The 46,562-nt window shown below is 50.7% G+C and carries 49 protein-coding genes; 21 read left to right on the top strand and 28 right to left on the bottom strand.

Annotation, left to right across the window (positions count from 1 at the left end; translation table 11 throughout):
• From P8O70_07580 to P8O70_07545, 8 genes are all read right to left on the bottom strand, one after another.
• The coding region (locus P8O70_07580) for a glutamate--tRNA ligase family protein (GenBank protein MDG2196739.1) at nt 1-583 on the bottom strand (583 nt) is incomplete at its 3' end.
• Nucleotides 584-629: 46 nt separating this feature from the next.
• Nucleotides 630-929 carry a hypothetical protein gene (locus tag P8O70_07575; protein ID MDG2196738.1) on the bottom strand — a complete coding sequence of 100 codons (300 nt, stop codon included), beginning with the start codon at nt 927-929 and terminating at the stop codon, nt 630-632.
• Between the two features lie 93 nt (nt 930-1,022).
• Nucleotides 1,023-1,325 (bottom strand): ATP synthase F0 subunit C, encoded by a 303-nt coding sequence (gene atpE, locus P8O70_07570; GenBank protein ID MDG2196737.1) that lies wholly within the window; start codon nt 1,323-1,325, stop codon nt 1,023-1,025.
• Nucleotides 1,326-1,383: 58 nt separating this feature from the next.
• Nucleotides 1,384-2,166, bottom strand: a complete 783-nt coding sequence (gene atpB / locus P8O70_07565; protein ID MDG2196736.1) for a F0F1 ATP synthase subunit A — start codon at nt 2,164-2,166, stop codon at nt 1,384-1,386.
• A gap of 8 nt (nt 2,167-2,174) precedes the next feature.
• On the bottom strand, nt 2,175-2,597 hold the full coding sequence (locus tag P8O70_07560) for an ATP synthase subunit I (GenBank protein ID MDG2196735.1): 423 nt from the start codon (nt 2,595-2,597) through the stop codon (nt 2,175-2,177).
• Complete coding sequence (locus P8O70_07555; GenBank protein MDG2196734.1) at nt 2,598-2,846, bottom strand: AtpZ/AtpI family protein; 249 nt, start codon at nt 2,844-2,846, stop codon at nt 2,598-2,600. It lies immediately after the preceding gene.
• 5 nt (nt 2,847-2,851) lie between these two features.
• Nucleotides 2,852-3,145: a hypothetical protein gene (locus tag P8O70_07550; protein MDG2196733.1), complete on the bottom strand. Its 294-nt coding sequence runs from the start codon at nt 3,143-3,145 to the stop codon at nt 2,852-2,854.
• A gap of 10 nt (nt 3,146-3,155) precedes the next feature.
• Nucleotides 3,156-3,980 carry a glycerophosphodiester phosphodiesterase gene (locus P8O70_07545; protein ID MDG2196732.1) on the bottom strand — a complete coding sequence of 275 codons (825 nt, stop codon included), beginning with the start codon at nt 3,978-3,980 and terminating at the stop codon, nt 3,156-3,158.
• A gap of 77 nt (nt 3,981-4,057) precedes the next feature.
• Between P8O70_07545 and P8O70_07540 the strand changes: the two genes are divergently transcribed.
• Nucleotides 4,058-4,444 (top strand): hypothetical protein, encoded by a 387-nt coding sequence (locus P8O70_07540; protein MDG2196731.1) that lies wholly within the window; start codon nt 4,058-4,060, stop codon nt 4,442-4,444.
• Between the two features lie 10 nt (nt 4,445-4,454).
• Here the strand turns inward: P8O70_07540 and P8O70_07535 are convergent, their stop codons facing one another.
• From P8O70_07535 to P8O70_07505, 7 genes are all read right to left on the bottom strand, one after another.
• The gene (locus tag P8O70_07535; GenBank protein MDG2196730.1) at nt 4,455-5,783 is read right to left on the bottom strand and encodes a hypothetical protein; all 1,329 of its coding nucleotides are present in this window, start codon (nt 5,781-5,783) and stop codon (nt 4,455-4,457) included.
• Nucleotides 5,784-5,829: 46 nt separating this feature from the next.
• On the bottom strand, nt 5,830-6,768 hold the full coding sequence (era, locus tag P8O70_07530) for a GTPase Era (GenBank protein ID MDG2196729.1): 939 nt from the start codon (nt 6,766-6,768) through the stop codon (nt 5,830-5,832).
• A gap of 80 nt (nt 6,769-6,848) precedes the next feature.
• Complete coding sequence (locus P8O70_07525) at nt 6,849-7,709, bottom strand: hypothetical protein (GenBank protein ID MDG2196728.1); 861 nt, start codon at nt 7,707-7,709, stop codon at nt 6,849-6,851.
• A 6-nt stretch (nt 7,710-7,715) separates the two neighbouring features.
• Complete coding sequence (locus P8O70_07520; GenBank protein MDG2196727.1) at nt 7,716-7,973, bottom strand: hypothetical protein; 258 nt, start codon at nt 7,971-7,973, stop codon at nt 7,716-7,718.
• A gap of 7 nt (nt 7,974-7,980) precedes the next feature.
• Nucleotides 7,981-8,163, bottom strand: coding sequence for a CPXCG motif-containing cysteine-rich protein (locus tag P8O70_07515; protein MDG2196726.1), 183 nt, complete (start codon nt 8,161-8,163; stop codon nt 7,981-7,983).
• Complete coding sequence (locus tag P8O70_07510; protein ID MDG2196725.1) at nt 8,160-10,520, bottom strand: DnaJ domain-containing protein; 2,361 nt, start codon at nt 10,518-10,520, stop codon at nt 8,160-8,162. The genes P8O70_07515 and P8O70_07510 overlap by 4 nt, the downstream gene beginning before the upstream one ends.
• Nucleotides 10,521-10,530: 10 nt before the next feature.
• Nucleotides 10,531-11,472, bottom strand: coding sequence for an SDR family oxidoreductase (locus P8O70_07505; protein MDG2196724.1), 942 nt, complete (start codon nt 11,470-11,472; stop codon nt 10,531-10,533).
• Between the two features lie 253 nt (nt 11,473-11,725).
• On the opposite strand from P8O70_07505, the gene recA reads away from it, so the two are divergent.
• From recA to P8O70_07470, 7 genes are read left to right on the top strand one after another with little or no spacing between them, the layout of a single operon-like run.
• Nucleotides 11,726-12,769, top strand: a complete 1,044-nt coding sequence (gene recA / locus P8O70_07500; protein MDG2196723.1) for a recombinase RecA — start codon at nt 11,726-11,728, stop codon at nt 12,767-12,769.
• The gene (gene mnmH, locus P8O70_07495; protein MDG2196722.1) at nt 12,762-13,820 is read left to right on the top strand and encodes a tRNA 2-selenouridine(34) synthase MnmH; all 1,059 of its coding nucleotides are present in this window, start codon (nt 12,762-12,764) and stop codon (nt 13,818-13,820) included. The genes recA and mnmH overlap by 8 nt, the downstream gene beginning before the upstream one ends.
• Nucleotides 13,821-13,822: 2 nt before the next feature.
• Entirely contained in the window at nt 13,823-16,471 is a 2,649-nt protein-coding gene (locus P8O70_07490) for a hypothetical protein (protein ID MDG2196721.1), read from the top strand.
• A gap of 11 nt (nt 16,472-16,482) precedes the next feature.
• Nucleotides 16,483-17,175, top strand: coding sequence for a (d)CMP kinase (cmk, locus tag P8O70_07485; GenBank protein MDG2196720.1), 693 nt, complete (start codon nt 16,483-16,485; stop codon nt 17,173-17,175).
• A complete protein-coding gene (locus P8O70_07480) occupies nt 17,172-18,398 on the top strand; it encodes a sugar phosphate nucleotidyltransferase (GenBank protein MDG2196719.1) in 1,227 nt (408 codons plus the stop codon). Before cmk ends, P8O70_07480 begins: the two co-directional genes overlap by 4 nt.
• A 1-nt stretch (nt 18,399) precedes the next feature.
• A complete protein-coding gene (gene glmS / locus P8O70_07475; protein MDG2196718.1) occupies nt 18,400-20,220 on the top strand; it encodes a glutamine--fructose-6-phosphate transaminase (isomerizing) in 1,821 nt (606 codons plus the stop codon).
• On the top strand, nt 20,217-21,074 hold the full coding sequence (locus P8O70_07470; GenBank protein ID MDG2196717.1) for a homocysteine S-methyltransferase family protein: 858 nt from the start codon (nt 20,217-20,219) through the stop codon (nt 21,072-21,074). The genes glmS and P8O70_07470 overlap by 4 nt, the downstream gene beginning before the upstream one ends.
• Here P8O70_07470 and P8O70_07465 read toward each other — a convergent pair.
• Nucleotides 21,071-21,487, bottom strand: a complete 417-nt coding sequence (locus tag P8O70_07465) for a TerB family tellurite resistance protein (protein ID MDG2196716.1) — start codon at nt 21,485-21,487, stop codon at nt 21,071-21,073. The two genes, P8O70_07470 and P8O70_07465, sit on opposite strands and share 4 nt — an antisense overlap.
• Nucleotides 21,488-21,586: 99 nt before the next feature.
• Here P8O70_07465 and P8O70_07460 point away from each other — a divergent pair, with 99 nt between their 5' ends.
• Nucleotides 21,587-21,976, top strand: a complete 390-nt coding sequence (locus tag P8O70_07460) for an HNH endonuclease signature motif containing protein (GenBank protein MDG2196715.1) — start codon at nt 21,587-21,589, stop codon at nt 21,974-21,976.
• Nucleotides 21,973-22,401, top strand: a complete 429-nt coding sequence (locus tag P8O70_07455) for a thioredoxin family protein (GenBank protein ID MDG2196714.1) — start codon at nt 21,973-21,975, stop codon at nt 22,399-22,401. The genes P8O70_07460 and P8O70_07455 overlap by 4 nt, the downstream gene beginning before the upstream one ends.
• A 146-nt stretch (nt 22,402-22,547) precedes the next feature.
• On the opposite strand, the gene P8O70_07450 is transcribed toward P8O70_07455, so the two are convergent.
• Genes P8O70_07450 through P8O70_07440 form a run of 3 tightly spaced genes read right to left on the bottom strand, consistent with a single transcriptional unit; the run spans nt 22,548 to nt 26,743 of the window.
• Complete coding sequence (locus P8O70_07450) at nt 22,548-22,934, bottom strand: response regulator (protein MDG2196713.1); 387 nt, start codon at nt 22,932-22,934, stop codon at nt 22,548-22,550.
• 48 nt (nt 22,935-22,982) lie between these two features.
• A complete protein-coding gene (locus P8O70_07445; GenBank protein ID MDG2196712.1) occupies nt 22,983-24,827 on the bottom strand; it encodes a cation:proton antiporter in 1,845 nt (614 codons plus the stop codon).
• Between the two features lie 26 nt (nt 24,828-24,853).
• Complete coding sequence (locus tag P8O70_07440; GenBank protein MDG2196711.1) at nt 24,854-26,743, bottom strand: cation:proton antiporter; 1,890 nt, start codon at nt 26,741-26,743, stop codon at nt 24,854-24,856.
• Nucleotides 26,744-26,871: 128 nt separating this feature from the next.
• Here P8O70_07440 and P8O70_07435 point away from each other — a divergent pair, with 128 nt between their 5' ends.
• Nucleotides 26,872-27,870, top strand: a complete 999-nt coding sequence (locus tag P8O70_07435; GenBank protein ID MDG2196710.1) for a KpsF/GutQ family sugar-phosphate isomerase — start codon at nt 26,872-26,874, stop codon at nt 27,868-27,870.
• A gap of 99 nt (nt 27,871-27,969) precedes the next feature.
• Entirely contained in the window at nt 27,970-29,424 is a 1,455-nt protein-coding gene (locus P8O70_07430) for an NAD(P)H-binding protein (GenBank protein ID MDG2196709.1), read from the top strand.
• A gap of 15 nt (nt 29,425-29,439) precedes the next feature.
• On the opposite strand, the gene hscA is transcribed toward P8O70_07430, so the two are convergent.
• The 8 genes from hscA to P8O70_07390 form a co-directional block, all read right to left on the bottom strand.
• Nucleotides 29,440-31,272 (bottom strand): Fe-S protein assembly chaperone HscA, encoded by a 1,833-nt coding sequence (gene hscA / locus P8O70_07425; protein MDG2196708.1) that lies wholly within the window; start codon nt 31,270-31,272, stop codon nt 29,440-29,442.
• Nucleotides 31,269-31,859, bottom strand: coding sequence for a Fe-S protein assembly co-chaperone HscB (gene hscB, locus P8O70_07420; GenBank protein MDG2196707.1), 591 nt, complete (start codon nt 31,857-31,859; stop codon nt 31,269-31,271). Before hscB ends, hscA begins: the two co-directional genes overlap by 4 nt.
• A gap of 97 nt (nt 31,860-31,956) precedes the next feature.
• Entirely contained in the window at nt 31,957-32,361 is a 405-nt protein-coding gene (gene iscU / locus P8O70_07415) for a Fe-S cluster assembly scaffold IscU (protein MDG2196706.1), read from the bottom strand.
• A 65-nt stretch (nt 32,362-32,426) separates the two neighbouring features.
• A complete protein-coding gene (locus tag P8O70_07410; GenBank protein ID MDG2196705.1) occupies nt 32,427-33,641 on the bottom strand; it encodes an IscS subfamily cysteine desulfurase in 1,215 nt (404 codons plus the stop codon).
• A 15-nt stretch (nt 33,642-33,656) separates the two neighbouring features.
• Nucleotides 33,657-34,073 carry an Rrf2 family transcriptional regulator gene (locus P8O70_07405; protein MDG2196704.1) on the bottom strand — a complete coding sequence of 139 codons (417 nt, stop codon included), beginning with the start codon at nt 34,071-34,073 and terminating at the stop codon, nt 33,657-33,659.
• A 220-nt stretch (nt 34,074-34,293) separates the two neighbouring features.
• The gene (locus tag P8O70_07400; protein MDG2196703.1) at nt 34,294-36,090 is read right to left on the bottom strand and encodes an ABC transporter ATP-binding protein; all 1,797 of its coding nucleotides are present in this window, start codon (nt 36,088-36,090) and stop codon (nt 34,294-34,296) included.
• Nucleotides 36,091-36,108: 18 nt separating this feature from the next.
• Nucleotides 36,109-37,542, bottom strand: coding sequence for a cysteine--tRNA ligase (gene cysS / locus P8O70_07395; GenBank protein ID MDG2196702.1), 1,434 nt, complete (start codon nt 37,540-37,542; stop codon nt 36,109-36,111).
• A 305-nt stretch (nt 37,543-37,847) separates the two neighbouring features.
• On the bottom strand, nt 37,848-38,435 hold the full coding sequence (locus P8O70_07390; protein MDG2196701.1) for a hypothetical protein: 588 nt from the start codon (nt 38,433-38,435) through the stop codon (nt 37,848-37,850).
• A 474-nt stretch (nt 38,436-38,909) separates the two neighbouring features.
• On the opposite strand from P8O70_07390, the gene hemJ reads away from it, so the two are divergent.
• The 7 genes from hemJ (at nt 38,910) to P8O70_07355 (ending at nt 44,034) form a co-directional block, all read left to right on the top strand.
• Nucleotides 38,910-39,590, top strand: coding sequence for a protoporphyrinogen oxidase HemJ (hemJ, locus tag P8O70_07385; GenBank protein ID MDG2196700.1), 681 nt, complete (start codon nt 38,910-38,912; stop codon nt 39,588-39,590).
• A 1-nt stretch (nt 39,591) separates the two neighbouring features.
• A complete protein-coding gene (locus P8O70_07380) occupies nt 39,592-40,353 on the top strand; it encodes a hypothetical protein (protein ID MDG2196699.1) in 762 nt (253 codons plus the stop codon).
• On the top strand, nt 40,350-42,005 hold the full coding sequence (locus P8O70_07375; protein MDG2196698.1) for a hypothetical protein: 1,656 nt from the start codon (nt 40,350-40,352) through the stop codon (nt 42,003-42,005). Before P8O70_07380 ends, P8O70_07375 begins: the two co-directional genes overlap by 4 nt.
• 13 nt (nt 42,006-42,018) lie before the next feature.
• Entirely contained in the window at nt 42,019-42,603 is a 585-nt protein-coding gene (hisB, locus tag P8O70_07370; protein ID MDG2196697.1) for an imidazoleglycerol-phosphate dehydratase HisB, read from the top strand.
• Nucleotides 42,600-43,208: an imidazole glycerol phosphate synthase subunit HisH gene (hisH, locus tag P8O70_07365; protein MDG2196696.1), complete on the top strand. Its 609-nt coding sequence runs from the start codon at nt 42,600-42,602 to the stop codon at nt 43,206-43,208. The genes hisB and hisH overlap by 4 nt, the downstream gene beginning before the upstream one ends.
• Before the next feature lie 120 nt (nt 43,209-43,328).
• On the top strand, nt 43,329-43,760 hold the full coding sequence (gene ndk, locus P8O70_07360) for a nucleoside-diphosphate kinase (protein ID MDG2196695.1): 432 nt from the start codon (nt 43,329-43,331) through the stop codon (nt 43,758-43,760).
• Nucleotides 43,761-43,881: 121 nt separating this feature from the next.
• Complete coding sequence (locus tag P8O70_07355; protein ID MDG2196694.1) at nt 43,882-44,034, top strand: hypothetical protein; 153 nt, start codon at nt 43,882-43,884, stop codon at nt 44,032-44,034.
• Between the two features lie 300 nt (nt 44,035-44,334).
• Here P8O70_07355 and P8O70_07350 read toward each other — a convergent pair whose 3' ends face one another.
• The gene (locus tag P8O70_07350; protein MDG2196693.1) at nt 44,335-44,478 is read right to left on the bottom strand and encodes a hypothetical protein; all 144 of its coding nucleotides are present in this window, start codon (nt 44,476-44,478) and stop codon (nt 44,335-44,337) included.
• Nucleotides 44,479-44,705: 227 nt separating this feature from the next.
• Between P8O70_07350 and P8O70_07345 the strand changes: the two genes are divergently transcribed.
• Together P8O70_07345 and P8O70_07340 are read left to right on the top strand one after the other, a co-directional pair.
• Nucleotides 44,706-45,857, top strand: coding sequence for a hypothetical protein (locus P8O70_07345; GenBank protein MDG2196692.1), 1,152 nt, complete (start codon nt 44,706-44,708; stop codon nt 45,855-45,857).
• A gap of 218 nt (nt 45,858-46,075) precedes the next feature.
• The gene (locus P8O70_07340) at nt 46,076-46,543 is read left to right on the top strand and encodes a flavin reductase family protein (protein ID MDG2196691.1); all 468 of its coding nucleotides are present in this window, start codon (nt 46,076-46,078) and stop codon (nt 46,541-46,543) included.
• Nucleotides 46,544-46,562 lie beyond the last annotated feature (19 nt).

The following is a 46,562-nucleotide window of genomic DNA, read 5'->3' as shown; positions in this document are numbered from 1 at the left end:
TGGAGGGCCGCAGGTCTACACCTCGAATCAGCAGGTTCATCTGCCAGTCGAGGTCATCCAAGCATGACACCAGCTGGTAGGCGACTTGTCCGTCACGACGTTGGATCACAAAATCGCCCATCTCGTCAGCGAGATCCAGTTCTTCCTGGCCGCTCGGCCAATTCTGCCAACGTACCATGGCTGCTGCTGGTAGCCGAATCCTCCAACTGCCGGGTTGTTCGGCAGAGTGTTGCTGCTGGCGGCAGGTTCCTGGATAGCAACCTTCCTCGCCAACAAGGACCTTCCACTGGCGACGACTACAGGTGCAGCGATAGAGTGCTCCAGCATCGTTAAGTTGTGTTAAACCTGATAGGTAGCGCTCTGTACGCAGCTGCTGGGACCAGCTTTGTTGGAGTGCAGCGACACTGCGAGGACCCTGGTCAGTATCCAGTCCAAGCCAGTCCAGTTGCTGGAAGATGTCTTCGATGTATTCAGGACGTACCCGAGCTTGATCCAGGTCATCGATTCGCAGCCACAGTTCTCCACCCAGATAACGAATCCAGAGCCAGGTCAGCAGGAAGTTGCAGGCGTTGCCGAGGTGCAAGTAGCCACTAGGAGTTGGAGCTAAGCGGCTACACCAGTGAATGGGCTCAGAGCTGTTCGCAGAGAGCTCGGATCTGGCCGCGGGCTTCTTGAGGCAGTCGTTGGAGCTGCTCTGTGAAGTCTTGGCCCTCCAGGTTCTCGAGAGTTTCAAGCGGTAAGTACTCACTCAGGAAATTATCCTCGCCCAGTGACTGAGCACCGAGTCCGAAGGTGATTGCGCCACCGGTCAGCAGCAGTACCCAGAAGAGCAGGCTGAAGCCTTGCAACAAAATTCGATAGGCCGCAAAGAGTCCAATCAGGGAACCAGTCGCCAGCATCGTGTAGGAACCCCAGGCAATATCAGGCATGGGTCAGTGTTTGTGAGGAGGTTGTGTCAGCGAGGGTGGAATACGGGGAGCAGAAACTGAGCAGGCTTCCTGCGAAACCTGCTCAGTGACAATTTAGACCTTACCTTGCAGAATGAAGGCAATCACGAGCGCATAAATCACGAGGGATTCGATCAACGCCAAACCGATAATCATCGGAGTGAAGATCTTGCCAGAGGCATTCGGGTTGCGGGCGATCCCTTCGAGGGCGCCGCGCATACAAATGCCTTGACCGATTCCACCACCGAGAGCAGCGAAGGAGATCGCCACACCAGCACCCATGGCAAAGCCGAAGGTGGCCAGTTCACCATATTCTTGGGCGTACAGTGGGGCTGCCAGCAGCATCAGAAACAGGATCAGCATGAGTCTTTTGTTCATGGAACTTCCTTTTGGTTTAGAACAGTAAGAGCGTGTACGGAACAGAACGAAGAGCCGATCAGTGAGCTTCACTCATGGCAACTTCAAAATAAATTGCAGACAGCAATACGAAGACAAAGGCCTGCAAAACACTAATGAGAATACCCAATCCCATGAAGGGAACGGGCAACCCAAGCGCCAGAATTGAGGAGAAGATCAAGACCACTTTGTGGTCACCGGTCATATTCCCCAAGAGGCGGATGGAGAGGGACATCGGCCGCACGAGGTGGCTGATTAATTCAACTGGGAACATCAAGGGAGCCATCAAGGGCATAGGGCCAATGAACTGCTTAATGTAGCTGGTGCCGTGCTGACGGATTCCAAGAGTGTGAGTCAGCAGGAAGACGACGATCGCAAAGGCAAAGGTGATGTTGAACTGGTCGGTTGGTGGATTGAATCCAGGGACCAGTCCGGCGAGGTTCAGGAACAGGATGAAGAGCCCGTAGGTTCCGAGCAAGGGAAGCAGGGGTCGTGGTCCGATACCGTGCTGAATAATGCCCGAGAGAAAATTGAGGATACCCTCGACAACGGTGACAGCAAAATGATCTTTGTCTAGTCTCCCGGAGGGTTCCAGCATCTGGGTTTCGCGGAAAGGTTTGCCAAGCCACCAAGCCAGACCGATCAGTGCCGCGGCAACGATAATCATGTCGAGGATCGGGCGTGGGTCAATCCCGATTGAAGCCAATGGTTCTGCCAATCCTCCGAATAGGAAGTTGGCCCAAGTGAAACCACCCTCTGCAGCAAAAGCCGAGGATGTTAGGGTCAGCAGGAACAATCCCGCTAGGTTCAGTCGTCGAAACATCAGTATCCCTAGGAAAGGACGTCGGAAGAGTCAGAGGATCTTGGTCGCTGGATGAGTGCGTAAGCGGTGGCGGCCAACAAAATGTTGGAGAGACCTAGCATTATCCCAACTGCATTGATGTCCAATTGGACGATCGCCACGTAGAGAACCATCATCGAGACGATGAACTTCGCACCATAGATCAGCAAATATAGTGGCCGTAGTTTTCGCTCCTCCAACATATTTAGGACGAAGCGCACAGTCCAGTGGAAGTTCAAACCAACAATTGCTGAACCTAGCAAGGATCCCAAGAGAAAGTCAAGGCCGAACAAGAGCGAGACAATTGCCAGGACGACGGATGCCAGGATCAGCAAATTTCGGAATTCTGTGGCTTTGCGGAAGCCAACCTGTAGGGCCTCGTCAGAGATTTCGGGGAAAGGTGAATTGGACATTCAGGTCTTGGAGTCAAAGTCATGAGTCAAGGGAGTCGCGGCGTCTTCTTGCTGCAAGCGCTTGAGCAGGCGATAGACACTGCGGTAACCAGCAGCGATGCCACTGGCCGTGAAAATAATCAGCATCCAGGGTCCAGTGCCGAAGAAACGATCCAGAGAGCTGCCAAGCAGGAGTCCAACAATCACAGAGAGACCCAACTCCAGGCCCATCGAACTGAACATCACCAAGCGGGGATTGAAGCGCGGCATGTTTGTCAGTCCTCATCCTTGCGGAATTTGAAGAAATACCACCAGGCGCCAATGCCTGCGATCACAGCGAGCACCAGGAAGTTCATTAACGAGAAGATCAGTTTGCCACCAACTAGGATGGCGGCAACACCGATCAGACCGTACATGATGGGGTTGCCCTTCTTCTTTTTCTTAGGCTTCTCCTGAGCGGGAAGTCGGGTGGTCGTTCCCGGCGCAGGCTTGCCACCAACCTGCTGGGTCAGGGTATCGACTTCACGGCGAAGTTTTTCCAAATCCAGTTCGTCATCCTGTCGGGCCATGGTCTCTTACTCAATGGGGATCAAGGGAAAGACGCAGGCGTTCCTGGGCCAGGATCTTGGCCAGGGCTTGGGCCTGATTGGAAAACAGATAGTTCACGCCTCGAGAGAGTTCACGACAGAAAGCTGGCCAGCTTCGAGGATAGCCAGTGCCAACGATCTTTCCCTGCTCCAGGTGACGCTGCACTTCGGTGTCGGGCATCAACAGATACTGTCCACCAATTCCACCAAAATTCTGACTGCTCACCGCCTCACTGATTTCTGCCACATTGAAGCCACCAACTAGTAGTACTGAAGCTTTGGGGAACGCAGACAATTTTTCATAGGTTGCTGGATCCAGTAGCAGGAAATGGAAGTGCTCTCCTGGCACGAGGCCTGCCAGAGTCTCTTGTAAGATCTCAAGTTGATGCTCCGGTTCCGGATAGTGTTCTTCCTTGATTTCAATCATCAGATGCTTACGCTCTCCCAAGTGCTGCACAACTTCGGAGAGGGTTGGTATCAACGGAAAGCGCTGGCGCAGTTCTGTTGAAGTCAGGTCTGCCAGTCGCTCAGAGTTACCAAAAACCCGTTGAAGATCTGGGTCGTGAAAGACCATCGGTACCAGGTCTTTGGTCCAGCGAATATCGAATTCTACCCCGTGAATGTCCTCGAAGCGCAAGACTGCTGCCAGCGAGGCCATTGTGTTTTCAGGGATACGGGGATCATCGTGCAGACCTCGGTGGGCGAAGACGCAGCAGGCGTTCCACTGCTCTGGAGTCGGCTCGGATGGGGTTGTCCAAGCGATGAGCCATTCGGCGAGATCGTGTAGGCGATTTTCAACAACCAGCGGCAATTCCACATCAATTCCAGCTAAAGTTTTTGGGGCAACTGCCGATAGCAGAAGAAACTGATCATCCCTACAAGGAAGAGAAATTTATGTACCGCCTTTGTCGAAAGATCGCTGCCGGACTATTGTTGCTCGGATTTGCTGTCAGCTGCAGCAGCTATGATCGCTTCCCCATCGCTTCTTTCAGCACCCGTCTCCAGGATGGAGATCGTCACTTGGGTTGGAGCCTGAATTATTTCAACAGTTGGCGCCGGGAGCGTCAACCCCAATACCTGCTGCTGGCAGAAGATCACACTGTTAATGCGATTGATGCTTTTTCCCAGTTGGAGTCAGATACGTCGCCACGCATCAACGAATATTATGTAGCTCGGGAGCGTCGAACTCGGGGATGTCGATTGTTGGCAGAACTGCAATTTGAAGCCATCAATCACGGTCAGGCCCTCCGTGGTATGACCCCATCTGGTTGTACCTACTGACCCAAAAGGCTCAGTAAGCGGCGCGTTCCATGCTGTTCCGCAGCCGCAGAGTGTCCTGGTAAAGTTGGTTCGCCATCTCCTTATCGCCTCGTCGGTGATGGAGGCGACCCAACTTGCTCAGTAATCGCTCCTCTCCTTCTACATCTCCAATTGCTCGCTTGATTTCAAGATGGCTGTGGCAGGTCCGCACCAGCCGATCTTCTTCCTTGGTTGTCTCCAGTGCCTGTTCCAACTTGTCATAGAGCCGATCCATCTCATTGCGATCCAGTTGCTGTCGAGCGTAGTTCAGCAGATCCTGCAGCAGGGGGATCATAGTTTCCCAAGCCTGTTCTTTCTCTAGTCCTTCAACAACATCACGAACCATGCGGGCAAGATCTTCTCCCTCCAAGCCATCCTTTTGCCGACGTACCCCATCGAGATGGTGGGCAGCCTGCTGAATCTCTCCAAGTTCAATCAAGGCCTTCACGTATAGCTGTAGATCCTCGGCCTGCGGCGTTCTTTTCAACTCCTGAAGCAGCTGAAGATGATTATCCAGGCTAACCTTGGCTTCCTGCCAGTTACGGGCACGAGCGAAAGAGCGAGCCATCTGCAGCAGAGCTTCGGCCTCGTCACGAGTTTCATCTGGTGAAGCCGAGTGCCCTAGAGTCTTCCCAAGGCCTTCATCATAGAGATCTTCCCTGGCAGGAGTTGGAGCTTGTAGCTGATGTGGCAAAGGAATGTAGGCATCTGAAAAAAGATCTTCGGTGCTGTCGGGAATCTCTGGCTGCCGGGAGAGACGTTGTTTAGAGAGGCTGTAAAGCGAACCAATATCTGAGTGACGTCGTAGGGTTTGGGCTCGTGGTCGTTCTATCGCAGTATTGTTGCGACGTCGGATAGTGACTCGATCCTTGGGAGGCGGAGGCTGTTGCTCTGCTGTCGCCAGTGCCTGTTCAAAGCCATCTGCGTCCACAGGCTCCGGCTCAGTTTGCACAGGTTGGTGCTTCAGATTAACGACTTTTATGGGTTCGTCTTCTGGTACAGGAACAAAGTTTCCTTGTTTGCGTTCGTTTTGTTCCAGATTCTCACGAAAGCGTGCAAAGACAGAGCTGTCCAAGCTTGTAAAGGTTTCGGCACTTCCAGAAGAAGCTGATTTCGGGGCCACTCTGGGTGATTCATCCGCAAAGGAGACCGTTTGTGAAAAACTAGTGGAGACAACTTCCATGTTTCGTCGCAGGATCCAGAGCAGCAGCATGAGCAGGATCCAGAGAGCAGCGGCTGCGAGAGTCAATTCCATGGAATGTTGGGTAGCAACCACGATTGCAACGGCGGCAAGGGTAGTGATGATTAGGTAAGCCTTCATCGTTGCTCAGTTGAAAGGAACGGCAGATTTCAAGGCAGTTTCGGGCTTATTTCATCCCGAAAGCCTGCAGATAGTGTTCATGGCGACTCCACTGCTTGAGTACTCGGACTTGTAGCGACAAATAAACTGACTGTCCCAGTAGAGTCTCAATACGTTGTCGGGCAGCAGTCCCAATTTTTTTTAGTTGTTGGCCCTTGTGACCGATGATGATCCCTTTTTGCGATTCACGCTCAACGATGATGTTGGCGACAATGTGCAGTCGCTTGGGAGTCTCTTCGAAAGATTCCACCTGAACGGCCACAGAGTAGGGAAGTTCCTGTTGCAGGTGGCGGAAGAGCTGTTCGCGCACCAATTCTCCGCAGAGGAACCGCTCCGAGGCGTCCGTCAGTTGGTCTTCCGCAAAGAAAAATGGATTTTCTGGCAGGCACTTCAGCAGCAATTCCCAGAGACGTTCCAAGTTGTGCGACTTGAGCGCAGAGATCGGAATCAATTCTGCGAATTCTGCGAGTTGACGATAGCGTTCCAAGCTTTGCAGAATCGCCTCATAGGGAAGGCCATCAACCTTGTTGATCGCCAGGATCGTGTTGCTAGCTCGGCCTTGCAGGTGCTGTAGGACCAGTTGGTCTTCTGCAGGGACATCTTGTCCGGGACGCAGAGGTTCAACAAGCATCAGGTTGAAGTCGGTCTCCTGCAGAGTCTCAACAGCGTAACTCACCATCTTTTGATTCATGATGTGACTGGAGGCATGGATGCCGGGAGTGTCGATGAAGATCAACTGTGAGGAACCGATGGTGCGGATGCCCAGTAGTCTATTGCGTGTAGTCTGTGGCTTGTTTGCTGTGATCGCCAGTTTCTGTCCGATTAGGCGATTGAGCAGGGTCGACTTGCCTACGTTCGGACGACCAATCAGGCCAATGAAGCCAGCACGGGTCAGGGAGTCCTGACCATCAGCCGAAGGGGCTGCAGGAGGAGCAAAGGTGATCATGTGCAGGAAACGAAAATTGTTTCAGTGCAAAATTGTAAAAAAAATAGAATTATAACGATCTGTTGCTGGGTTGCAAGGTCTTACTTTGGGATTTCTTCAGATAGAGGTTCCAAGTGCCAGCGCCAGGCAATCAGTGCAGCGAAAATCGCCTGACGAATCAAACCGCCACTGACCTGGTCAAACAGAAGGGTTGGTGGAACTTGTTGGAAGTAGACAAAGGCGGGGGTGAATTCAGCCACAACAAAGAGGAGTGAGGTGAGCACAATCCAGAGTTCCAGCGGTTGACGGGTCAGGGTCAGGCAGACAGGCAGCAGCACCAGCAGCAACAACCAGCCTCTCAGCAGCAGGAAGACCAGCTTGGCTTCGATGGAGGTCGGAGGAAGTTGCAGGAAGTTCTGCAGTTGGGTCCACCAGGAAGACAACTCCCAGTTGGCCTGAATCAGTGCTTGTGTACCCAGGAAGAGCAGAACGTAGACAACTCCCAGCCATAGCATTTCGAGCAGACGTTGCCGATCAAGGACTCCTTGACGCAGTCTGCGACCCAGCCGATTCCAGTCGAGCAAGCGTTGTGTGGGAGGTAGCAGCCAGGGAGCGACCAGTGCTACCAACAGGGCAGCACCAAATTCTCCTAACAAGAGCCCTTGCGCCACCTCATCCATTGGAGTGCCCAGGACCATTCCCTCCAGCAACTTTCCAGTTGGTCCAATTCCTAATAACAGTAGCAGGATGACTACGGTACCAACGCTACGAGTCCAGAAGATTGGTTTGACAATAGGACGCAGGGTGAAGCCGAGCAGCACCCCTGCGAGAAAGAGCAGGTTGAAATCGAAGAGAGCAGCTTGTTCCGGCAAAAATAAAAGCAGTAGCCCCATCCGTGACAGGGCGTAGGCAGCTCCTAGAGCCGTGGGCGCAACGTACTTGCCGAGACCTGATTCGTTCACACCCCCTCAGCGTCGCTTACCGCCCTGATGAACCTGAAACCTTGGCTTAGATCGGGAGCGAGGGGCTTGCAGTGCTGGAAAGATTTCACTCCAGTAGACTCCAATTCCCCAGCCAAGAAAGGCCCCAACTACAGGAGTCAGAACTGGGTCTCCTCCTGGGATCCATGAATATCCCCAATAGCCGGCTGCTGCACCAAGGACGGCACTAATGCGTACATAGTTATTCTGAAAGAGCAGGTAAACGATGGCCCAAATTCGTTGCATTGTTGTCTCAGTGCGGAGGGAGAACAGAGAAATCGAGGACCTGGCCCTCGAGATTGAGATGAACTTTGAAGCGGATCGGTCGACAGCAGACCTCACAGTCTTCGATTGTGTCCAACTCTACTTCCGAAGGATCCAGCAAGATGGAGATACGTTGCCAACAATAGGGGCAATCGAAGAATTGTTCAATCATGAGCGTGCCTGTTGTTGCTGATCGTAACGCTTGCGTTGTTCTTCGTGAACCAGCACTTCATAGGCTTCACCAAGCAGTCGAGTCATGGACTCGGCTTGCTGGCGGATCCAATCGAACTCAGCATTTTGATGTCGGTCTGGATGGTATTCCTTCAGCTTCTCATGATAAGCCTTCCGAATTTCACTGGCCGTTGCCTTCGGAGAAATGCCCAGGAGTTCGTAATAATTTTGTCCGACGGCAGAGGTTCGTGAAGAACCAGGCTGTTGCCGTTCCTGTTGCTTTGATTGTTGTTGCCGGCGTTGTTGTTGCTCTTCTGCACGCTGGCTTGTGCGGGCCCGCACGTAGAAGCGCAGGCTGCGCAGGGTTTGCTGAATGAACAGTAGTTTGCCCACAAGTTGTCGCAAGGGAGCCTGTTTTTCCAGTGCCTGTCGTTCGATCAGATTGATCTCAGCTTCAAAGTCCACCAGCCGCATAGCGTGCTGGCGTTCTGTATCCTTGCGCTGCGCCAGCCGCAACAACTCTCGGGTCTTCCGTAGGGTCTCCTGAAAGTGTTGCTCATCCAGTGCTTGTTGTTCGGCAGCCTTGCGTTGTTCTTCCGCTTGCGCAGCAGCTTGTGCTTCTGCATAGGCTCGTGCACGAGCTTGCTGTCGTGGATCTTCCTGAGACATCCAGTCTGCGATGCGTTCCCTGTATTTCCAACCAAACCAGCCTAGCAATCCTCCAGCAAGCAACAGCATCAGCAGGACTACCAGCAGAACCAGGCGTGCGTTGGTTTGCTTGGCCTCAATTTCTTCGAGTAGTGACTGAACTTGTGAGTTGTTTGGATCTTGTTCAAGCGCCATCAGCAGAAAAGTTCGAGCACCTTCCCAGTTTTGGGAACGCATTTCCTGCTCAGCACTCTGAACCCGCAACTGTACTCGGATTTGTTGTTCGGCCAGAGCCAGTTGGCGTCGTGCTTCCGTATAGAGTGGACTGTCCTTGGGGACCCGCTTGAATTGGGAAATGGCAGCATCGTACTCTCCTTTTTTGAGTAGCTGCTCTCCCTTACCAAGTTGAATTTCCTGCTCTTGTTGCTGCATCCTTTCCCGCACGGCGAGGGCTTCTGCATTTTGAGGGTCGATACGTAGGATTTCCCCCAGCAGTCTTTCAGCTCGCAGCCAATCCTTTTCCCGTTCCGCATTGCGCAACTGCTCCACTTGCAATTCAAGCGAAGATGGTCCCGTGCTGGTTTCAGCTGCTTTTGAAGTTGCTAGGGCAACCGGAGTGTCTAGTTGGTTGCGATAGCGTCGAGCGGTTTCGTTGGCGCCACGATCCTGCAATTGATGGATGTATTCTTCCGGGCTCTGGTGTTCCTTGGTCTCAAACAATTGAACGCTGTCATAATCCGCACTGGCCAGGTAGGCTCCGGTGGGACTCCTTGCAATGCTGCCAGCGCCGTAAAGCAGCAATTGTTGTTGTTCTGCGCCCTCTCGATTAAAGATGTGCGCCTTGGTAGTGTCTCCCTCTGTTGAGATGACCGCTAGTTTGTCACCTGGTAGCGGTAGCAATCGCTCTGGCTTGGACTGGTTGGAAAGTTCCAATTCAGGACGATGCTCTTGCAGGCGGGACTCCGAATTACCCCAGAGCAGGTTACGCTCTTCGTCGATGGAAACTAGTTGTTGGTCTGTTGAGAAGTGGAAATCCACTGGAGGCAACAAATGGTAATCAAGCGGTGGCAATACCTGTTGGCGCTGAGAATCTACCAAACGAATTCCAGTTTGATTGGCATGGCTAACTGCAATGCGTTGCTCGTTGGGGCTGAAAGCAAAGTGCTTTAGAGGTTGGTCGGTCTTTTCACCTGTCCAGAGTAAGCGCGAGGAGTAGGGTGGTTGTGCATCTAGTTCGTAGAGTTGCTGTCCCTCACTCCAGCGCAGCAGATCTTTCTGTTGGCTAAAGTCGGCCTGTCCTACCGGTTGCTGAACAGTTCGTTCCCAAATGCGTTGTTGCAAGGCAGGCAATTCTGCATCACGACCAGGCAGATCATCGACTTGCCAGAGTTCGAGTCGCTTATCTCCACCTACGAACAGTTGTCGTCGAGTCGGATGAAAGCTGAGATGAGTTAACTCATTGCTAGCAGAGCGCAGGTTGCCTAGAATCCGACCGCTACGTCGGTCACGGAATTCTACAACAGTATCATCACCATCTTGCATTCCCATGGCAAGGATTGCTTCGTCGGCACTGATTGCCAATTGACGCACAGGACGCTCGGAGCGGATCTCCTGCCGCAGTTGTAGAAAATCCTGATTCCCCAGAGCAAGCGGAGGCAGGATCAGTCCAAACAGTAAGGCAAGGGCGATCAGTAGACGAGAGGGCGGCATGCGAGATCCATCAGGAATTGCGAAGCAGCTCGTCAAAGTAGTGAATCGTGTGACGGAGACCTTCCTTCAGAGGCACCGTGGGTTCCCAGCCAAGTTGATCCTTGGCTAGTCGAATGTCTGGTCGGCGGCGACCAGGATCATCTTCACGGGCAGGCTGATAAGTAATTTGGGAGCGAGAATTGGTCAATTCCATGACTTGTTCAGCCAACTCCCGAATCGTGAATTCTCCAGGATTCCCCAGATTGATGGGTCCGGGACAGTTCTCCTGCTGCATCATTCGTAGGATTCCTTCAATCAGGTCACTGACATAGCAGAAGGAGCGAGTCTGCTGTCCATCACTGTAGAGCACCAGCGGTTTGTTGCACAAGGCTGCAACTATAAAGTTACTGACCACTCGCCCGTCTTCCGGATGCATGCGAGGGCCGTAGGTGTTAAAGATTCGAATGATCCGAGTATCTACTCCATTTTGACGACGATAGTCACTCATTAGGGTTTCAGCGACTCGTTTGCCTTCGTCGTAGCAACTGCGGGGACCAATAGGATTGACAGATCCCCAGTAGTCTTCGGTTTGAGGATGGACCTCTGGATCTCCATAAATCTCAGAGGTGGACGCCTGTAGGATACGCGCCTGGACTCGCTTTGCCAGTCCGAGCATGTTGATCGCACCGAGAATGCTTGTCTTGGTGGTTTTCACTGGATTGTACTGGTAATGTACAGGTGAGGCTGGGCAGGCTAGGTTGAAGATCCAATCGACTTCCAACAGAATTGGTTCAACCACGTCATGGCGAATGAATTCGAAGTTCCGATGGTCCAGCAGATGAGCGATATTGCGCTTGTTGCCAGTGAAAAGATTGTCCAGAGCCAGCACGTCATGGCCCTGCTGGATTAGTTGCTCACAGAGGAAGGAGCCGAGAAAACCCGCGCCACCAGTGACTAAAACACGTTGAGACATGAAGTTGGGTAATAGAGTGTCTTGGGAAATTTCATGAAGGGTTTACCAAAAATCTTGAAAAGGTAACACAGTGCTGATCAAACTCCAAGTGCTGCTGTAGCCACTGGATTTTCATTGCACCTTAGCCCTGCTTTTCGTACGCTTCAATCTCTAGCATATTTTATACTGCGATTTAATTCTCCCCCTTCTGATGGCTGAGGCGTCCGTGTCGACCGACCAGCTTCATTTCGACCACCTGCTTGCGGAACAAACCATGATAAACGAGGAAAAGCGCAAAGACCTGGAATCGGCAATGAGCCAGATCGAAAGACAGTTTGGTAAGGGCTCCATCATGAAACTTGGAGACCAAGCACTAAACAAAGTGTCCGTGATTGGCTCTGGTAATCTGGGCTTGGATATTGCGCTAGGAGTTGGGGGCTACCCCCGTGGACGGATCATTGAGATCTATGGCCCTGAATCATCAGGTAAAACGACCATGGCACTCTGTGCGGTTGCAGAGGTACAGCGGGCTGGTGGTATGGCTGCTTTCATTGATGCAGAGCACGCACTTGATATCAGTAATGCTCGACTGCTGGGGGTCAATGTGGAGGAATTGCTGGTGGCTCAGCCAGACTACGGAGAGCAGGCCTTGGAGATTGCTGAGCAATTAGTCCGTGTGGGTAAGGTGGATATTGTCGTGGTAGATTCGGTGGCTGCGCTGGTTCCAAAAAGTGAACTTGATGGAGACATGGGAGATTCTCATATGGGACTCCATGCTCGTCTCATGTCACAAGCTCTGCGTAAGCTGACAGGCTCGGTTTCAAAGTCGCACACGATCTTCATTTTCATCAATCAGTTGCGCTCCAAGATCGGAGTGATGTTTGGCAACCCAGAGACAACTACTGGGGGCAATGCGCTCAAATTCTATGCAAGTGTTCGCTTGGACGTCCGAAGCACCACTAAGATCAAGCAGGGCGACGAAGTTCGTGGTCATCGGATCAAGATCAAGGTTGTTAAAAATAAAGTAGCTCCTCCTTTCCGCAATACGGAAGTCGACCTCATCTATGGAGAAGGGATCTCCCACTTGGGTACGATTCTCGACTATGCGACAGAAGGCAACATCGTACAGAAGAGTGGAACTTGGTTCTCCTTTGACAAGGAACGTCTGGGACAGGGCCGAGACAACGCAATTCGTTTTCTGGCAGAGCACACAGAGATCGCCCAGGTGATCGAGAGTCGGGTTCGTCAGTTACATGGGTTAATTCCACCTGATGCAGAGAAGCCAACAGAGGAGGAGGCAAAGGCTGCCAGTGACTGAGGTTTCTCCAGGGCAGTTTCTGCAGGGACCATGTCCATCTCTTGCCCTGTCGGAACTGCCGTTTCTCACTCCTCCGCCTCTGTTTGATGTTCGTACCGCTGAAGAATACACCCAGGGACACATCCCTGGGGCTCTCAATCAAGCGCTGTTTGACCATTTTGAACGATCTACGATCGGGACACTTTACAAGCAAGTCAGTCCAGAGTCTGCGATGGCTGCAGGGCTGCGCTATGTCGAGCCGCGTGTGCAGCAATTGGTGGAAAGTTTTCAGCCCTGGCAGAAACAACCACTGATCGTTTACTGTGCTCGTGGTGGAATGCGGTCAGTTTCTGTAGTGCGTCTGCTCAACAGCAAAGGTTTCACTGCGCAACAATTGCGAGGTGGCTACAAACACTATCGCCAACATGTTCTGCAAGCTCTTGAACAGTGGTCGCCATCCCTGATCGTGCTACACGGTCCCACCGGGGTGGGCAAGACGCTATTGTTGAAACAGCTGCCAGATCATCTGGACCTGGAAGACTTGGCACAGCACCGGAGTTCGTTGTTTGGTGGCATCCACCGGCATCCACGAACTCAGCGGCAATTTGAGGGACTACTGCACCAGGCAAAGCTTGCTCTCCCAACGGATCGCTCATTTTTCATCGAAGGAGAGAGCCGCAAGGTCGGTCCGGTGTTCATCCCAACACCGCTGGCCAAGGCAATGCAGAAAGGTCAGAAAGTCCTGCTGCATGCTTCGCTAGAAACACGAATCGATAGGACTCTAGCGGATTACCTTGTTGAAGATGAGGCAACGGTTGCAGAAGTTGACCAGATCTTGCAGTCCCTGCGCATGGCATTAGGTCGGCAGCTGGTGGATCATCTGCGCGACTGTTTGCGGCAAAATCGGTTGCGTGAGTTGGTAGCGATCTTATTGAACGACTACTATGACCCGCGTTACTATAATTCAATGAAAAACTATCACTACGCGGCTGAGTTCTCGGCAGAAAATCTGGATCAAACCGTAGACGATCTACGGAAATTTCGAGATGACGTCGCGGCAGCGTCCGGATGAACATGGCAGTTCTTGTACGCTGGCTCCAAGGAGCTATACTAGGGTGTGGATTCTGTTTGACCACTCTAAGCGCCTTGGCCACTCCTTCAGATCAAGTACAGACCCCTTACGGGTCTTTCCCGCTGGGCGAGATAGCTCCCTTCCAACCAGATCTTTCTTCGAACACACCCAAGCTGGGTCGTTCGGTCTCTCTTCCCCCATTGCCCGACTTCAATCCACTCAGTCGAGAGCCCTTGCAGGTCAGCTTCTTCGATCAGATCGGTCGATACTTCGAGACCACACTGGAGAGTTTCCAGAATGGGGACTTTGCACTAGCACGAGATCGGTTCTACGAAATCATCGATAAGAAGATGAACAGTCGTTGGGCTAAACCATCAGGATTCTGGCTGGGCTTGTCCAGAACTCAGCTTGGAGAATTCAAGGCTGCTGTAGATGACCTGCAGGGTTGGCTACAAACTGACTCAGAACAAGTACCCGGATTGAGATCTGCAGCTTACCTAACATTGACCTGGTTGATGGCAAGGCGTGGAGATTGTGCGGAGAGTGAGGTGTGGTTGGGTCGATTGCGGGATGTCGGACAAGCTAGTCGAGAGTACTTGCGGGAAGGGACCCGTATCGAACTCTACTGTGCAGCCCAGACGAAGCCCGCCCAGGTCCCAGCAATTTTTACACAACTGCGTCAGGATCCTGGCAACGCACAAAATCTGGTTCGTTTTGTTGCAGAGGAAGCCTCTTATCAGTACGAACGGGCGAACTGTAATCCTGTCCTACGATTACGGGAAGAGTATTTTGAAAAATACTATAACTATTCTGAAATAGAGGAGCTTGCTGCCATGTCAGCCTGGTGTCGCTGGCAGCAGCAGGATTGGGAAACCTTAGGTCAAGAAGTTCAGGCCCTGGCAAAGCGAGGGTTGCGCGATGAAGATCAATTGTCTCTGCTCCAACTGGAATTAGCACTACGAAAACAAGACGAGAAAGAAGTTCGTCGAACCATGCGCTCTCTGCGCCAGCGAGAGCTACGTCGTGAAGGAGCCTATCGAGCGATGTGGCATGCCGCATCCTGGGGATGGTGGGAGTTTTTGTTAGATTTTCCGCTGCCTGTTGAAGAGTTTGCGCTACACTCCAGGGTAGAGGAATTTCGCTTATTAAGAGCCCAGGCGCTTCAGGAAACGGGGAAGCCAGAACAGGCCCGTCAAATCTTTGAGGAACTGCTGGTTTCCCCTGATTTGGCGACCTCTCTGAAGGGAGAGGTTATTTATCGTCTCGCATATCTGGATTTATCAGAAGGTCAGACAAAACAAGGTTTTGAACGCTGTCAGCGGGTGACTCAGGAGTTTGTGGAGTCAGCTCGGTTAGGTGATTGCTATTTTTGGCAAGCAGCTCTGGAGGATCCGAAGCGTAATGAGAATCAGCGTCGTGCAATCGGCCTGACACTCCGGCAAGTTCCAGTAGAGGCAGGCCGTGAGGAAGAGAAAGCGCTGATCCGGATCGGTTTGTCCATGCTGAATGAAGAGTGGCTGGAGGCCCAGAAAGAAGCAAAGACTCTGGTAGATGCGGAGCCACCATCACGCTACCAGGTTCGTGCCTGGCAGTGGTTGGTTGCGATTTATCGTGGCTTGGAGCTTCCGGAAGAAGCGTTGAGAGAACTGGATGCGCTACTTAAGGCTCATCCAGAGGCTTTGAACAAGGATCTGTTGATTGAGCAGGTGCTGTTGCTACGGGATTTGAATCGTCGTGAAGAGGCCCTGCAAGTTATGCTCAGCCATCCGGAAATCCTTGATCTGGAGATGCAGCAACTACAATTGAGCTTGTTGTGGGAGTTGGAGCTTTGGGAAGGCTTTTTGGAAAAAGCCCTGCAGATGCTGCCTCAAATGAAAGATCCCAAGGACCAGGCTGAGTTATACTTCCGGCGTGGTCAGGCATACGAACAGATCAAGGACCCACTGAAAGCCCTACCAGCGTATGAACGTTCACTGCAAAATGTTCTGAATCCTACTTGGGGAATTGAGGCCAAACTAGCGATTTTGCGCCTGTACTACGGATTGAAGGATGTGCGTTTTACAGAGCGTTCAGAAATCTATTTGAAGGATACTCGTTTCAAACCAGAACAAGAAGAGCAGATTCGGAACTGGTTGGTTGAGCGCTACGAGTACGTGGGAGAACCAGCGAGAACAATTCCACATCGGCAGGGCTTGATTCGACTATGGGAGGATCGGTTACGCAATAATCTTGAGCCGGATCAGGCTGCGCGTGAACAGCGGATGCTCCGCATTGGCAAGGAATATTTGAATCTTGGACGACTCGGTGCGTCTGGAGCCTGGGAACAAGCAGAGAGCTGGTCTGCTCAGTTGCGTCGCAGTGAAAATCCATTGATCCAGCGAGAAGCGCTATTGTTAGGTGGAGAAGCTGCGGCTGCGCTGAAAGCTCATGAACGTTCGGTTGCTGCTTACTTACAATTAACCTACTTCCATGCGGAAGGGCTGAACGAAAATCAAAAGTTCACTGCCTGGCAGCAAATGGGACTTAGCTACGAGGCCTTGGGGCGGATCAATGACGCGAAGGCGATCTACAGCAAGATCAGCAAAGAGCTAAGCGATCCGCAGATGAAGCAGGCTGCAGCCAATGCTCTGCAGCGATTGGAAAGTAAGTAGGAAGGGATTGCATGGCTTTTGTGATTGTGGTGCTAGATGGTCCCACAGGAGTTGGTAAGAGTACGCTGGCGCGTCAATTGGCTGAACGCAATCAGTTGCTCTATGTCAACACCGGTTCAATGTTTCGTTGCTTGGCTTGGAAGTGGAACCGTCTAGACAAGCCAGAAAACGAGGAGGCATTGCAGGAGCTTGGTGAACAAACGCAGATTGTGCTGGAAGCAGATGGACGAGTGTTTTGTGATGGTGAAGAGATTAGCTCTGCGATTCGTACCGAGGAGGTTTCAGCACTAGCCTCTCAGGTGAGCCGCTTTGTACCGATTCGGCACGCACTCAAGTTTCAGCAGCGTCAGCTGGTAGAGCAAGCAAAAATTGGAGGTGTCTACCGAGGGGCTGTGCTAGAAGGACGTGACATTGGTACCGTCGTTTTGCCACAGGCCGATTGTAAGTTTTTCGTTGAAGCCAGTCCAGAGACCCGAGCACGTCGACGCTTTGCCGAATTGCAGGCCAAGGATCCCAGTGTTCGTTTCGAGGAGGTCTTGGAGGCCCTGAAGCAACGAGATGAGCAGGATCGTAATCGTAGTGAAGCCCCTCTGTGTAAAGCAGCTGATGCAATCTTGGTGGATACGAGTAATTTGAATGTTGAGCAGGTGTTGTCTGTGCTGGAGCAGCATCTGCTACCTTTCCTTCTTGCGGAGTCTTCATGAAAGCGGTGATTCTGGCTGCGAACTACAGTCCACGGTTGCTGCCGTTTACAGCGACTCGTGCCAAGCCAATGATTCGGATTGCAGGCCGCCACATCTTGGAGAGTATTCTTGATGGGCTGCATAACGCTGGAGTTCATGAGGCCTTAGTCGTAGTACACCATGAACAGCAGGCTCTACGAGATCATTTTGGGGATGGAAGTGACTTCGGAATGGGTCTCGAATACGTGGAACAGCCAGAACTACTAGGTATTGGTCATGCGCTCTCCTGCTGTGAATCTTACCTGAAGCGACAGCCTTTTCTACTGGTCTATGGAGATGTGCTGGCGGATGGAAATCCTGTTCCCCAACTACTGCGAGCTTTCGCTGAAACAGGCCGAGAGGTTGCGTTGGTGACCCTGCCTCGCAATTCTAATGAATACGGTAACGTCTATCTAGACAATGAGATGAAGATCCGCCGCTTCATTGAGAAGCCCCAGGGACGCATGCAAAGTAATTATGTCTTTGCCGGTGGATTTGTTCTAAAACCGAGAATCTTTGACCTGCTGCGCCAGCATGATCAAAGCATTGAAGCGTGTTACCAATATCTGGTTCAGAATGATGGCTTGCAGGCGGATCTCTGGGAGGGCACCTGGATTGATGTGATCTACCCGTGGCACATCTTGGAAGCAAATCAGATGATGATGAGTGCCTGGCGCACAGCGCATATTCACCAGAGTGCCAGAGTGGCTGGTAACGTTCAGTTGGAAGGGCCGGTGGTGATCGAGCGAAATGTTGTGATTGAGAGTGGTGCAGTACTCAAGGGTCCGTGCTTCATTGGAGAAGGCTCTTACATTGGAAATAATTCGTTGGTACGAACCTTCAGCGCCATCGGCCCAAACTCAGTAGTCGGTTATGGCTCAGAGCTCAAGAACTGCGTACTTTTTGGAAAGTCTGACCTGGGACGCCTTTCTTTCATTGGGGATAGCGTGATCGGGGAGGGGGTTTCGCTTGGTACAGCGCTGACCACGGTGAATCATTTTTCAGATGGAAAAAATATCGTGGTCTCTACTGCCAACGAATCCGTTGATTCTGGCTTGCCCAAACTTGGAGCGTTCATTGGAGATGGAGTACGCATTGGTGCCCGACAAACACTGGCGCCCGCAACGATAGTTCCAGCAGGTAGCTTCATCGAAGATAATATTTCCCTACGTGGCTGGGTTCCTGATAATCAGAAGGAGTCCTGAAATGTGCGGAATCAGTGGAATGATCAACGCAAAGAATGTGGCTCATCCTCTCTATGCCTCAATTCGCAATCTAGAGTACCGAGGATATGATTCGTGTGGAATGGCACTGCTGGATGTGGGCAAGATCCAGACTCGCAAGAACACCGGAGGGGTGGAAGAGGTCAATCAACGGGAACGTCTCACCCAACTCAGTGGGCGCCTTGGCATTGCCCATACGCGTTGGGCTACTCACGGAGTGGTCAGTCGGGCGAATGCCCACCCGCATCTCTCAACTAACGAGGCTTTTGCGGTTGTGCACAACGGTATCTTTTCAAACTATCAAGACTTGCGGGAGGAACTGGAAGTGGAAGGAGTACCGTTCTGTTCGCAGACGGATACAGAGGTATTTGTACAACTGTTGGCCCGTCACTATGAGCGATTACAAAATACTGAGCATGCATTTGTGGCGGCCCTGGAACAAATGGAAGGCTCTTTTGCAATTGTGATGATCTCAGTACATGAGCCGGATCGACTCTTCTGTGCTAAGCGTGATTCTCCTCTGATTTTAGGGTTGGGCGAAGACAGCAACTACGTTGGCTCGGATATCAATGCCTTTCTAGAGTATACCCGACGGGCGGTAATTCTGGATGATGACGAATATGTCATTCTGACGCAAGAGAGCTATCAGATTCGTAGCCTGCGTGACGGTCAGCAGGTCGAGGAAGATATCCTGCATATTGACTGGGATGCAGAGACAACCCGCAAGGGTGGGTTTGCCCACTACATGCTCAAAGAAATCTTTGATGAACCTCAGACCCTGCGTCAGGCGCTGAAGATTCCAGATGAGGAGATTCGAAAACTAGCTCAAAAATTTGTAGAAGCACCACAGGTGTATCTCGTTGGTGTGGGAACAACTTTCTATGTGGCACAGCTGGGACAGTATTTTTTCTCACAACTGACTGGGCGCTACTTCCCAGCCATCAGTTCTGATGAATTTATCGATATTGCTGGTGTGCAGGCACAAGATTTGGTACTGGCAGTCTCTCAGTCTGGAGAAACCTACGATACCAAGATGGCGCTTAATTTTGCTCGCCAGCGTGGTGCCAAGACAGCAGCAATCGTTAATGTGATGGGGTCCTCGATTGGGATGCAGGTCGGCCAGGTCATTATGCAGGGGTCTGGACCAGAAATTTGTGTGGTCTCCACCAAGGCCGCGATGGCACAGACCCTGATTTTACTCCGAACCGCTGTGGAAACTGGTCGCCAACAAGGTACTTTGGATAACCAGCAGGTCGATTCCTTCCTCGTTGCTGCGGATCGTCTGCCAGACCTGATTCAGGATACTTTGAACGAACAATCTGGCTTTTTGAGGAACGTTGCTCGCTCCACCAGTTGGGTTCCAAACTGGTTGTTTCTGGGATGTGGACAGTACTATCCGGTAGCGATGGAGTCGGCCTTGAAGATGAAGGAAGTAACCTACCAGCATGCGGAAGGGATGCCGGCAGGATTCCTCAAACATGGTACTCTTTCAATGATTGAGAAGTCAGTTCATTCGCTGTTTTTTGTACCACTCCCGGATCAGCAAGACTTGCATCGTAGAACACTGATTGCGATGGAGGAGATCCGAACCCGAGGAGGAACTTTGGCCGGTTTTGTTTTTGAAGGAGATCGGCATGCCCGTGAGGTTCTCGACTACGCAGTAGAACTGCCTACAGTTCATCCCTGGTTAGCGCCGCTACTCCAGATGACTATGGCTCAATTGCTTTCCTACTACGCAGCGCTTGATCTGGGGCGTAATATTGACAAACCTCGCAATCTGGCCAAGTCAGTGACGGTTGGATGAGCACTGAAAGCACTCCTCCTACTTTTTCTCTCCTGGATTGGCTGCAAGAGCATGCTCCAGTGTTTAGTGAGGGTAGCCTAGTCCCAATTCTACAAAAGTTTGGTTTGCCAGAAAACCAGCCGTTGTACCTGGCCAATCTGGAGCAAATGGATTGGGTTCGTGCCGCCTACAAGAGCTACCAGCGAGCGGGTGCAGATTTTTTTCGTACGAACACCGCTGGTGCCAATGTCCTTGAGCTAACTCAGCAAGGCATTGAAGATCGAGAGGAAGCTATCAATAACAACGGCATGGCTCTTCTCCGTGAAGCCTTGGGACGAGTTGTCAGCGCTGGTTTGTTACAACAGGCTGAGAGTCAGTCAGAGTTGGGTGAGCATTTGGTAGAGCGGGTCTATGGACCTCCAATCGTGTATCTTTCAGATACAGGGGCAGATTTACTCTGGGCAGAAGGCTTTACCCGCCTGGAGGAACTGCAGCAAGTCGCTCGCTTGGCACGGCGGAGCTTTCAGCGAGATTGCTTGCTCCATCTACGCCTGGCACCTGATATTCGGTTGGGTGAGCAACTAGAGGGACTGCTCGAAATGGTTCAGTTGGGACGTACCATTGTCGGGTTGCACGCTTCTGCTCTGCAACCTGGCTTAGCCGAAGATATCGAACAGTTGGTGGGTGAGTGTGGGGTGGTCAGTGTAGTGCTGGATGAGTTACCACAGACGGAGCAACAGCCAAGTTCCTGGTTTCAGCGTAAGGCAGAGCAGCTACTGGAGCAGGAAGTAGCAATCCTTGGATTAGGGGCAAACACCACCCTGGAGCATTTGCGCTGGTTGCGTGATTTCCGGGATGGAAGTGAATCGACCTAAGCGGTTGCGCTCTTCAGTGATTCCAAAATCTGTTTGACGTTGGCCCGAACGGTCTTGATGTCCAGGTCCCCGCCATCCTGAAAGTAAGGGTGTTCACTGGGCTCCATACCAATCCGCTTCATAACCTTGGTAATGAAGGCGCGTTCTTCGTCTTCAAACACTCCATCAGCACCGGCCACCAGAGCGAGAGTGTCCACCAAAACACTTTTGGCCTCATCAGACTGAATTTCCTCCAATAACGACCCAATTGAGGTCTTGGCTTTCATCGCAGCCTGCTCTTCCTTCGTGACCCCGATCGCCTTGAACAGGGTCATCAATACTTTTTTCTCCGAATCCGCAATATCTCCGTCAGAGCGGGCGAGATGGCTGACGATGGAGATGATGTCCAAATACTCTTGACGATTGACACTCATTTGACCTCACTGTCTGTAGGGAAATTCTTAGATAGAGGGAAATGTTTATATCGAATTTGAACTATGTCGTAAAGCAGGAATTCCGCCAACAGGAGTGGAATGTCTCTAGATGAACGCTATCATCCTGACTGGCCAGTGATGTCAAGGTGGGTTCGTCAAGAGTTTGGTAATCGCTGCGCACGCTGCAAATTATCTGGCGATGAGGATGCTATTGCCCTCCAAGTTCATCATATTGACGAGAATCCAGGCAATAATGCCCTAGAAAATTTAATTCCTCTTTGCAGTCGTTGCCATTTGCAGATTGAAAAGGAGGCTCGTCAGCACGCACCCTACCAGCATCAGCAGACAGAACTGTTTGAAGATTCTTCATATTCTAAGGCTCTAGGTGAGCTTCGCAGCAAAGCTCTTGCTCAACAATCTCAACAAAACACAAAGACCTCTGAAGACTTCGAACAAGAGGAGTGGGAGTGGGAGCAGGAAAATCATTGAAAACACCTCAAAAGTTTGTGGGTTACTTTGGGGCCTGGGGTTCCACATTACTCACGCTCTTCTTGCTGATAAGTGCAGGAGGAGTCTGGTGGTGGCAACAGCATTCCAAAGATGAGGAGTATGATCTTTCACGAATTGGTAACGGACGACCAGTTGTAGTCCAGGTGCATGATCCAACATGTGTTGTTTGTCGCCAACTCCAACGCACAGTTGCCAGTTTGGAGGAGGAGTTTCAGGCCGATTTGGATTTTTTGATTGCGGATCTGAGTCGTCCAGAGGGGCAGGCTTTTGCGAATCAGCAGCAAGTTGGGAGAATTACGCTGGTCTTCTTCGCGCAGGATGGGCAACGCTTGGGGGCTCTGGAGGGTCTACAGGAACCAGAATTTTTACGAAATTTGTTCGGTGAACTGCGCCCTTCAAATTAGATCGAGCAACAATGTCATGGCGATGGAAGGAGGAATGATAAGGAGAGAATATCCAACCCAGCACAGGATAGGCTGAGATAGCCGAGAGAATAGAAAGCCTAGGATCATTGGCAGAATTACCAGCAGCAGAATGATCCGTAGCATTTTTAACAGAGAGATTGGATCAGCAGAGATTGGATCTCCTGATCCAGTTGCTCTGCACGGAAGGGTTTGGTCAGGGTGCTTTGGATTCCCATCGCCAGTGCCTGTGTCGCAAATTTTTCGGTAGGAACACCAGAGATAAGTAGGACGGGAATCTTAGCTAGGACAGGTTCCTGCTTCATTGATTGGAAGAGGCTGATGCCATCCATTTCTGGCATATGATAGTCAGTGATGACTAGATCAACGGGTTGGGATCGCAATAATTTCAGCGCTTCCACGCCATCAACGGCCGTGCAGAGATTTTGATAGCCAAGCTGATGCAGCATTCTTTCAAGAATGGTCCGGATGAACTTGTAGTCATCCACTAGGAGTATAGAGGCATCGTAGTGCATACGGTGCTTAGAAGACGGGTGCTGCTGGAGCAACACCCGGTGGAGGGATTAAACGAACTTGAAGATGGCTCCGAGTTCTTCTTGGATCTGGCGGGTAGCATCCCAGTGATCCTTGCCCTTTTGCAGGAAGGCCTCCTTGGTACTCTTGCCCATCTCTTCCTCGAAGACTTTGCGGAAGCTCTTCGAAGCGAGGAAATCCGTCTGAATCACGTAGCGTACACCTGCTTCGTAAAGCTCCAGTGCTTCATCGTGAGAGGAAGTAGTTGCGATAAATGGTGTGTCCGGAGCATGCTCAGCCAAGTAAGCCGCAATGCCCAACTCCATTTCCTGTCCCTCAACAAGGCAGGAGACGACAACTTTCGCTTTCTCAAAAGCAAACTGCTTCCAGACATCTGGATCTTCCATATCTGCATAAAGTGGGACGATATTTGATCCCTCTTTTTTTTGGAAGAACTCCGTGATCTCTGGATCCAAGTCCATCATCAGAACCTTCTCACCTTTCTCTGCGTAGTGCCCTGCGATCTCAGCAGCTAACTCATTGTAAGAGAGAACCACTACATGATTTTCAAGTGCAAAATCTCCTTCCAGTTCGTAGTTGGAACTTCGCTTGTCAATGAAGCGCAATGAGCCACGCAGCATGTTGTAGAGAGTACCTAGGTAGAGATGACTGATCGCTGCAAAGAACATTGAGAACAGAACTGTCAAGGTAACTAGCGCGAAGACATAGTCACTGAACAAACCAGTTTCACGACAGATCAATGCAATGATCAAGGAGAATTCCGAGCAGTGATTGATTGTACCACCCAGTAAAAATGCGGGACGTCCCTTAAGACGAGTGGCCCAACCTGTGATCAACATGGCAACTGGTTTGATAACCAATACGATGACCGCAAGCACAACCGCCATGCTGAAGGCACTACCCATTGCTCCAGGTTCCAGTGTGACCATACGGAAACCCAAGGTAAGGAAGAAGAGAATCACCCCAAAGGTTTTCAGTGGATTGACCTTATCCTCAATTTCCAGTTTCTGCGGAATGATTCCGAGGAAGACACCGGCGAAGAACGCACCACCTTCCTGGGAGAAGCCCATAGTATCACACACAGCTGCTACCCCCATACAGTAGCCCAGCGCGGTGACAAACATCAGTTCCGGTGACTCACTGAGGAATTTGAAAACTTTCTCCAGAACGTAGCGGGATAGCGAAGATAAGACTGCCATCAGAACTAGCATCTTGATGAACGCCATCCCCATGCCTGTAATACCACCAGCATCACGCATCTGGCCTTCCAGCAGGACAATCGCAACCACAGCTACCAAGTCCTGCAGCAGCATGATTCCACCAGCCAACTGACCGTGCAGCGATCCTTCTGAGCCAGAGTAGCTTAGGGCGCTCTGGGCCACCAGAGTTGATGATAGGGAGAGGCAAATAGCAACGAAGAAGAGACCTTCGGTACCAATACCATTGATGATGCCCCCAGCCAATAATAGCATCACGACCATCACAACTACCAACTGGCCGATACCGTTGTAGAGTACCAATTTGCTGCGGTTCGTGATCTCTCGCAGGTTGACACTCATTCCCGCCATGAAGAGTAGTAGAACGATACCAATTTCAGCAAAGCCTTCGATCAGAGGGCCGTTGGCGATTGCCATTGCTGCTTCACTACCAGCTACCAATCCACCCACAGCACCCGCCACTACAAAAGCGAGAAGAATTGGCTGATTGAAGCGAGTCAGGACCATCGAGATCAGCATTGCGCTACCAAGCAGCAAGCCAAGGGACATAATCAGGGCTCCACCACCTGCCGCGTAGACAGGCGTGGCCATCACGAAGAGTGTGATGAAGAGCACTCCCAAGGAAGTGCGTAGTTTTTGCCAAAGGTTCATAGTCATTCTCTCTGCTAGAGGGGTAGAAGAAATCAGACCAAACTGAAGATATTGCCCATGCCTTCTTGGATCTGCTTGGTTTGTTCGAAATGTTCCTTCCCAAGATCTCGGAAGGCGTCTTTCGGATCTTTAGCCATTTCCTGAGCAAAGATGTCTCGGAAGCTTTTCGAAGCCAGGTATTCAGTCTGGATTGCGTAGCGGACACCTGCCTCATACAACTCCAGTGCTTCTTCGTGTGAGCTAGTCGCTGCCAGGAAGGGCACATGGTCACTTTTCTCATGCAGGTAATGGCAAATGCCGATCTCAGCTTCTTGCCCCTCGTCCAGACAGGAAATGACAATGTGAGCTTTTTCGAAGGCGAAGTGCTCCCAAACATCAGGATCCTGCATGTCTGCGTACTTGGCTACAATATTGGAGTTAGAGTGGTTTTTCTTGAAGTAGTCGGTAATGTCCGGATCAAGATCCAGTAGCAGAACCTTCTGATTATTTTGACTGTAGAAGTCAGCAATCTCCATCGAGAGTTCATTGAAGGAGAGAATGACAACATGGTCTTCCATCTCCAATTCTTCATGTTCCTCTTCTTCTTCCATACTTCGCTTATCCATGAAGAGTAAGCGACTACGGGCGGCCTGATACATTGGATCCAAGAACTGGTGTCCAAGTGAGGAGAGGAAGAAGGTCAGCAATACTACTAGTGTGACAATGATAAACAGTTCATCATTGAAAATACCGAACTGTCGACAAAGGACAGCAAGCATCAAGGAAAATTCAGAGCTTTGATTAATAATAGCTCCAATCATGAACGCTGCTCTTCCTTTCATTTTCGAAACATAACCCAGGAACAGCATCAGTGGAATCGTCAGGATCACCAGATATAGGGTCAACACAACACCAGTAGAGAGCCCGCTAACGATGGCTGCACCATCAAGGAAAGGCAGGTCAAAGCCGAGGGCGATGAAGAACAGAATAACCCCGAATGCCTTTAAAGGTTCCACCTTGTCCTCAATCTCGTGGCGGTAGGGTAGCGCTGCCAGTGTGGCTCCAGCGAAGAAGGCGCCGATTCCAGAAGAGAAGCTAACAACCTCACAAAGTCCACCAACACCCATGCCGTAGCCGAGGGCTCCAATAAAGAGCAATTCTGAAGAGCGAGCCAAGTACTTGAACATCGCATTGAGGACGTACTTGGTGAAGAAGTACAGAATGACAATTAGGATCGCCATCTTTAAGAAAATCATGGCAACTTCAAGGCCCAAAGAACCCCCACCTTCACGGCTCGGATCTAGGCTCAGCAGAATTGCCAAGGCGACAACTGCTACAACATCCTGGAGCACCATCAGTCCTAACGCGATTTGGCCATGCAGAGTTTCCATCTGCCCTGTTTTCTTCAGCGTACCAATTACGAGAATGGTCGAAGAGAGAGTCAAACAGAGGCCAAAGTAGATGAGAGTGGCAAACCAACCATCACCGAAGGTGTCCGCACCAATCCCAATATAAGCGACACCCAGTCCCATACTGACGATTAGTAGAAGGGAGATCTGGCCAGCACCATTGATCAGTACCAATTGCCAACGCTTGATCATGCCTTTGATGTCAACCTCCATTCCAGCCATGAAGAGCAGCAGGATGATCCCAATATCGATGAAGGCGCTCATCAGTTCCCTGGAGATCAATTCATCTCCAGCACCAATAGACTTGGCATAAAATCCACCGATGGCACCTACACCAATGAAGGCGAGTAGGCTTGACTGCTTGACATAGCTCAGCAGAATGGCGAGTACGGTTGCTCCCAAGAGCATCATTCCTAGAGGTACTACCAGGCTGCCCGGCCCGGAGCTTTCTCCACTGCCAGCAGCCCAGGTGACTGCCGGTAAGGCAATCATCACAAGGGCGGCCAGGGTCCGCGTGAATCCTCTTTCCAGCATGCGAATCTCCAGCGAAAGGTTGAGGGTTTGTAAAATTCTATAACGGGCAACACTATACTGATAAGTTTCTGGTCCATTCAAGTTTTCTTGCAAATAAATCAATAATTTTTTCTGACAACATTCTGGTGATGACAAACAGTAAGATAGAAACATCCCAAAATATACTCAATTCAGCACGGGGTTTTCTTAGAATTGAGCAGGATGGACTGAGAGCTCTGGAAGCCCAGTTGGATGAGCATTTTGTTACAGCAGTGGAGTGGTTGCTGGCCTGTCGAGGGAAGGTCGTCGTCACCGGTATGGGCAAAAGTGGACATATCGGAAGGAAGTTGTCTGCTACCTTATCAAGTACAGGAACGCCTTCTCTGTTCTTACACCCTGGTGAGGGAGTTCATGGAGATCTGGGGGTAGTTGCTCGTCAAGATGTGGTAATTCTGCTGAGCAACAGTGGCACGACCGAGGAGATGCTTCAGCTACTTCCTTCCTTGCGGTCGATTGGTTGTCAAACAGTTTCAATTACTCGCGATCCGAGCTCACCATTGGCAACGCAGGTGGCTTTGCACATCAGCTGTCAGGTACCGAAAGAGGCTTGCCCCTTGTCCCTGGCCCCAACTACTAGCACAACGGCGCTGCTGGCCCTAGGAGATACCCTTGCACTGTGTGTGATGGAGCGGAGGCGATTCACACCAGAACAATTCGCACTCTATCACCCACAGGGTGCGCTGGGTCGTCGTCTGCTGACTCGAGTAGAGGACGTCATGCTTCCCAAGGATCGCCTACCTTTGGCGGCTCCAGATCTCTCCTTACGTCAGGGAGTGGTTGAATTGGCCCACAAGCGTTTGGGGTTATTGATCATTGTTGATGAAGACCAAAATTTGTTGGGAGTCTTCAGCAATGGAGACCTCTCGCGATTACTGGAAGATCCGACACACGATCCAAATGTAGATTGGCCCCGGCCTATTGCTGACTGGATGCGCACAGATCCTCTGACAGTTGACCACGATAGCATGGCCTTGGCCGCCAAGGAGTTGATGCAGGAAAACTCAGTTTTGACGCTAGTGGTCACCGATTTGGACAACCGTGTTTGTGGTGCTGTACAACTCTACGATATTCTCCGTGTGGGCATCTGATTCTCCTGCTTTCGATTAGACAGATTGTGGAGCTTACTGTTAGCATGAAGTCCTAAATTTTGTCTAGCCTACCAATCTGTCTTTGTAAAGGAGTTTGTCATGTCCCAGGCCGTGGTAGCGATTGCCGGTGCTACTGGCTTCGTCGGAACTGCAATCTGCAATAGTCTGCTTGAACAGTTCACTGTTCGAGGATTGACACGATCCGCCTATAAACTCTCTCATCCTGATCGGAATGATCCTGTGCAGTGGGTTCATTGTAATGCTTACTCGGCTTCCTCTGTCGAGCAGGCCCTGCAGGGCACGGATTACCTGATCTACTTGATTCACTCGATGGTACCCTCCTCTCGGCTGACTCAGGCATCCTTTCAGGACTTGGATCTGCTCTTAGCAGACAACTTTGCTCAGGGAGCCAAAGCTGCTGGACTGAAACAGATTCTCTATGTGGGGGGGTTGATGCCAGATGATGAGCGTGAAGAGGCATCACAGCATCTTTCCAGTCGCTATGAAGTCGAGCAGGTTTTGCAGGCGTCTGGATTACCAGTCACTGCATTGCGCTGTGGAGTGATCGTTGGGCCAGGAGGTTCTTCTTTGCGAATTCTGATCAATCTTGTTCGCAGATTACCCATAATGGGATTGCCAACCTGGACCTGGTCCCAAACCCAGCCAGTTGCGATTCAGGATGTGTTGAAGGCGGTCAAACTGTGTTTGGGGGAGCCAGGAGAGTACTCAGGGTCCTTCGATATTGGTGGCCCTGACTTGATGACCTACAAAGACATGATGCAGATCACTGCTGAAGAGATGGGAAAAAATCGTTGGATGTTCCCATTCCCCTTTGTGACTTTGGGGATCTCTAAGCGCTGGGTCTCTACTATCAGCAACAGTTCACAGGCGCTGGTCAGCCCACTAGTCGATAGTCTGCGCCATGATCTGCGAGCCAAATCGAATCGATTACAGGATCAGCTCGTCAGTTCTGCGGTAACATTTCGGGAATCGGTGGCTGCGTCAATGGACGAGCATGGCTTTCCGCTACAAAATCCACGTCAGGAATTGAGGCGAGAGGACCAGCAGATGATCCGTGAGCAGCGTCGAGTGCGCTCCGTTCAGCGACTGCCGTTACCTCCGGGTAAAGATGCCCATTGGGCTTTGGAGGAATATGTACGCTGGCTGCCTCAATTTCTTAAGCCGTTTCTACGCTGTGATGTTTTGGAGGATAGAAGGGTGCTCTTCTGTTTGCGGTTTCTCTCAACTCCACTACTGGACTTGCGTTTGTGTCAAGGTGGTGATGAGCATCGTACAGTGCTTGACATCATTGGAGGATTGCTTGCTGACACCCGAGAAAGTCCGGAAGGACGTCTAGAGTTTAGAGAGGTGTTTGATGGCAAGTATGTTATTGCCGCGATTCACGACTTTTGCCCAAGCCTGCCGTGGTACATCTACAACACAACACAAGCGGTCGTTCATCTGTTTGTGATGAATGCTTTTGAGCGACATCTGGCGAGAATGTGTGAGGCTTCACTAGTTGTTGATACCAACGCTGAGCGATCTGCAGAGTGATGATCTGTCTTTTTTTCAGACAGGAGTTGTTTCTTTTTCCTGCAAGGCTGAAAGAACAGCCTGTCCCATCACTGTATCTGCCAGGGATCGAGTCAAATCTCCAAGTCGATCCATTTCTGATTTAAGTACCTGAGGATCTTGTCCTTCCATCCGCTGGCGTACAATCTCCATTTGCTGGCGAATTGCAGTGCAGTCTGTCTGAGCCAGTGCTTTTTCCGCAATAGTCCAGTGCATCTCGATACCCTGTAGAACCCGCTCTGCAGTTTGGCGAAATTCGATCAACTGACGGGCAGTAAAGTCCTCAACCGCATGGTCATAAGATGCTTCCAGTAAGTCATCGATCTCTTGCTGGGTGAGCCCATGGAAAGGAATCACTTCAATAGAGGCATCAGTCTGGCTACGTTTTTCCAGGGCAGAAACGGTTAGGATTCCGTTGGCGTCTACCCGGAAAGTTACTTCAACCAAAGGTAGACCTGCTTTCATTGCAGGAATGCCTCTCAATTTGAAGCGCCCGAGACAACGACAATCATGAACTAGCTCTCGTTCACCCTGATGGATGTTGATCTCAATGGCAGTCTGGTTGTCAGCGTGGGTCGTGTAGAGTTCCTTAGCCTCCGTTGGCACGGTGGTGTTAGCTGTGATCAATTTGCTGAAGGTCCCTCCAACCGTTTCGATGCCCAACGCCAGAGGAATCACATCCAGCAGTAGGAAGTCTCTTCTCCCGCCTGCGAGTAAGTGCCCCTGAATTCCTGCTCCCAGTGCAACCACCTTGTAGGGGTCAATTGCCACTTGTGGGGCTCGGCCAAAAAACTGTTGCACTTGCCGACGTACTTCTGGGACGACTGTGGAACCACCGACCAAAACCACCTCATCTAGCTCTTCGACCTTCCATCCTGCCTGATCCAAAGCTTGCTGACAGCGTTGTAGTGTTCGTTGGATCACTGGTGCCAAGAGTGGTTGAAGCTCAATCGTTGTGAATGAACCCTGATGAGACCAGGATTGGTCTTCAATTGAAATAGCATACTCTATTTCATTACTCTGGCTGAGGCTAATTTTGATTGTCTCCGCAGTTTGTCGTAAAACCTGGCGAGCCAAGGGAGAGTGAAGCTCTGCATCAGTAAATTCCTGCAGAATCCGAAGCATAAGTTCACCAACGATAGCTTGGTCGAAATCGTCTCCTCCCAGACGAGTATCGCCATTGGTAGCAATCACTTTGAAGATTTTTCCGGTCAACTGGAGGAGTGAGATGTCAAAGGTGCCACCACCCAGATCATAGACGGCAATTTTCCCATCCTTACGCTCATCCAAGCCATAGGCAATCGCTGCCGCAGTAGGTTCATTGAGAATCCGCAAAGCTTCCAGTCCGGCAAGGCGAGCTGCATCTCTAGTAGCTTGTCGTTGAACATCGTCGAAGTAGGCTGGAACGGTGATTACCGCTTTCTGTAAATTCTCACCAAGGATTGCTTCTGCTCGATACTTAACTGCCTTGAGAATCTCAGCAGAAATTTCTTGTGGTGTGAAAGCCTGTTCGCCTAAACAGACCAGAACTTGCCCACGTTCACCAGATCGTAGTTGGTAGGGAAGTTGAGCCTGTTCTTCGACAGGAATTTCCTCAAGGCTACGCCCCATCAAGCGCTTGATCGAGTGCAGTGTTTGCGTAGGATTTTGTAGACTCCTGATCAGCGCCTCTTGGCCCACAAGCCATTTTCCCTCACGCATCGTCAGTACAGAGGGAATGATCGGGGTCTGTCCAGGTTCAGTAATGACCTCCGGTCCCACCTGATCGAAGACGGTTGCGGCAAGACTGTTGGTCGTGCCGAGGTCAATGCCGATGATACGTTCTGTCATAGATCCGTTTCTGAGGATGTGGATGAACAGCGTTCCAGCAGTCGTAGTAGGTAACGCTCAGCATTCAGTTGTTGCTGGATTTGTTTGCAGAACGTGGTGTCAGGTGTATTTCCTTTCAGTTCTATCAGTTGCTGTTGATAGTTATGTTGCAGGTCATTCAGGCGCTGCAGAAAATCTGCATGTTTCGTTGCCAGTGCTTGCTGATCTTTGGCTTCCAGCAATTCCTCTAGTTCTTCTTGCAACGCAAACATCTCCTGCAAAAATCCAGTCGGGAGGTCGCGCTCATGAGTGGGTGTCTTTGATTTCCAGACCCCCATGATGTACTGGGCGCGTGCTGTTGAGTCTTGTAAGGTCTGCCATGCCTGATTGAGCCGAGCAGATAAGCCCTCACTGAGTCGGTGCTCGGCAGCTGGTGCCACCGCGAAGAAATCAGGGTGCAACTCGGCAGCAAGCTCGTGGTAAATCTGTTCCAAAGATTTTAAGTCCACATCATAGCGCGGTGGTAGACCGAAAACCGAAAAATAATCAGCCTGTAACCCGCTGGACTGTAGCTGCTGACAGGCACCACACCAGAGCGCACTCTGCAAAGAATTCTGACAGTGAGAACAAAAGGGCATGGAGTAGATCAGGTAAGAAAGCTAGTGTGGGTGAGGAGACTCATCGGTGAGTCTCCTTCAGATACAATCAGGCAGAAGCAGAAGATTCTGAGGAGTTCTCTTGTCGCTTTCGATAATCCTGAATAGCGGCCTTGATGGCATCTTCGGCCAGTACAGAACAGTGGATTTTGACGGGAGGTAGGGAAAGTTCTTCCACGATCTCGGTGTTCTGAATCGCTAGTGCTTCATCCAATGTTTTGCCTTTGACCCATTCAGTAGCCAGGCTAGAGCTGGCAATTGCAGAACCGCAGCCGAAGGTCTTGAATTTCGCATCGACAATCTTTTCGTTTTCCACCTTGATCTGCAGTTTCATCACATCTCCACACTCAGGTGCTCCGACTAGCCCAGTACCAACTTGGTTATCACTCTTCATGAAACTACCTACGTTGCGTGGATCATTGTAGTGGTCAATTACTTTTTCACTGTATGCCATCTTGCGTCTCCTTGTTAAGTGGGAAGGCTAGTTCAGAAAATTTATGGGTTCATTGTCTATTTTGATCAATGTGGTGTCCAGTTGACGGTCGAGAGGTCAATACCTTCCTGAACCATTTCATAAAGTGGGGACATGTCTCGTAGCCGCTTGACAGCGAAGATCATTTTGTCCGCTGTGTAGTCGATCTCTTCTTCGGTGGTGAAGCGGCCCACCCCAAAGCGAATGGAAGAGTGTGCTAGGTCATCTCCCACACCAAGCGCTCTGAGCACATAGGAAGGTTCAAGGCTAGCAGAGGTACAAGCTGAGCCGGAAGAAACTGCAATATCGCTGATTCCCATGATTAGGCTCTCACCCTCAACGTAGCCAAAACTGACGTTGAGATTGTTGGGCAGTCGTTGGGTTGGGTGGCCATTGAGCTTGATGTGATCCAGCTCGGCTTGCAGTCGCTGATGTAAACGCTCACGCAGGGCGGTCTGTCGTTCTGCTTCAGATTCCATTTCATCACGGCAGAGTTCGAGTGCTTTGGCAAAACCAACAATACCAGGTACGTTCAGAGTGCCAGAGCGCATCCCGCGCTCATGTCCACCACCGAACATGATAGGAGACAAGCGCACTCTTGGTCTCTTGCGGCGAACATAGAGTGCACCCACACCCTTGGGACCGTACATCTTATGTGCGGTGAAGGAAAGCAGGTCGATATTCATCTGCTCGACGTTTAATGGAATCTTCCCAACCGCCTGGGTAGCATCTGTGTGAAAGAGTACTCCATGCTTTCTAGTGATCTTGCCAATTTCTTCCAAAGGGTTGAGTGTGCCAATTTCGTTATTGCCGGCCATCAAGGACACCAAAATCGTATCGGGACGAATCGACTTTTCTAGTTGCTCTAGAGAAATACAGCCATCATCATCGACATCTAGAAAGGTCACATCATAACCACGCTGTTCCAACGCTTGGCAGGGGTCAATCACGGCCTTGTGTTCAATAGGACTGGTGATGATGTGTCGGCCTTTCTCACTGTAGAAATCTGCTACACCTAGAATAGCCAGATTGTTGGACTCCGTTGCGCCGCTGGTAAGAACAATCTCTCGCCCGCCACCTCCAATGGTTTCACCAAGCAGATCACGCGCTTTCTCTACTGCTTGTTCAGCTTCCCAGCCGAATTGATGATTCCGGCTCGCTGCGTTGCCATACGTTTGAGTGAAATATGGCATCATGGCTTCTACTACATGTGGATCAGTAGGAGCGGTAGCATTGTAATCAAGATAGATGGGGAATTTCATGAGTCTTTCTCATTATCAAACAGGTTGCAATTCATGATGCTGGATCAAGTTTTCTAAGGTGACTGACTCCATAAACTCATACAAGCGACCATGCAGCGCTTGCAAGGGAGTCTGGGTTGGACAGGTAGCGGAGACTCGACATTCTGAGGCTTTGTGAGCACACTCGACAAAGTTGAAGGGGCCATCAATAACCCTAACAATTTCTGCGAGGGAAATTTGGTCAGCTTGACGCTGTAGCACGTAGCCGCCTTGTACTCCACGTGTACTTTCTACCAATTGTGATGCTGCTAACTGCTTCAATATATTAGCAATCATTGGTTGCGGTAGGTGATAGTGAGAAGACACCTCTTGAGCGCTAATCGGCCCAGAGGCCTCGCCTAGGTGGCTTAGCAGAATGATGGCGTAATCTACTTTTTTCGAGAGTCGAAGCATAGGGTATCCGAAAAAATTAGTTTTTTCTAAAATAGCACTGGCTTGGTACGCTTTTCAAGTAAGAATTCGTATTGATCTGGTACGAATTGCTGGAAAAGATCACCTGGCAGCCGAATGTTTCACGTGGAACACTAGGCTAAATGAAGGAAAACCAGCGAGATGTTTCACGTGAAACATCTCCTCGATGTTCAGTATATTTTTTGAACATAGTGGTTGGAAATCAGGAAGTAGTGATCTTGGCTGCACCAGCGTAGTCGGCAAAATGAGCCCGAAACTGCATTTGATGTAGTTGTTCGTAGCGTCCACCTAGAGCAAGTAATTCATCGTGAGAGCCCATTTCAATGATCTGACCTTTCTCCATCACGCAAATACGATGGGCATGTCGGATAGTTGAGAGGCGATGAGCAATCACGATTGTAGTACGATTCTGCATCAGGCGTTCGATAGCCTGCTGGACCTCAATTTCCGATTCAGAATCCAAAGCCGAAGTAGCCTCATCAAGAATCAGAATAGGAGCGTCCTTGACCAAGGCACGGGCAATCGAGAGACGCTGGCGCTGTCCTCCGGACAGCTTGACACCTTTTTCTCCGATCATTGTGTCGTAGCCGTGGGGTTGTTGGAGGATGAACTGGTGAGCGTTGGCAGCGATAGCTGCATCGATCATCCGATCTTGGGAACACTCAGGGTGACCATAGGTGATATTGTTGGCAATGCTGTCGTTGAATAGAATCGTTTCTTGGGTCACTACTGCGATTTGGGAGCGTAGGCTGTGCAAATCCAGTTCTCGCAGATCATGGCCGTCGATACGAATGGTGCCTTCATCAATGTCATGGAAACGTGGCAGTAGATTGACCATTGTGGTTTTGCCAGAACCACTGCTGCCAACCAGGGCAACAACTTCTCCACGGTCAACGTATAAATTAATGTTTTGCAGTGTTGGCTCTTCGGCCAGTGGGTACTGAAAGCGGTCGATTTTCAGATCGATACCTTTTTCAAAGCGCTGCAACTTGACGGCGTTGGGAGGAGAGACAATCTCTGCTTCAGTGTCCATAATTTCAAAAATGCGCCTGATCGAGGCAGCACCCTCTTGAAGTCGCAAATTGAAACCATTTAATTTTTTGATCGGATCATTGAGCATGAAGAAACTGAGAATAAACGAAGTAAAGTCACCTGCTGTGATCTGTCCGTGAATGATCAGGTAACCACCATGCGCAACGATAGTTGCTCCAGCGGCAGCTCCAATCACTTCGATGACGGGCGTGGAATAAGAGCTAATCAGAATGGATCGCATTTGGTTGTCATAGAGTCGCTCATTGGCTCTATCAAAACGCTGTGATTCGTATTTTTCCATCCCGAAGGCCTTGACAACACGAATCCCTGAGATTGTCTCCATCAACAGAGTACTTAGGTCACTGAAACTAAGTTGACGGTCATTGACAGCCTCGCTGTTGCGCTTGCCAAATATTTGAATGAAGTAAAGCGCGATCGGAATGATGACCAGCGTGGTGAGTGACAATTCCCAGCTACGGTAGAGCATTAGACCGAGTAGTAAGAATATCTGTGGGAAATCACGAAAAGGTCCGGTCACTCCAACATGCAACGTATTCTGGAAGGTGTTGAGGTCATTGGTGAAGCGCGACATCAAGTCGCCAGTTTTGGAGCGAGAGTAGAAGGAAAAACTGAGTGTGAGTAGGTGATCGAAGAGATCCTGCCGCAGCCTGGTTAACAATTTTTGGATTAGGTGACCCAACCCGTAGTTGTTTCCAAAGTGGAAGGCACCTTTGAAGAAGAAAATCAGGATTAGGCCAAATCCCACTAGAAAAAATTGACTGAGCTCTGGTTTGTCACCGTAGGCCAGTGCATCAACAATATCCTTGGCGTAGTAGGCCGGGGCTGCAGAGAAAATGTTGTAGCCACCCATGCAGATGATGCTGAAAAGAACCCATCCCTTGAAGGGAGAGATCAGACGCCACAAGCGAAGATAGATGTTTTTGTGTGAGGGGGTCCAGGAACTCATGCAGCTTTATTTAAAGATTTAGGGAATTTCCCAGGTAGTGCCGTCCTTGCTATCCTGTAGCTCAATTCCTAGTTCCTGGAGTCGTTGGCGGATCAGATCTGCTCGAACAAAGTCTTTCTGCTGACGGAAGTCACGACGTAGTTCTAGAAGTAAATTGATGGTCTGCTCAAGCAATTCTGGACTGTGAGTGATTGACTCAGTCTCTGGGAGCAGTCCCAAGACATCCCCAGCTAATTGTTGGAACAGGTTCAGTGCATCAGCGAACACTTCTGTTGCAGTATTTTCTTGCTGAAGCAGGCGGTGGACTTCATGGATCAATTCGAAGAGTATGGCAAGGGCTTGTGGTGTGGAGAAGTCATCGTCCATTGCCTCACAGAATCGCTCGCGGTACTGCTGAAGATGCTGGCCAGGGGCAGAAAAATCTGTGGGAACCTCGCGCTGTAGGGCTCTAACGGTTTGTTGCAGGCGCTGTAGGGAAGTCTCTGCGCCTTGCAGGGCAGAATCACTGAAGTCCAGCACAGAACCATAGTGTCCAGCAACAATGAAGTAGCGGACCACCAATGGATTGTTTGTCTGAAACGCGTCTTCCAGTGTAATGAAATTTCCTAGAGATTTGGCCATCTTCTGCCCGTTGATCGTCAGGAGGTTGGCATGCAGCCAGTAGCGTGCGTAGTCATGGCCAAGTACTCTTGCCTGGGCTAGCTCACATTCATGATGGGGAAACTTGAGATCCATGCCTCCACCATGAATGTCAAAGGCATTGCCCAAGTAGCGTGTGCTCATCGCAACACATTCTGTATGCCATCCAGGAAATCCTTCTTGGCCCAGACAGTCTCGCCAACGCATCAGATGATCAGGTTCCGCATGCTTCCAGAGCGCAAAGTCCCGAGGATCTTTTTTCTCACTACGCACAGCCACCCGAGTACCACCCAGCATATCTTCTCCCTTGCGACCGGAGAGAATACCATATTCAGAGTCCTGAGAAACGTCAAAGTAGATCGACCCATTCCGTTCGTAGGCTTTCCCCTGAGCAAGTAGTGTTTCGATCAACTGTAGTTGCTCCGGAATATGCCCTGTTGCCCGCGGTGAGATATCAGGTCTCTGAACCTGCAAACGGTCCATCATCGCAAAGTGCCGACAGGTGTAGTGCTCTACAATCGCCATCGGCTGACGGTTGATTTCCCGGGCTTTTTGCAGCACCTTGTCAGCACCATCGTCTTCATCTCCAACTAGATGACCTACATCCGTGATATTTTGGATGTAGGTTACCGTGTAGCCACAAAACCGTAGGTAGCGTACGATCACATCGAAACTGACATAGGTCTTGGCATGGCCTAGGTGAGGATCACCATAAACTGTGGGACCGCAGACGTAGAGACCAACATGACCTGGCAGCACGGTTTCAAAGTCTTCTTTTTGTCTACTCAGACTGTTGGTTAGGCGAAGGGACATGGGCTTGTTGCTAAAGTTTGCTGCAGTCAAAAATTAGGTAGTTTACGACTGAGAACAGAAAGTTGTCAGGTTTTGTCGAAGGCAGGAATGGTACACGGCGACCAGAGGGCTGATTTAGTACATTGAATCCATTTGGGATAGAAGATCCAACTCCATCCAGATGCCATCGTAGATCGCCAAGCTTTGAACTTTTAGGAGGTGTGACCTTGATGATTGCAAGGCTGGTTTTAAGCTGCACTTCCGTATTTTTGCTATCGCTGTTCGCCTGCTTCCTGTGGCGAATGGTGATCTGGCAATCTCTTTTATCAATTCTGGCGGGGGAACTTCAAGAAATTAGACTTGTCTGGGCAGGAACTCTTGGGGGAGTGCATCCCATTCTTGTGTAGCATAGAGGTTAAAATTAGATTTTCCAGGCGTTCATCTGCCTGCAAAATTCGCAGGATTGCGCTAAGATCAGAGTAGCCCAGATGCTTTTGGAGAATGTGTTCGTAGAGTTGCTTGGTCTGTTCTGGTAACTCTTGACCACTTTGTGTCTCTGTGGCGACAATTTCCTGAGCAATCTGTGTCAGCAATTCAGGCTGTTCCTCGATCCGACGTCGGAAGGTGCCAAAAATTTCCTCTTTGAAAACATCAATCAGCAGCAAAGAAATCCGCTCCCCTGAATCGTTCTGATCCAACTCGAAATGCTCAATCAGTCGCTGTCGCAAATGCTCTAGAATTCGTCCCTGCAACAGGTTGCAGAGGAGATGTCTCAGCGTTTGTTCGTCACGTCCACTAGTCAGGTTGGATCGCTCCAGCATCTGCAGACACTCTGCGAGTCCACGTGTGTAGGGGCTTACCTGGTAAGTTGAAGAAGAATTATCCGGAGGTTTGGCAGCGTCCAGATGGGGCATGTTTTCTTCCCCGTGCATCACCACTATTGGGCTGGGGTCCGTTCCCCTCTGGAAAATTTACAAGAGAGGAGAGACATGATTGTATGCAAAGATGGTTTTCCGTAGAAGAATCGTTTTACGCCTTCCACGGACCGTATGATTAATGTACAAAGCACATCTTCTCTAACGATCCCCCTCCCAACTTGCAAGATTTACAGAAGAGGTTGTTTTTTCGAGAAGATTAAAGGCAGTGGCTACAGGGCAAGAAGCTGACATGTGACAGACAGAAATTGTGTGTTGGCTAGGCCGCAAAGCCCAGTAGCGACCGAATTCTGAATACCTCTAGAATGTACACAGGAGGCTGCAAGGCTGGTTCCAAAGGAGGCTGCATAGAAAAGTTACAAAATCTTGACTGATTTTCCGCTTGAAAGCGATTTTGCTTGAGCGCAACCTCACGCAATAAACTGTTTCTTTCATCACCGTCATGAGTTTCATATGGTGTACCTCTTTATGCTGGCGATCCCAATTGTCGGACTGCTGGTTATCCGAGCGTTCTATCGCGATTTTGCAGGCCTGGGAGAATGGCTCTGGTTTCAGGATGAGTATGATGCAATCAGCCAGAGCATTGATCAATTTGGCCAGTCGAGTTATTTGTACATTCAGGCCATCCACATCATCGGTGTGGTAGTCTGGTTTGCGGGGCTGTTTTATATTGGAAGGCTGTTCATCTATCACAAGGAAGCTTCCCGTCGCCCAGAGCAGGAACGAAAGATTCTAGAAGAGCAATTTACGATCATGGAACGCCGTCTTTGGTACGCAATTACGTGGCCTGGGCTGTGCATCACAATGATTTTTGGTACGCTGATGTTGCTCTACATTGGCCTGCCGCCATGGATCCATACCAAGCTGGGCTTGGTGGTTTTGCTTGTTGGTTATCACTTCTACTGTGGGCGACTAAGAAGACAACTGGAGGAAGGCACTTGCCACTGGAACGGACGCCTGCTGCGTATGTTCAATGAGGTGCCTGCGCTGTTGCTGGTAGCGATCGTTTTCGTCGTTGTACTCAAAGATCTCTTATCTTGGACGGTCCTGCTGATAGTCCTAGTATTGTTAGCAATCTCCATCTTGGTGACGATCCGATGGTATGCGCGCCATCGAAAGAGCGTAGCCCTTTGAGATGCTTCAGCGAAATACCGTTGTTCTCTCCCTACCGCAAACCCTAAAACACAATCTGATCATGAATTGGATCGTTCCAATGCGACGCCTGTTGGGAACTCTGCTGCTGGCCCTGCTACTCAGCAATTGCAGTGGTCTGTTCGAAAGTGAAGCTGAACGCCAACAGCGCCTAGCCCAACACTTCGAGCAGGGTATGCGCCTATTTGAGCAGAAAGAATACACAGGCGCAGTTGAATCCTTCCGACAAGTTCCTCCAGAGTCTGCGCTGTACAATCGCTCACTGGCCATGATCCGTCGTGTTCCTTACCAACGAGGGCGAGACGCCTACGAAGAGCAACGCTATGCGGATGCCAGCCGCCAATTTCGGGCAGTTCCGGTTTCAGCAGCTGAGTATGATTCAGCACAGAATTACTTGCGTGAAATTGAGATGATCCGTATCGAACAGCAATATCGTGATTCCCGTGGAGATCGCAGACGTGAATTGCTCAGTCAGTTGGTACAGAAGTCTCGTGAAAACTCAGATGCCAAGCGCTTAGATGAACTGTTGGAACGTGGTCGCAAAGAAATGATGGGTTCAATGCCAGCTGAGCAACGAGCTTGGCTTGCCTGGTTCCGTGAGACAATGGAAGGAGAAACCTCACGCACCGTCCGCCAGCAGATGCTGGAAGAGATGGTGCAGAATTTCGAGCAATTCGCTGCTGAACCAACCACTCGGGCTGAAGCGATCAAGTTGGTCGCCAATCTCAAGCTCAGCCTACAATGACGTATTCCGGTCGGTTTCCTACCGACCAGAAACCTACCATTCCGCTTTTCGCTATCTCTGAATTCAACGTGTATATCTCTCTTTTTCTTCGCCGCTTGCTGCTTGCCAGTGGTTGCCTGCTCTCACTGAACACCCCCCTCTGGGCCCAGAGCAACTTTATTCCCCTCGAGAAGGGAGACTATAAAGAGCTTGAAGAGCGCCCCACTTACACCCCAGTCCTTGAAGTCGGTGGCTCCTACCGACTCCGTAATCGATGGATTGATGCGAGCTCAGAGCCGGAAACTCCACCAGGTTTCCCAAATGCAGGCACGCTCTCCTTTGAGCAAGATCTGAGGGTCTTTCTGCGCTCAACCGCACACCGCTCAGCTTCGATTCAGCTTGAGTTGGCAACAGCCCAGGCTCCTTTCAACAATGCTGACTTGCGTCCACCAGCAGATCGCCCAAATGCGCCTGACTCGCAGGACGTTGATCTGGTGGCTCGCCAGGCCTACCTGGAGTTTCGTGCCAACCCTCGTGATCAGTTACGTGTCGGGAAGCAGGAACTTCGTCTCGGTGATCGTCGTGGCAAAGTCTTCAGCGGACTGTTGACCGGTATCGCTCAGCAGTGCACAGCAGGTAGTTTCTGTTATGAAGCCGGTGCTCTGAAGCTGCAGGATGATACAGCAGACTGGCTGTACACCCTCTCCTTGGACTATCCACTTTTTTATGAACTTGATGCAGCTGGACAACCTGAGAACGTGATGCGTGTCGAGGTTTTCCGGATCATCTACACAGAGCGGAATATTCCACTTGGGCGCAACAACGCCCCCGGATTTCGACTCAGTAACGGAGATTTGGATCGCTTGCGGGGTACCAGCTTTGCGAATACTAATAGCTGCTCATCAGAGTTGAAACGTCAGGCAGTCGTGGGAGGACAGGATTGTACTCCAGTCCATTTCGATGCGACCAGCCAGGACTATTATGGGGTGCGTTTCACGTGGAACACTCCGAGCTGGCGTTGGTACTCCGACTTGCTTGGCAACCAAGGGAATCGTACCTACTACAGCTTGGGTGCCAACAACGATTATGGGCAGTCACTGGGAAGTTACGCTGTAGCTGGAGTGGCAACGGAGCATGAACTGTCCTATCTCTGGGATAATCATCAGGTAACGGGGCTGTTTCTTTATGTCAGTGGTGATGAACAACTGGAAGATAGTGGAGCCATCGACAACACGGGTCAGAACTACCAGCGAAGCATCCGTGCCTTCCACGAAATCGTTCCGGGTACATATCGAGGAACAAACTTCTACTTCAACGGTGGTAGTCCAGATTGGAAGAGTGGAACTGGATTGGGCCATACGATCGCTAACACCCAAATGCTTGGTGCTCGCTATCGATTCACTGTCGAGGCCTCGGAGACATTCTATGAGGCTGGGCTCTACTACCTGGACCACGTGAATCCGGTGATGACATCATCAGGTGGGAAAGCGACCCACATCGGTATCGAATGGGACAACACTTTCTCCTGGAAGTTGCGGGACTTTGTAACCTGGGACCTAGAGTTGAATTTCTTCCGCCAAGGAAAGGCATTTCGCTACGATGACTACCAGCCTTCCACAGGTGGGACTGGTTCTGCCACGCACTTCGCCAGTCGAGTCTACTATTCCTTCTGAATCAAAGCCGACAATGCGACAAGTCAGCAAACAACGAAATACGCGCGAAACCAAAATCCAATTGACGATCAACCTGGATGGCAGCGGTAGGGTCGCTGTGCGCTCCGGTATCGGCTACCTGGATCACATGCTGGAGCAGTTGGCATTCCATGGTTTGTTTGATCTGGAGCTTCAGTGCGAGGGAGATCTGGAGGTAGATTGTCACCACACGGTCGAGGACATCTCTCTGGCCTTGGGTGCTGCCGTTCTTGAAGCGCTGGGAGACAAGCAGGGCATCGTTCGCTACGGTCAGATGTATGTGCCGATGGACGAGGCCTTGGTGCGCACTGTGCTGGACTTGAGTGGTCGGCCAGATTTTGTATTCCAGGGGGAATTTCGTCAGCCAGCAATCGGTGCACTGGACACCCAGATGATTCCACACTTCTTCAAGTCCTTTGCGATCGCCTCGAAGACCACTCTCCACATGGCAATCCTGTACGGTGAGAATGACCACCACAAATGTGAGGGGCTGTTCAAGTCCTTCGCCAGGGCCTTACGGCAAGCCACGGAGCTGGACCCAAGACGCGCTGGTGTCACTTCAACGAAGGGCGTGCTGTGAGCCTGAGTGTGATCATCGACTACAAAGTCGGTAATCTGCACAACCTCAAAAACGCCCTGGATTACCTGAAGTTGCCAGTTGCGATCGTGGAAGAGCCGGAAGCTGTCCGTCAAGCAGATCGAATTCTCTTCCCTGGAGTGGGTGCCTTTGGCCCAGCGATGCAGCATCTTCGTGATTCTGGACTGCTGGAGGTGATGGAGGAGAAGGTCCAGTCTGGCACTCCGCTATTGGGGATCTGTGTTGGCGCTCAGTTGCTGATGGAGTTGGGTCAAGAAGACGGTCCGCACAAGGGTCTGGGATGGATTGCTGGAGAAGTCCAGCGCTTTCAGCACCAACTCAAGATTCCACAGATTGGCTGGAACGAGGTCGAGTTCCGCAAGCCAGATCCATTATTTCAGGGATTGTGTGACCGCGGTCACTTCTACTTCGTGCACTCCTACCACCTGCGACCAAATGATCCAGAGGTGGTGCTGGGTGAGACGGAGTACGGCTATCTTTTTGCCTCGGTTGTACGCAAAGATAACGTCTGGGGGGTGCAGTTTCACCCGGAGAAGAGCCAGCAGGCAGGTCTGCAGCTACTGCAAAATTTCTGCACCTTGACTTAAGCGCAGCTTCTCCAGTAGCTTCGACAGAAGTTGCTTGGACAACCAACCTACTAAAAATTACTCACAAGACCGCCCATCTGGGCAGTCTTTTCCATTATAACGGCCAACCCGAAAGGCAGCATGGCACTGGAACGAACTCTCTCGATCATCAAGCCCGATGGCGTCAAGCGTAACTTGATTGGCCAGATTTTTTCTCGCTTTGAAGCCAACGACCTGCGGATTGTCGCAACCAAGATGCTGCACCTCTCTCTGCGTGAAGCCGAAGGCTTCTACACAGTGCACCGAGGACGCCCCTTCTACGGAGAGTTGACCGAGTACATGAGCTCGGGGCCTGTTGTGGTCAGTGTGTTGGAAGGTGGCAACGCCATCAATCGTCATCGTGATGTGATGGGTGCCACCAACCCAGCCCAAGCTGCAGAGGGAACGATTCGCAAGGACTTCGCCCTGAGCATTGGAGAGAACACAGTCCATGGTTCTGATGCCCCAGAGACAGCAGCGACAGAGATTGCCTACTTCTTTGCGGAAACAGAGATTGTCAACAGTGCAGATTGATGTTTCTCCGGTGAGATTTTTTCCCAATTCTGATGGAAAAGGACTGGTTTTCTCATCCAGATTTCGCTAGGTTGCCGGCTCAGAATTTGAATTTCATTAATCATATTTGTTTCAGAACCATATGACCGAAACGAAAAAAGCATTCCGCCTCCTCTTTGTTGGAGTAGTCGTCAGCATTGCCGTAGGAGTCTTCTCCGTTGCGGTATTGCTGCCGATTCTGCCCGACATTGATCGAGACCGGTACCCAAAGAACCTGCAGCAGCAGGGTAACTGATTCCTTGGTTGAATCCCATGGAGGGATGCTGTCGTTCTGGGAATTTGAAAAAGATGGAGAGTGTCCGCCTGCACCCGCAGGTTTTTCTTGTGTTCTGATAAAAAGTTTGGCGGTAATTCAGAAAAATGATTTTGTCAGAAATCAGCTTGTCTGAATACCTCTTGACCTTTCTCTTGAATCCAAGATACCTTCCATCTTTGTGGTCTAATCCTTGTCGTACGCTTGCGAGGAGCACGGACGAAAGGGATTGGGCGCGTTCTGTTCGCGCAGTTCCAGCGAGGTCGCTGCCAGCAGAATCGATCAGGCGGGACGAGCCCGTGGGATGTGGGCAAGCTCGGAAAGATGACAGACGCCTTGGACAGCCTGTCCAAGCGCCAGATTCCTTGGCCCCCTTGCGTTGGCTTCGTCTTTCGACCGATTTTCTGGTTTTAAAAGAAAAAACATGTGCTTGGCACGAACATTGTAGCATGTAAGTCAAGGAGCCCGGAAAACGGAAAGCCACATTGGCAAGAGGCTGATTTCGCTTCTCCTTTTTCGGCATTCACTTACAGTTGCAAGGCCGGCCCAAAGCACCTGTTTTTAAAGATGTCGACGAAAGTTGACTGCTTGTCCCCTGCTGCCAGGCGATCGGGGCGGGCAACCAACCGATTCCTAACTTTGTAAGGAGTAGTATGAAAAAGTTTAAAAGCCTGATGTTGGCCGCACTCGCTTCCGCCGCATTGGCAGCCCCTAGTTTTGCTGGAGGTCATGGCAGCAATTTAGCGATGACCGGTGAAGTCGTTGTTGGTATGAAGATGGAGAGTTCAACCCCAGATGGTGGTGACACGACCACTAATCAGGATACCTACATTGGTGATGTCAACGCAAAGTTGACAAGCGCAGTTAGTGATGGTGCAAGCTATGCTTTCGAATTCCTGAAAGATGATGAAAAAGCTGGAAAAGTCAGTTTTGAGATGACAGGAACTGCCACCTCAGGAGACAACTCCATCAAGGCCTTCGCAGACCTTTCTGACATCACTGGAACAATGGGTTACGGAGATGTTTACATTCAGGGTGCCAACAAAACTCTGACAGTGAAGGTTGGCCAGTTTGGAAGCTCTGAGAACTACGCTGGTGGTATGGGCAATTTCCAAGCTAGTGATTTTGCAGTGGGGAATATTGAGCACATCACGATCGCTGGCTTTCAGGGAATTCAAGCTAACGTGGATGCAGGAGATATTAAACTCGAGGCGGCAGTGCCTTGGATGAAGGTGAACGGTGATTCTGCAGAATCGATTGCGGCGGGAACGCCTGATGGAAATGCTTATGCCGTGACCCAGACAGGCGGTAACAAAGTAGATACTAACGTGACTGGTATTCGCCCAGTGATCAAAGCTGGCTTGGGCAGTGTGAACATATCTGCTACTTTCTACACATTGAGTTTCAGCCCACAAAAAAGTGGAACCGATACACTTGATAAGTCAGATGCTGGTTTCCAGTTGATGGGTAATGTGGCTGCTGGTGCTGCTACAGTTGGTCTTGGCTACACAAGTAAGACCACCAAAGACGGCGATACGGAAACAACACCAAGCACTCTGAACGGGTACGTAGAAGTTGCACTGGGTGGTGGAAGCTCAGTTGGAGCATCATTCAACATCCTTGGAGATGGTGCAGAGACAGACGAAACCAAGGTTACCCGAATCAATGCATCCTACAACACGCCATTCTTCGTTGAGAATGTCACATTGAAACTGGGTGCTGGTACTTCAACTGCTTCATCTGACGTTGATGGCAAAGGTGGTTCTGGTACAGCGCTTGGCGCTTCGTGGAACTACGGTTTCTAAGATTCAGTTAAGCTGAATTTGGTATCCTAGAAAACGGGATTGTTCGTTTCGGCGGACGATCCCGTTTTTTTTTGCCTTTTGAACAGATTTCCACAAATTTGCCCACCTGTTGCAGCGAGTGATCTAAGATAGCTGTGTCTCGTTGAACTCGGACTAGCCAAGCGCTTTATTTTCCGCTAGGCTGGTTTTATCCCCTTCTGCCAAACTGTTTGACATTCATGGATTCCAAGGACCTGCGCCAGGTCTTCGGTCGGTTCGCCACAGGAATCACGGTGATCACGACTCGCACACCAGAGGGAGAGCAATACGGGGTAACGATCAACTCCTTCGCCTCGGTTTCGCTGGAGCCTCCTCTGGTCTCCTTTGCGCTTCAGCGGAGTTCGCTAATGGGAGAGCACATCCGGCGAGCTGGTGGATACGCTGTTAACATCTTGTCAGTGGATCAACAGGAGTTATCAAATCACTTTGCCAGTGACGAGCATCGGCAGCCGTTCATGGATTGGCCTTTGTTACCTGAGCCTGCGAGTCAACCGCTTTTGTCAGGCTGCCTGGCAGTGCTCACATGTCGACTTTGGCAGGAATACGGTGGAGGCGATCACGTCCTGTTGCTGGCAGAAGTATTGGATTGTCAAGCGTTTGAGGGTCAACCTCTACTTTACTATCGGAGCCGTTATGCGACGCTATAATATGGAAATTGAGAAAGGA

It is taken from the genome of SAR324 cluster bacterium (assembly GCA_029245725.1).
Taxonomy (GTDB): domain Bacteria; phylum SAR324; class SAR324; order SAR324; family NAC60-12; genus JCVI-SCAAA005.
The sequence above is the reverse complement of the archived record's forward strand: the minus strand, read 5'-3'. Positions and strand labels throughout refer to the sequence as shown.

Excerpts from the sequence above, each read along its gene's own strand:
- P8O70_07575 (MDG2196738.1), bottom strand. The coding sequence starts at position 929 with ATGCCTGATATTGCCTGGGGTTCCTACACGATGCTGGCGACTGGTTCC.
- atpE (MDG2196737.1), bottom strand. The coding sequence starts at position 1,325 with ATGAACAAAAGACTCATGCTGATCCTGTTTCTGATGCTGCTGGCAGCC.
- atpB (MDG2196736.1), bottom strand. The coding sequence starts at position 2,166 with ATGTTTCGACGACTGAACCTAGCGGGATTGTTCCTGCTGACCCTAACA.
- P8O70_07560 (MDG2196735.1), bottom strand. The coding sequence starts at position 2,597 with ATGTCCAATTCACCTTTCCCCGAAATCTCTGACGAGGCCCTACAGGTT.
- P8O70_07555 (MDG2196734.1), bottom strand. The coding sequence starts at position 2,846 with ATGCCGCGCTTCAATCCCCGCTTGGTGATGTTCAGTTCGATGGGCCTG.
- P8O70_07550 (MDG2196733.1), bottom strand. The coding sequence starts at position 3,145 with ATGGCCCGACAGGATGACGAACTGGATTTGGAAAAACTTCGCCGTGAA.
- P8O70_07540 (MDG2196731.1), top strand. The coding sequence starts at position 4,058 with ATGTACCGCCTTTGTCGAAAGATCGCTGCCGGACTATTGTTGCTCGGA.
- P8O70_07535 (MDG2196730.1), bottom strand. The coding sequence starts at position 5,783 with ATGAAGGCTTACCTAATCATCACTACCCTTGCCGCCGTTGCAATCGTG.
- era (MDG2196729.1), bottom strand. The coding sequence starts at position 6,768 with ATGATCACCTTTGCTCCTCCTGCAGCCCCTTCGGCTGATGGTCAGGAC.
- P8O70_07520 (MDG2196727.1), bottom strand. The coding sequence starts at position 7,973 with ATGCAACGAATTTGGGCCATCGTTTACCTGCTCTTTCAGAATAACTAT.
- P8O70_07515 (MDG2196726.1), bottom strand. The coding sequence starts at position 8,163 with ATGATTGAACAATTCTTCGATTGCCCCTATTGTTGGCAACGTATCTCC.
- P8O70_07510 (MDG2196725.1), bottom strand. The coding sequence starts at position 10,520 with ATGCCGCCCTCTCGTCTACTGATCGCCCTTGCCTTACTGTTTGGACTG.
- P8O70_07505 (MDG2196724.1), bottom strand. The coding sequence starts at position 11,472 with ATGTCTCAACGTGTTTTAGTCACTGGTGGCGCGGGTTTTCTCGGCTCC.
- recA (MDG2196723.1), top strand. The coding sequence starts at position 11,726 with ATGATAAACGAGGAAAAGCGCAAAGACCTGGAATCGGCAATGAGCCAG.
- P8O70_07490 (MDG2196721.1), top strand. The coding sequence starts at position 13,823 with ATGGCAGTTCTTGTACGCTGGCTCCAAGGAGCTATACTAGGGTGTGGA.
- cmk (MDG2196720.1), top strand. The coding sequence starts at position 16,483 with ATGGCTTTTGTGATTGTGGTGCTAGATGGTCCCACAGGAGTTGGTAAG.
- P8O70_07480 (MDG2196719.1), top strand. The coding sequence starts at position 17,172 with ATGAAAGCGGTGATTCTGGCTGCGAACTACAGTCCACGGTTGCTGCCG.
- glmS (MDG2196718.1), top strand. The coding sequence starts at position 18,400 with ATGTGCGGAATCAGTGGAATGATCAACGCAAAGAATGTGGCTCATCCT.
- P8O70_07470 (MDG2196717.1), top strand. The coding sequence starts at position 20,217 with ATGAGCACTGAAAGCACTCCTCCTACTTTTTCTCTCCTGGATTGGCTG.
- P8O70_07465 (MDG2196716.1), bottom strand. The coding sequence starts at position 21,487 with ATGAGTGTCAATCGTCAAGAGTATTTGGACATCATCTCCATCGTCAGC.
- P8O70_07460 (MDG2196715.1), top strand. The coding sequence starts at position 21,587 with ATGTCTCTAGATGAACGCTATCATCCTGACTGGCCAGTGATGTCAAGG.
- P8O70_07450 (MDG2196713.1), bottom strand. The coding sequence starts at position 22,934 with ATGCACTACGATGCCTCTATACTCCTAGTGGATGACTACAAGTTCATC.
- P8O70_07445 (MDG2196712.1), bottom strand. The coding sequence starts at position 24,827 with ATGACTATGAACCTTTGGCAAAAACTACGCACTTCCTTGGGAGTGCTC.
- P8O70_07440 (MDG2196711.1), bottom strand. The coding sequence starts at position 26,743 with ATGCTGGAAAGAGGATTCACGCGGACCCTGGCCGCCCTTGTGATGATT.
- P8O70_07435 (MDG2196710.1), top strand. The coding sequence starts at position 26,872 with ATGACAAACAGTAAGATAGAAACATCCCAAAATATACTCAATTCAGCA.
- P8O70_07430 (MDG2196709.1), top strand. The coding sequence starts at position 27,970 with ATGTCCCAGGCCGTGGTAGCGATTGCCGGTGCTACTGGCTTCGTCGGA.
- hscA (MDG2196708.1), bottom strand. The coding sequence starts at position 31,272 with ATGACAGAACGTATCATCGGCATTGACCTCGGCACGACCAACAGTCTT.
- iscU (MDG2196706.1), bottom strand. The coding sequence starts at position 32,361 with ATGGCATACAGTGAAAAAGTAATTGACCACTACAATGATCCACGCAAC.
- P8O70_07410 (MDG2196705.1), bottom strand. The coding sequence starts at position 33,641 with ATGAAATTCCCCATCTATCTTGATTACAATGCTACCGCTCCTACTGAT.
- P8O70_07405 (MDG2196704.1), bottom strand. The coding sequence starts at position 34,073 with ATGCTTCGACTCTCGAAAAAAGTAGATTACGCCATCATTCTGCTAAGC.
- P8O70_07400 (MDG2196703.1), bottom strand. The coding sequence starts at position 36,090 with ATGAGTTCCTGGACCCCCTCACACAAAAACATCTATCTTCGCTTGTGG.
- cysS (MDG2196702.1), bottom strand. The coding sequence starts at position 37,542 with ATGTCCCTTCGCCTAACCAACAGTCTGAGTAGACAAAAAGAAGACTTT.
- P8O70_07390 (MDG2196701.1), bottom strand. The coding sequence starts at position 38,435 with ATGCCCCATCTGGACGCTGCCAAACCTCCGGATAATTCTTCTTCAACT.
- hemJ (MDG2196700.1), top strand. The coding sequence starts at position 38,910 with ATGGTGTACCTCTTTATGCTGGCGATCCCAATTGTCGGACTGCTGGTT.
- P8O70_07380 (MDG2196699.1), top strand. The coding sequence starts at position 39,592 with ATGCTTCAGCGAAATACCGTTGTTCTCTCCCTACCGCAAACCCTAAAA.
- P8O70_07375 (MDG2196698.1), top strand. The coding sequence starts at position 40,350 with ATGACGTATTCCGGTCGGTTTCCTACCGACCAGAAACCTACCATTCCG.
- hisB (MDG2196697.1), top strand. The coding sequence starts at position 42,019 with ATGCGACAAGTCAGCAAACAACGAAATACGCGCGAAACCAAAATCCAA.
- ndk (MDG2196695.1), top strand. The coding sequence starts at position 43,329 with ATGGCACTGGAACGAACTCTCTCGATCATCAAGCCCGATGGCGTCAAG.
- P8O70_07355 (MDG2196694.1), top strand. The coding sequence starts at position 43,882 with ATGACCGAAACGAAAAAAGCATTCCGCCTCCTCTTTGTTGGAGTAGTC.
- P8O70_07350 (MDG2196693.1), bottom strand. The coding sequence starts at position 44,478 with ATGTTTTTTCTTTTAAAACCAGAAAATCGGTCGAAAGACGAAGCCAAC.
- P8O70_07345 (MDG2196692.1), top strand. The coding sequence starts at position 44,706 with ATGAAAAAGTTTAAAAGCCTGATGTTGGCCGCACTCGCTTCCGCCGCA.
- P8O70_07340 (MDG2196691.1), top strand. The coding sequence starts at position 46,076 with ATGGATTCCAAGGACCTGCGCCAGGTCTTCGGTCGGTTCGCCACAGGA.